General features: G+C 61.5%; 32 protein-coding genes (1 of these 32 running past the window's edge). 21 read left to right on the top strand and 11 right to left on the bottom strand.

Features of this window, described 5'->3' with window-relative positions:
• From ACTHNE_RS19560 to ACTHNE_RS19510, 11 genes are all read left to right on the top strand, one after another.
• Positions 1–579: the 3' portion of a hypothetical protein gene (locus ACTHNE_RS19560; protein ID WP_324944885.1), read on the top strand. 219 nt of this gene lie to the left of the window's left edge; the window shows 579 of its 798 coding nt (coding positions 220–798); its start codon lies beyond the left edge, outside the window; it ends in the stop codon at positions 577–579.
• On the top strand, positions 576–3,125 hold the full coding sequence (locus ACTHNE_RS19555) for a hypothetical protein (RefSeq protein WP_324944888.1): 2,550 nt from the start codon (positions 576–578) through the stop codon (positions 3,123–3,125). The genes ACTHNE_RS19560 and ACTHNE_RS19555 overlap by 4 nt, the downstream gene beginning before the upstream one ends.
• Positions 3,122–4,948, top strand: coding sequence for a contractile injection system tape measure protein (locus ACTHNE_RS19550; protein ID WP_324944891.1), 1,827 nt, complete (start codon positions 3,122–3,124; stop codon positions 4,946–4,948). The genes ACTHNE_RS19555 and ACTHNE_RS19550 overlap by 4 nt, the downstream gene beginning before the upstream one ends.
• Complete coding sequence (locus ACTHNE_RS19545) at positions 4,932–6,290, top strand: ATP-binding protein (protein ID WP_440270097.1); 1,359 nt, start codon at positions 4,932–4,934, stop codon at positions 6,288–6,290. The genes ACTHNE_RS19550 and ACTHNE_RS19545 overlap by 17 nt, the downstream gene beginning before the upstream one ends.
• On the top strand, positions 6,287–8,692 hold the full coding sequence (locus tag ACTHNE_RS19540) for a hypothetical protein (RefSeq protein ID WP_324947126.1): 2,406 nt from the start codon (positions 6,287–6,289) through the stop codon (positions 8,690–8,692). Before ACTHNE_RS19545 ends, ACTHNE_RS19540 begins: the two co-directional genes overlap by 4 nt.
• Positions 8,689–8,883 carry a hypothetical protein gene (locus ACTHNE_RS19535; RefSeq protein WP_324947124.1) on the top strand — a complete coding sequence of 65 codons (195 nt, stop codon included), beginning with the start codon at positions 8,689–8,691 and terminating at the stop codon, positions 8,881–8,883. The genes ACTHNE_RS19540 and ACTHNE_RS19535 overlap by 4 nt, the downstream gene beginning before the upstream one ends.
• A gap of 152 nt (positions 8,884–9,035) precedes the next feature.
• Complete coding sequence (locus tag ACTHNE_RS19530) at positions 9,036–10,916, top strand: eCIS core domain-containing protein (protein ID WP_440270096.1); 1,881 nt, start codon at positions 9,036–9,038, stop codon at positions 10,914–10,916.
• 68 nt (positions 10,917–10,984) lie between these two features.
• Positions 10,985–12,508 carry an eCIS core domain-containing protein gene (locus tag ACTHNE_RS19525; protein WP_440270095.1) on the top strand — a complete coding sequence of 508 codons (1,524 nt, stop codon included), beginning with the start codon at positions 10,985–10,987 and terminating at the stop codon, positions 12,506–12,508.
• Positions 12,509–12,664: 156 nt separating this feature from the next.
• Positions 12,665–13,204, top strand: coding sequence for a hypothetical protein (locus tag ACTHNE_RS19520; RefSeq protein WP_440270094.1), 540 nt, complete (start codon positions 12,665–12,667; stop codon positions 13,202–13,204).
• Positions 13,205–13,217: 13 nt separating this feature from the next.
• The gene (locus tag ACTHNE_RS19515) at positions 13,218–15,548 is read left to right on the top strand and encodes an eCIS core domain-containing protein (RefSeq protein WP_440270093.1); all 2,331 of its coding nucleotides are present in this window, start codon (positions 13,218–13,220) and stop codon (positions 15,546–15,548) included.
• 39 nt (positions 15,549–15,587) lie between these two features.
• Positions 15,588–18,821, top strand: coding sequence for an eCIS core domain-containing protein (locus tag ACTHNE_RS19510; protein WP_440270092.1), 3,234 nt, complete (start codon positions 15,588–15,590; stop codon positions 18,819–18,821).
• 475 nt (positions 18,822–19,296) lie between these two features.
• On the opposite strand, the gene ACTHNE_RS19505 is transcribed toward ACTHNE_RS19510, so the two are convergent.
• The 3 genes from ACTHNE_RS19505 to ACTHNE_RS19495 form a co-directional block, all read right to left on the bottom strand.
• Positions 19,297–19,962, bottom strand: a complete 666-nt coding sequence (locus tag ACTHNE_RS19505; protein WP_324941135.1) for a DUF1349 domain-containing protein — start codon at positions 19,960–19,962, stop codon at positions 19,297–19,299.
• Between the two features lie 195 nt (positions 19,963–20,157).
• Complete coding sequence (locus ACTHNE_RS19500; RefSeq protein WP_440270091.1) at positions 20,158–22,593, bottom strand: glycoside hydrolase family 2 TIM barrel-domain containing protein; 2,436 nt, start codon at positions 22,591–22,593, stop codon at positions 20,158–20,160.
• A gap of 283 nt (positions 22,594–22,876) precedes the next feature.
• On the bottom strand, positions 22,877–24,490 hold the full coding sequence (locus tag ACTHNE_RS19495) for an alpha-L-fucosidase (RefSeq protein ID WP_440270090.1): 1,614 nt from the start codon (positions 24,488–24,490) through the stop codon (positions 22,877–22,879).
• 431 nt (positions 24,491–24,921) lie between these two features.
• Here ACTHNE_RS19495 and ACTHNE_RS19490 point away from each other — a divergent pair, with 431 nt between their 5' ends.
• Complete coding sequence (locus ACTHNE_RS19490; RefSeq protein ID WP_324941127.1) at positions 24,922–26,046, top strand: SGNH/GDSL hydrolase family protein; 1,125 nt, start codon at positions 24,922–24,924, stop codon at positions 26,044–26,046.
• A 342-nt stretch (positions 26,047–26,388) separates the two neighbouring features.
• Here the strand turns inward: ACTHNE_RS19490 and ACTHNE_RS19485 are convergent, their stop codons facing one another.
• The 4 genes from ACTHNE_RS19485 to ACTHNE_RS19470 all read right to left on the bottom strand — a co-directional run bounded on the left by ACTHNE_RS19485 (position 26,389) and on the right by ACTHNE_RS19470 (position 34,789).
• Positions 26,389–28,662 (bottom strand): hypothetical protein, encoded by a 2,274-nt coding sequence (locus tag ACTHNE_RS19485; protein ID WP_324941124.1) that lies wholly within the window; start codon positions 28,660–28,662, stop codon positions 26,389–26,391.
• 380 nt (positions 28,663–29,042) lie between these two features.
• The gene (locus ACTHNE_RS19480) at positions 29,043–29,393 is read right to left on the bottom strand and encodes a hypothetical protein (protein ID WP_324941121.1); all 351 of its coding nucleotides are present in this window, start codon (positions 29,391–29,393) and stop codon (positions 29,043–29,045) included.
• A 213-nt stretch (positions 29,394–29,606) separates the two neighbouring features.
• Positions 29,607–31,976 (bottom strand): hypothetical protein, encoded by a 2,370-nt coding sequence (locus ACTHNE_RS19475; RefSeq protein ID WP_440270089.1) that lies wholly within the window; start codon positions 31,974–31,976, stop codon positions 29,607–29,609.
• A 413-nt stretch (positions 31,977–32,389) separates the two neighbouring features.
• A complete protein-coding gene (locus tag ACTHNE_RS19470) occupies positions 32,390–34,789 on the bottom strand; it encodes a WD40/YVTN/BNR-like repeat-containing protein (protein WP_324939866.1) in 2,400 nt (799 codons plus the stop codon).
• A 530-nt stretch (positions 34,790–35,319) separates the two neighbouring features.
• On the opposite strand from ACTHNE_RS19470, the gene ACTHNE_RS19465 reads away from it, so the two are divergent.
• The 3 genes from ACTHNE_RS19465 (at position 35,320) to ACTHNE_RS19455 (ending at position 43,022) form a co-directional block, all read left to right on the top strand.
• On the top strand, positions 35,320–38,577 hold the full coding sequence (locus ACTHNE_RS19465) for an autotransporter outer membrane beta-barrel domain-containing protein (RefSeq protein ID WP_440270088.1): 3,258 nt from the start codon (positions 35,320–35,322) through the stop codon (positions 38,575–38,577).
• A gap of 396 nt (positions 38,578–38,973) precedes the next feature.
• A complete protein-coding gene (locus tag ACTHNE_RS19460) occupies positions 38,974–39,135 on the top strand; it encodes a hypothetical protein (RefSeq protein ID WP_440270087.1) in 162 nt (53 codons plus the stop codon).
• Between the two features lie 116 nt (positions 39,136–39,251).
• The gene (locus ACTHNE_RS19455) at positions 39,252–43,022 is read left to right on the top strand and encodes an autotransporter outer membrane beta-barrel domain-containing protein (protein WP_440270086.1); all 3,771 of its coding nucleotides are present in this window, start codon (positions 39,252–39,254) and stop codon (positions 43,020–43,022) included.
• A 133-nt stretch (positions 43,023–43,155) separates the two neighbouring features.
• Here ACTHNE_RS19455 and araH read toward each other — a convergent pair whose 3' ends face one another.
• The 4 genes from araH to ACTHNE_RS19435 form a co-directional block, all read right to left on the bottom strand.
• The gene (gene araH, locus ACTHNE_RS19450) at positions 43,156–44,142 is read right to left on the bottom strand and encodes an L-arabinose ABC transporter permease AraH (RefSeq protein ID WP_440270085.1); all 987 of its coding nucleotides are present in this window, start codon (positions 44,140–44,142) and stop codon (positions 43,156–43,158) included.
• A gap of 34 nt (positions 44,143–44,176) precedes the next feature.
• Positions 44,177–45,697, bottom strand: a complete 1,521-nt coding sequence (gene araG, locus ACTHNE_RS19445; protein ID WP_324937684.1) for an L-arabinose ABC transporter ATP-binding protein AraG — start codon at positions 45,695–45,697, stop codon at positions 44,177–44,179.
• A 228-nt stretch (positions 45,698–45,925) separates the two neighbouring features.
• Positions 45,926–46,930, bottom strand: coding sequence for an arabinose ABC transporter substrate-binding protein (locus ACTHNE_RS19440; RefSeq protein WP_440270084.1), 1,005 nt, complete (start codon positions 46,928–46,930; stop codon positions 45,926–45,928).
• Between the two features lie 276 nt (positions 46,931–47,206).
• Positions 47,207–48,391, bottom strand: coding sequence for a XylR family transcriptional regulator (locus tag ACTHNE_RS19435; protein WP_324937688.1), 1,185 nt, complete (start codon positions 48,389–48,391; stop codon positions 47,207–47,209).
• A gap of 234 nt (positions 48,392–48,625) precedes the next feature.
• On the opposite strand from ACTHNE_RS19435, the gene xylA reads away from it, so the two are divergent.
• The 6 genes from xylA to ACTHNE_RS19405 all read left to right on the top strand — a co-directional run bounded on the left by xylA (position 48,626) and on the right by ACTHNE_RS19405 (position 57,123).
• Positions 48,626–49,939, top strand: a complete 1,314-nt coding sequence (xylA, locus tag ACTHNE_RS19430) for a xylose isomerase (protein ID WP_324937690.1) — start codon at positions 48,626–48,628, stop codon at positions 49,937–49,939.
• Positions 49,940–49,947: 8 nt separating this feature from the next.
• Positions 49,948–51,432: a xylulokinase gene (gene xylB, locus ACTHNE_RS19425; protein WP_324937692.1), complete on the top strand. Its 1,485-nt coding sequence runs from the start codon at positions 49,948–49,950 to the stop codon at positions 51,430–51,432.
• Positions 51,433–51,545: 113 nt separating this feature from the next.
• Positions 51,546–52,547 (top strand): D-xylose ABC transporter substrate-binding protein, encoded by a 1,002-nt coding sequence (xylF, locus tag ACTHNE_RS19420; protein ID WP_440270083.1) that lies wholly within the window; start codon positions 51,546–51,548, stop codon positions 52,545–52,547.
• 10 nt (positions 52,548–52,557) lie between these two features.
• Positions 52,558–54,090 (top strand): xylose ABC transporter ATP-binding protein, encoded by a 1,533-nt coding sequence (locus ACTHNE_RS19415; RefSeq protein WP_324937887.1) that lies wholly within the window; start codon positions 52,558–52,560, stop codon positions 54,088–54,090.
• A gap of 189 nt (positions 54,091–54,279) precedes the next feature.
• The gene (locus tag ACTHNE_RS19410; protein WP_324937889.1) at positions 54,280–55,422 is read left to right on the top strand and encodes a sugar ABC transporter permease; all 1,143 of its coding nucleotides are present in this window, start codon (positions 54,280–54,282) and stop codon (positions 55,420–55,422) included.
• A 90-nt stretch (positions 55,423–55,512) separates the two neighbouring features.
• The gene (locus ACTHNE_RS19405) at positions 55,513–57,123 is read left to right on the top strand and encodes a family 43 glycosylhydrolase (RefSeq protein WP_324937891.1); all 1,611 of its coding nucleotides are present in this window, start codon (positions 55,513–55,515) and stop codon (positions 57,121–57,123) included.
• Positions 57,124–57,671: the final 548 nt, after the last annotated feature.

The raw sequence follows: 57,671 nt of genomic DNA, 5'->3' as shown, positions 1-57,671 counted from the left end.
GTGGGCTTCGGCGGTGCGCAAGGGCAATTGCTGATACGCGCAAATGGCGAGCAGCGACAAGGACCAACCGATGCTCCGCTGTGGTGCCTGGATCCGGAGGGCAAGGTCGGCATTGGCACGGCCAGCCCGGATGCCATGCTGGACGTCGATGGCGTCGTGCGCAGCAAGGGCCGCCGTGGCAGCTATACGCGCAGCGTGCAAAAGCCGCTCGCGGCCGATGGCGAATGGCACGACCTCACCGACGACTTGACCGGCTGCCAGGCATTCGAACTCACCGCGGGTGTCGGACATCAGGGCCAGGGACGTTTCGCCTTGCTGCATGCGGTGGCGTTGAACACCTACAACCCCACGCTGGGCATCTTCAATTTCCTCAATCGCAAGCGCGGCATCGACAGTACCAGCGCCTTCTATGCACGCCGCTGCGATCGCCTGCAATTGCGTTGGAGCGGCAGTAGTGGCCGACAGGCGCGTTATCGACTGCAGATCCGCAGCGGCTGCGATTATGGTTCGGGCATCACCATCCAGGCGCACCTGACGCAGCTGTGGTTCGATCCGCAAATGGACAAGAGCCAGCGATGAACGCGCGCATCGAGACCGGCCTTGGCACCACGCCGCCGCCTGCACCTACCGGTGCCGCCGCCACGCCCAAGGCGCCGCCGCCGGCAATGATTGCGCGGCACCGCGATGTCGACGTGTTCGCGTTCCCGGCATTGCGCGAACGCGGCCTGGCGTGGGTGCAGGCGCTGAGCGGGGAGCAGTGGACCGATTTCAACTATCACGATCCCGGCGTCACGCTGTTGGAAGCGCTGTGCTTTGCGCTGACCGAAGACGTGTTCGGCGCGGAGCTGCCACTGGTCGATCAGCTCACCGCGCCGGATGGCCGCATCCACTATCGTCGGCTGGGCTTGCATGCGGCCGAGGAGATTCTGCCGAGTCGGCCGTGCACGGCAATGGATTACATGTGCTGGTTGCTCGATCGTGTGCCTGGCGCATTGCAGGCGCATGCCACGGTGCCCGGTGGCGACGGCCTGTGGCGAATTGATCTGGAGGTGTCCACGGCGCAGGTCGAGAACGCTGCCGCGGACGCCGCGCGCGCCTATTGGTCGCAGCGCAATCTGGGTGAAGACCTTGATGGTCTGCCGGCGGTGTTGCAGCCACGCTGGTGCAGGTTGCAGGTGGACCTGAGCGTGGAAGGTGCGCGCGAGCCGGAGGACGTGCTCGCCGAACTGGTGGCGCGCTGCGCGGAGCATATCGATGCACCACCGCATCGGCAGTCGTTGCGCGAACGCCTGGACGGCGACGCCTCGCTGGCCGAAGCATTCGAAGGCCCGCGCATGCAGCAGGGCTGGATCGATGCCGAAAGCCTCGCGCGAGATTTGGACCAGAGCGTGTATTTCGGCGACTTGTCCCGCCTTGCGCTGGCCATCGATGGCGTGGTCGAAGTGCGTAGTATCAGTTTGCTTGCGAACGAACTGGATGGTTCCGCCGGCTTGCTGCCGCGCCGAGGCTATGGCTGGGTGCTGCGGCTGCGCTGGCCCGATGCATCCGAAGCGCTGTCGGGCTGGCGCATCACCCGGCGCGGCAATCCGATCGCACTGGCGATCGAGTCGCTGCTCCATCGCCTAGACGATTTGCGCCGCGTTGCCGGCGGCCGTGCGTCGGCCGACAGCTCGCCGATGATGGCGGGCTCGCCGCTGGCGCGCCCGCAAGGACGCTACACGCCACCCAGTCCTTACGTCTCGCTATACCGGCAACTGCCGCGCATCTACCGCGAGCGCTTCGACACTGCGCTGGGACCGGCCGAAGCAGCCGGCATGGCGCAGTTCCAGGCATACCTGGCGTTGCTCGAGCAGTGGCCGGCGCACGGCGCCGCGCACACGCGCCATCTGCGCGAACTTTATTCGGTCAGCGCCGGAGTGCGACCGAGCTACGCGTGGCAGGTGCTCGGCGACGAACATATTCCAGGACTGGGCGCGTGCTATGCGACGAATCGCGAGCACGTGCGCGAAGACGTTTTCGCGCCAGCCGATGACGCGCTCGAACGACGCGGACGCGTGCTCGACCATCTGCTGGCGCTGTATGGCGAGATGTGCGGACAAAGCAGCATCCGCTCGTTCGGCTGGTACTTCAGTGCGGAGTCGTGGCGCCTGCACCTGTTCGAGCAGAAGCGGCAGATGCTGTTGCGTATCGCGACGCTGACGCGCGACCGCTATGGCGGGATCGACTACAGCCGCCGTTCACTGGGGCGGCTGGGCAACACATCCGTGCTGCAGCAGCGCACCAGCTTGCTACTCGCGCTCAAGCACTATCACAGCCGCCTGCTGATGACCGGCATGACGCGGGCCGGTCTTGAACTGGCGAGTGAAACGGCGGATTTCGCGACCGCCGCCGCCGCACCGAAGAACAGCCACGCTTTGGCGCTTTGGAGCGCGGGCCGCAGCCGCGTGGTGGAAAGCATGGGCGCCGACCTTGTGCAAGCCGCGCGCGTGCTGACGCACCACTTCGCCAACCTGGACTTGCGCGCCTTGCCACCTGTGCTGTTGCGTTGCGCGGTACATGCGGAGCGTTATCAGCATGTGCCGTCGCAAGGTTTATGCGTCGGTCCGGACGAAAACGGCCGCTGGTGGCGATTGCGCCTGCGCTCCGCGCGCATCTCCGCCGAGAGCGCTGCGGTTTGCCTGCACGAGTTCGCCTGCCGGCTGCAACGGGAATGCGAGGGCTTGCACCTGGTCGAGCACGTGCTTTTGCGCCCGGTCATCGGCAGCGATCCGGACGTACCGGAGGCGTTTTATCGCTACCGCGTCACCGCGGTATTTGCGGGCTGGACGGCGCGCGGACGCGATGCTTCATTCCGCCGCGTTGCCGAGGAAACATTGGCGTTGAACGCGCCGGCTCATTTGAGGGTGCAGGTCTTGTGGCTGGATGCAGCTGTGATGCTGCGCTTCGAGCGCTGCTTCGCGGCATGGCTGGAAGCCAGGCAGACCTATTGCGCGGAGTTGCTCAAATCCGGGGGGGACTACGTCGCGGCTGCCCAACGCCTGGAAAGTTGGACACGCCTGCTGCGTGGATTGTTGTGGCGACAGCTGCCCGCGGCTGGCGCGGGTGAGACGGGAGGCGCCGCATGAGCCTCCACGTCATCGAGACACTGAGCTGGGTGAGCAGCAGCCCGGATCGGCATGCCGGTTTCGCGCAGCAGCAGCGCCTGAGCGAGTTTCTGCAAGGACCGGGTGCGCGCGTGCTGGATGCGCTGTTCGATCGCTTGTCGCCGAGCGGCGAAGTGTGGCATATCGATCAACTGGATATCGATCTTGGCGGCATGCCCGCCCATGGCGATTTCGATGCCTGGGCGCAACAGTTGGGAGCCGCGGTTGAAACCACACTGCTGCGCTTGCGGCAGAACGATGTATCGCGCCAGTCCTGTGATCAACCACGACGCGCGGAAGATCGCGAACTCGACCATTTCCTGCACTACCTGCAACACGGTCGCCTGCACTGGTCGATGCCACCGCTGTCCAGCGGCGACATGGCCGATTGGCTGGAACGTTTGGCACAACGCCTCGGTCCGCGGCTATGGCCTGCGTTGCAGCGCTTGCCGCACGCCGATCGCAGCCTGCGCCGGCTCGGTTACATCACGCCTTGCCATGGCTTGCAGGCGCTGCTGGCATCACGTCATGCGGAACTTGCACAGGCGCTCGACACGCTTGACAGCGCACTGTTGGAACCGCTGCGCGCAAGTGGCCGCCTTAGCGCTTACCAGATTGCACAGGTGCGCCAGGCATGGCGCGTCGGCGGATTGCATGCTTTATGGGGGCAGGGTGGCAGCACGCTAGGTGTTGCCCGCATGCAGCACTTGCTGGCGACGCTGGGCGAAGCGCTGACCGGTCAACTGGGCGGAAGCTGGACGATCGATCGCCGCGAACTTGAAGTCATGTCGCGGCCAGGCACATCCGGGCTGGTGCGCAACGTGCTGTTGGGTATGCAATGGCGCCTGCTTGGAGCGACGCCCGACGTGCTGGCCGCCCGGACACATGCTGCAAGCAAGCATGCCGACAACAACGCAGCGACCGATGAAAAGGTGAATCCGCTGCTGCTCGATGCCGGCTGGCATGAATCCCTGCGTCAGTTCGCGCTGGCCCATCAAGGCGAACCTGTCGTGCGCAATGCGGGACTCGGCTTATCGGAACTGCAGGCCTACTTGCTCGACTACAGCCTGGTCCATGTGGAGTCGACCGATCGCGTGCCTCAGGATCATGTCGCCTGGCAGCGCGTGTGGCAGCGCGCATTGGATGCGCTGGCCAGCGAAGAGGATGGACGCGTTTCGCTTGGCGAGGATGGACGGCGCTCGCCCATGTCGGCTGAAACGCCCGAGCGGCCGAAAATCAAAAATAGCCGTAACAACGATGGCACCGTTTCGCCGGCCGACGATCATCCGGACAACGAGGCGATCTACGTCACCAACGCCGGCGTGGTGCTGCTGGCCAACTATGCGCCGCGCCTGTTCGCCATGCTCGGCCTGATCCGCGACAACGCGTTTATCGACGAGGCCGCGCGCCATCGCGCCGTGCATTGCCTGGTGTATTTGACGGACGGCCATACGCGCAGTGAAGAGCACGAGTGGGTGCTCGACAAACTGTTGTGCGGCGTGCCGATCGAGGAGCCCGTTCCTCCGGTCAAGACGCTCGATGACGTGCGTGCCACGCTCGATGGCCTGCTGGTGGCGGTGATCGCCCATTGGAACGCGCTGGGCCGCACCTCGCCAGCCGGGTTGCAGCGGACGTTTCTGCAGCGCATCGGACGCCTGGTGGAGCACGAAGCTTACGAAGGCGAACATTGGCGCATGAAAGTGCAGCCCGGACCGTTCGATCTGCTGCTCGAACGGTTGCCCTGGAGCTACGGCACGATCAAATTGCCATGGATGAAAGGAGCGATCCATGTCGACTGGCGCTGATCGCTACGCCTTGCACGCGCAGGCGTTGAGCCTTGAACTGGACTGGCTGGAAGCCGTGCTCAACCTGCGGTTGGAGCAGCACTTCCAGCAGCACGCGGATAGTTTCGAAAACGCGCCGCCACCGCCCGCGCTGCCGCAAGGCAGCGCGCTGGCGGAACTGGTGGACGAACTTGCCTTGCAGGCCGTCGAGCGCGCGGTGCTGGCCCTGGCGCTGGCGCCGCATTTACGGCCGGGCATTCTGGATTTGCTGTTCGTGCGCAACCAGAACCTCGATCGCGGCTTCACCGAATTCGGCGGCTGGAAAGCACAACGCCATGGCGGTTTTCTGCCGACCGGCGAAACGGCCGCGTTTCTGGTGGCTGGCGGCGATCTGGCACGACGCATCGCGCTGCTCGATCTGTTCGATGCGCAGCACCCATTCATGGCGCACGACATTCTTCGTCTCGACTGCGAAGCCGGCGGCAACGAACCGCAACTCAGCGGCGCGCTCACGGTGAGTGCCGAAACACTGCAGCGCGTGCAGACGGGCGTGTGGCACAAGCCCGATTACAACATCCAGTTTCCGGCCAAGCGCATCACCAGCGAACTCGGCTGGTCGGATCTGGTGCTGGCGCCCGATGTGATGGACGAGATCGTGGTGATCCAGACCTGGTTGCGCGAGGGCGCGCAGCTGATGCACGACTGGGGCTTGAGCCGTTCGGTAAAGCCCGGTTATCGCAGTCTGTTCTACGGCCCGCCTGGCACTGGCAAGACGCTAACTGCAACGCTGCTCGGGCAGAGCGCCGGCGTGGATGTGTATCGCATCGACCTGTCGATGGTGGTTTCCAAATACATCGGTGAAACCGAAAAGAACCTGGCGCGCGTGTTCGACCAGGCGCAGAGCCGGCGCTGGGTGCTGTTCTTCGACGAAGCCGATGCGCTGTTCGGCAAGCGCGCTGCCGTGCAGAGCAGCAACGATCGTCACGCCAACCAAGAGATCGCCTATCTGCTGCAACGCGTGGAAGACTTTCCCGGTGTGGTGATCCTGGCCAGCAATCTGCGCGGCAATATCGATGAAGCCTTTTCGCGGCGCTTCCAGTCGATGGTGTATTTCCCCATGCCGGATGGGGAGCAGCGTATGCGGCTATGGCGCGGCTTGTTGCCGGAGTCCTCTCGGCTCGCAGACGACATCGACCTGGAAGCGCTGGCCGAGCAGCACGTGCTCTCCGGTGGCGCGATCGTCAACGTGCTGCGCTTCGCCGTGCTGCAAGCTGCGCGCAGCGGCGCCGTGCAAATCAACGCCAACCACCTGCGCGTCGCGCTCGCGAAGGAACTGGGCAAGGAAGGGAGGACGGTAGGATGAGGCTGCATGTGCATCCGTTGCGCAGTTGGCGAGGCGTTGCCGTGCTGGCGATGCTCGCGCTCGCGTCGATATCGACCGCCAACGCGTCATCGCCCTGTAGCAATGGCGTGCAACTGCTGCAATTCGGCGGCAACGTGGCGACACTGCCGCCTGGCGTGGTTGGCGAACCCTATCAATACACCCTGTTGGCGACAGGCGGCTTGCCTCCTTACACCTACCACGCCGCGAGCTTGCCGCCCGGTTTCACGCTCAGCCCTGCCGGCGTGCTTGCGGTGACGCCCGGCAACTTGCCGTTGATCGGCGTGTTTACCGCCAGTGTGCGTGATCACCGCGGCTGCAGCGCACAGCAGACATACCGGTTGGCCATCGTGGCGCCGCCACAACCGCCATCGCCGGTACAACCCAAACCGCCTACACCGACACCCACGCCAAAGCCGATTCCGAAACCGAAACCGAAACCGGTACCACCCGCGCCGCTCAGCACGGTGCCGCTCGAAGACACCCTGGCTGAGCCGGCAACGCCACAGCCGAGCATGGATACGTACGTGCTGACCCAGGCGATATTCGAGGACAAGGAACTGCTCGCCGAATTGAAGCTGATGTCCGCCAATGCCGCGACCGCAGGCAGCATGGCGCCCGCCGACGAACCGGCTGCTGCCAGCACGGCACCGACAAGCAGCGGGCAAACAAGTACAGGCCAGGCATCGCCGGACGACACCGACGCTGCATCGGCGGACCAGTCCATCGACGACGACGTCCAGGCGCAATTCCAGCGATTGTTGCAACCGCTGATCGGCGTCCAATACCCCGGGCGCGATCTGTTCGCGGCTGCGCTCGATACGCGGCTATGCCGCTTTTCCGAAGCCTTGATACTCGCCGCCGCACGCAAGCAAGGCCGGCCCCCGCCGAACATGAACAGCTTCGATTGTCCGCCGGATTGGGACAAGCTGGCCAAGCAGGACGACTATATGCCGCGCGATCCGCTGCCGTGGAAAGAGATGCCAGTGTGGTTGATGAGCCCGGCCATGCGCGACCTGCTGCTCGATAAAGCGCAGCAACCGCATCCCTTGCTCAATCCCCCCGCGCCGCAGTGGGACGGCGCCGGTTGCGGCTGCGTGCGCAAACTCAGCGGCGCGATCTACGGCTTCTATCCGTTCTGGCAGACGCAGGGCAAGCTGCAACCGCTCGACTTCCGCCTGCTGACGCGCATCAATCTGTTTGCGCTGTGGTTCAAGGAAAGCGGCGATCTTGCCGTGCCGACCTGGACCACGCCGCAGCAAACCGACTTCATCCGCGAAGCGCGCCGCCATCGCACGCAGCTGGACTACACGCTTTATCGCAACGACTGGCAGTTCCTGAAAAACGCATCGGATGCGGACATCACGCGCATCACCCAGCGCCTGGCGCAACAATCGGCCGATTTCATCGATGCCCCGTTGCCCGATCTGATCTCGCGCAGCCATGCGTGGCTGCCGGTGTTCGCGAAAGTGGAGCGCGTCGGCGACGGTCTCACGCTTTACCTCGACGCCATGCCTTCCGCTAAAGACCCACTGCGGCCGGCCTTCGCCCATTACCTCGATCAGCAGATCCAGGCGCTGATCACCGAGCTGCGCCAGCGCAGCCGCCCCTACGTGCTCAACATCGTGTTGCGCGATACCGACCTGGAAACTGCCGGCAGCGTGTGGCAAGTCGACGCCATGTACGGTTACGTCAGGCAAGCCGAGGCGCCCACCTTGCAGGACGACCACATCGTCGTCGGCAGCGCGCAGTACCGCAGCAATACCAATCTCACCGTACGTTATGTTGTGTTGTTGACGGAGCCGACCGCACGCAGCAGACATGACGTGCGTTCGGCCATCGACCATGACAAGAAACTCAACGAGGACGACCGCCTGGTACTCCTGCGCAAGCTGATCCCCGTTGTTTCCAGCGGCAGCGCCAACGACCGCGAGCTTGCCGACGAGATGGCTTACGTTTCCGACAATTTCGGCGGCATCGGCTTCTGGACCGCGCCGGGCAGGAACGACCGCGTAGGCCAGACCGTTTCCACGCGCATCCGCGCCAGTTTCCTGCTGGATCACGGTCTCAAGGTAGGGTCGCAAGCGTGGATCTGCGAATATCGCTGGCCGCTGCGCATGGCCTTCGAAGCTTTGTTGGTGCTATGGCTGATCGCCTTCGCACTGTACCAAGGCAGTTGCCGCATCAGGCGGATTGGCCTGCCATACCAGCTCGGCCTGCTGTTCGGCGCAGTCGGCGTGCTCATACTCGGCGCGATACTGCTCGCCGGCGACCCAGCGCTGACCAAGGTACGCGAAGGCAACAGCCTGCTGGCCGTGCTGTTGATCGCACTGATCGCAACGATCGCTTATCACTTGCTCAAACCACGGGTGGAGAAGCCATGAAAACGCAGCGCGTAACGCAGGCAAAGCAGGGCGGCGAACCGGCCGCGCACGGCGAAAGCGCCGGCTTGATGCAGCGCAAGGCCGCCCATACGCCCAGGCAGATGGGTGAGGCGGCGCGGATTGCGCAGTTGAAGGGCGAGGCCAAACCGAAGCCGAAAATGCCGCCACCGAAGAAGGGAAAGGGCAAGTGAGCCATCTGGGTAGGCTGGGGTAAATCCCGGCAGCTCTTCCGGGATCCCAGTGCTGGGGTTTATCCCCGCCTACGCTGCTACAACGCCCCGATCCGTCGCCCCGACGAACGCCGGGGCCCAGCGACTTGAAGGCATTGGAGAGTATCAAGCCAATGAAGACCGCTCTTTCAGCCGAGCATGACACCGCAAGCGCTCCGCAAGAAGAGCGCATCAGCAACAAGCCGTCACCCCGGCTACAGCGGCAGATCAACGAAAGCCCCCGGCAACAGGCGCAGCAGCAAAAGCTTGCACAATTGCGCGATGCGCCGGTGCAACACAATCCGAACGGCCTGCCGCCATCTTTGCGAGCAGGTATCGAATCCTTGTCGGGCATGGACATGGGAGGGGTGACCGTACATCGCAATTCCGCCAGGCCGGCGCAGTTGAATGCCTTGGCCTACGCACAGGGCAATGAAATTCATCTGGGGCCGGGACACGACAAGCACTTGCCGCACGAAGCTTGGCATGTCGTGCAGCAAAAGCAGGGCCGGGTAAGACCTACATTGCAATTGAAAGGAGGGGTGGGCATCAGTACTGATGCCGGTTTGGAGAAGGAGGCGGACGTAATGGGTGCAAAAGCTCTGGCGACGGCAATGACCCAACTCAAATATGGAAATGACTCCGGGGCCGCAGGCTCGAATAGACAGCACGTCGCAGTCGATTCTGAAAGAACAATCCAAAGAGTCATTGGGTTTGAGTACGATGATGATACCGGCGCGGAACTTCGTGACAATCTGGAACTCGACGCCGAACAGGTGTATTTGAAGTTGACAACGGCGTGCCGTATTCGAAAGCCTGCCAAACTTCGTGAGTATCTTGCAGGGAACGATAAGGTTGGCGCGATTTTCAGCGACACCGCGGAATTGATCGAGATATTGGCATCGCTTGGTCTTGTTGAGCCAGGGTTGACGGGTAAATTTATGGCGTCCGCCAAGGTTGGGCTGGAGCTCACTTTCAACAGTGTAAAGTCAGCGGAATTGATTAAAAATGATGGATTTCCGACTGGCAAAAAGGCAGAAGCGGTAAAGTGGTGGAATGATGAACTAAGTGCATGGACAAACGGTCTGGAACACGAGGACTATGTTGACGAGTATGGGCTTGAAATCGATATCGATAAAGGCCATTCGCAGAAGGACCTGGGAGGTGGTACTGGTGACATGCAGAACTGGAGGGTGATTTATAAGGACAGCGACCAAGGCGTTGTATGGTGGTGGCAGTTGAGCATGGATCCTGGCGTTATTGAAATTCAAGCCGCTCCGGCTTCAGGTGCTGATTTTACCAACGGCGTAATAGGGAAAATCGTAGGTACCATCTATAATCGTGCTTCCATACGTAAATTTAAAGCTGGCGGCGGTGGCGGTCACATTAATGTAGACTTTAAAACCGGATTTGATGAAGATCCATCACTGATTCCAAAGATACTTCTCGCTACCGAAATAATAATCGGAAAGCTTAAAGACAGCAGGGACGATGCGGCCGCGAAGCTCATTGATTTTGAAAACGAGCTGGAAGACCCTTTTGTGGGAACCAAAAGGGTCAAGATGCGTGTCAACAGGGATGGTGGCTGGGATCCATCGCACTTGCCCGGTTTTGACGATGAGCGGAGTTACCAATCCGAATGGGTACGCGACGTCATGGAAAGATCGGGTGCCAGAGTGGCAAACATGGTAAAACTGAAAGAATTTAGAGACGCACACGCAAAGTGGCTCCATATGCATCCCACGCTTTCTCAACAGAAAGGCGCCACGGAGAGAACTGGCAAGCTAAGTGAAAGAGGTGATGAAGAAGGAATGCGTGCGGTGCTTCATTATCAAGCTGTCAATATAGATCATTTATTCGAGGAAATTAATAGCGAATCGGAAGACGCTATTCCTGAGGATCCGAGGCGGCTGGAGTTCAGGTTCTTCAAAGGGCAGGATGGTATAGATGAAATTATTGCATGTATTGAAACGATTGAGTCAATTGTCAATGAGGCAAAACGTTTAAGGATATAAATAAATTCATAAGGCGGATGTTTGCTTGCGGCGTTGTGACTGGTGCGGCTTTGGAGAGGCTTGTAATCATGAAGCAGACCGTTTCCGGCGATCGAAACAACGCAAGCACGGGCCAAGCATCCGTCGGCGTTGGCGATACCAGCTTGCATCCGATGCAATTGAAGATAGACGGGAGCCCCAGGCAGCGCGCTCAGCGGAGCCGTCTAGCCCAGTTGCGGAACGCGTCCTTGGCGAAAACGCCCAATGGATTGCCGCCACAACTGCGCACGGGTATCGAGGCTCTCTCAGGGACGGATATGAGCAACGTTGTCGTGCACCGCAATTCCGCCAAGCCAGCGCAGTTGAATGCCTTGGCCTACGCACAGGGCAATGAGATTCATCTCGGGCCGGGGCAGGAGCGGCATCTGCCACATGAAGCCTGGCACGTAGTGCAGCAGGCGCAGGGGCGCGTGAAGCCGACCATGCAAATGAGGAATGGTGTGCCGGTCAACGACGACAAGTCGTTGGAGCGCGAGGCGGATGTGATGGGGGCGAAGGCGATGCAGACGAAGGGAATGCGCGAAGGGCTGAACCAAAGTAGAGCGGGAGAGACGGTAAAGACCTCGGGCGTCGGCCAAACGCAAGCTCCATTGCTGCCCGTGAGTGTTGGAACGGCTGCAAGCCTCGCGCAAAGGCAGGCGCGGCCGGCGGTTGTGGTTTGGATGGTCACTCACTTGGTCAAAGATCAGAATGGAAGTCTATTTGGCGACAATTGGGAAAGCGGCGAGCTGGATGTCGACGAAGGGGAGCTGAAAAAAGGACAACGGATCATTGTCGACGACGAAGATGTATTCATGTCGAGGAGGGGGGCGAACCAGGAGAGTCGAGCACGTCGACGGCAGGATGAGAGCGGGCTGAAGCAACACAAATGGTTGCGTGTAATAAGCGCAGGGGGCGGTACGTTCGGATACGCAGTGTATGTCCGCGCCGAAACCATTCGCATCGAACGCGAGGCATCGAGCGTAACAACCAGCGTGACGGAAGGAACGGATCCCGGATTGTTCGAAGGCCTGTCGGAAATATACGATGCGTGGGCAGCAGCGCGGCATCGCCGTAGGCGAAGTATCGGCCTGAAGGTTAACGACGATATAGAGGATGACGAAGATCTGTCATCAGGATGGAACTGGGATCAGTTCGATGAAGGTTTGGATGTATCCGGTGAAATGCAAAACGCAAAATACAGGGCTCCGCTTTCGGAATCGCAGAAGCAATGGACATTGCGTTCGAGCTACCGTGAAAATTCAAGATCGCCCATTGCGTACATGATTTTGGAGGAGCGCGTGGACGACGATACAGAAGACGCAAAGCCACACCTCTATTTGAGGTGGCTGATAGCACATCCGAGCAAGGGTGGAGGCGGGGGCGCCCTCATGGCGGCGGCAAAGAAAATACTCCAAGACGGAAATTACGATGAGATCCGCGTGGAATCGGCGTATTCCGCAGTGCCTTGGTATGTGAGCATGGGTTTCGAGGTCGTCACGCCTGGAAAGGTCATCGAAGGGGTTGGCTACGGAGACACATCGCTGAGTTTAAAAAGGCAGCAGGACATATAGGTGAGAAGAGAAGTCGCCTGATGGAAGGCGATCAGGTTCGAGTGGTTCTTGCTTTGGGCCTCAGGTAGCTAAGTGTCATTCGGATCGATTTCAATTCTTGACGCGGGAAAAGTAAACCTGACCAATTCCTTGATGCAGACTTGATACTGCGTGCGTATGGACCTTTTCGAAAAAGCCGCCATCCTGCAATACCGCCATCGCCGCATCGGTGACCCTGGGCGCTGCGTGGGCTGGTGCTCGACCGACAGCCAGCGCTTGCGCTTCGACGTATTGTGCCGCGTCGGTGACACCAGCGATTCGCAGACGTTGGCTACCTCGGTGTCGACCATGTGCCCGAGTTCGTCGACGAAGCGCGCCGGCGCTATGGTCATCTTCCACGCACCGGATTTGTGCAGGCCGGCATGCTGCACGCCATTTTTCCAGATGGACTACGTGCTTGCATCGGGAGTCTTGAGCTATCGCTGCCGCAATGCGCTCTATCCATACAAAGCCATTCGCCAGATGTGGGAGGCCGCCACGCGCGGCCCGGGCTTCAACCTGCTCGCGGCAAACGTGTTCGAGGCCAGTCACGTACTGTGTGGTCAAAATCAGCATGCAATCCTGGCGTTTTCCCGAACGCTCGATCCGGCCGCGGAACTCGTGACGGGTTCTGTGACGGACGATTTCACCTTATTGATGCGGCGCAGAGCCGCATGAGAAGGATCACGTCGTGAAACAAGCGGTTCCGGCTCAACGCGAACTGATGAACACCCGGCCGAATGATGGGTTGGAAGGAAGAGTTCGCATGCATTCGATGCAACGGCAGATCGATGGAAGTCCGCGGCAGCTCGCACAGCAGGAAAAACTCTCGCAATGGCAGCACACATCGTCCACGCACGGCCAGAATGGTCTGCCATTGCAGCTTCGTGCCGGAATAGAAGCGTTATCGGGCATGGATATGGGCAATGTAAGGGTGCACCGCAATTCGTCTAAGCCGGCGCAGTTGAACGCGCTTGCTTATGCGCAAGGAAACGATATTCATCTCGGTCCAGCGCAGGAGCGGCATCTGCCCCATGAAGCTTGGCACGTGGTGCAACAGCGGCAGGGGCGTGTGCGTCCGACAATGCAACTTAAAGCTGGCGTGGACATCAATGCCGATCCTGCCTTGGAACACGAAGCCGATGTCATGGGGGCGCAGGCGCTCGATGCCGGTCAGCAGTCGCAGTACCGGCCCGCCGCGGTGCTGGCGTCGAACCCGCCGGCTACCATTGCGGGCAAGGTGATCCAGGGCGAATTCGCGGTGCAGGTGTCGCTCGATGAATTCGATATCGATGAACCGGTGAGCGGAGTAAATGCCGATGCTGTCGTCACCAGTCACAAGGAATTGCGGATCAGCAGTGTACACATCGCGGATCGTCCCGCTGGGCTGTTTAGCCCGCAGGAAAAAAGCCACACCACGGCCTGGGCGGTCTACGCCGATCAGGTACGCAACGCTGTACTTGGCCGTCCATTGGCTGCAGCCGTAACCGCTATCGGCGATCTGTATACCGATGCCAAGAACCTGCCGGGTGTTGCGCGTGCCGGCTACCTTGTCGGCAAGGCCAAGGAGACCTACGACGCAGCCAAGAAGCGCATGGATACCTTGGTGGCGATCAACCTGCTCGGCCTGCCAGAAGAGCGTCACATCGACCTGATACAGCGTTTAGCCAAAGGATTTCTCGCCTACCGCAACGTCATTCCTCTGTCGCAGGTGGATATTGGCCGCGCCACGGGCCATGGCGAACCGAAGGTGCTGGATTCGTTGCGGCCTCTGAACGCCATGGCTGCCGGATGGGAAGAGGATCCCGACCTCAATGATGGCAGCCTGCGCCTAAAGGAGGGCCAAGCCTCAAAAGCACGTGCGGAAATGTGGAGCCTAATGGACTCCGGTGCTATCGCGTCTTTCTTCAATCTGCAGGCGACGGCGGCCAGTGCGCCCGGTATTGCCGAGGATGATGGTGGCGCAGCCGTGCGCATTGCTGACTTGATCACGCAGCATTTGTGGACGCTCGAAAATGCATACGAGACCTTGTTCCGTGCCATTGAAATGGATGGCGAGCCATCGATTCGCAGCTATCTGACTTTCGTGGGCTGCCGTGGGTTATATCAAGATCTCATCTACGACAAGATCAAGTCTCATTACGACGGCGCGCAGGAAAAGAGCGCTAAGGAAAATGATGACAGATACATGACCGCAGGTCCCGCGGGCCAGGGCTTGTTCTCTGCGCAAGTAGTCACGTCGAAGGATGGCAGGGTAACCGGGCTCAACATCGGTAGTCGGGCTCCAACTGCCCTGGGTAGCGATCAGGGCAGCCATGCCACTGCGTGGGTGGTCTATGTCGATGCAGTGCGCAATGTCGTGATCGGCAAGCCCTTTGGCGAGGCGCTGACCGGCGTCTTGCACTTGTGCGAAGAGGCCAAGAAGCTCCCCGGTATGCAGCGGCTGAAGCATTTCGATGAAAAGCAGCGGTATTGGTACGCCCTGGCGATCCAGGAGTTGGAGCGGGCGTTTGCAGCGGCGAAGTCGACGACCGCCAAGATCGCCTTTGTCCCTGCATTGCAACGCATGATCAAAGCCTACCTGGGTTTTCGCAATGTGATACCGCTGTCCGAGATCAAGGGTGGATTGGCCGACGGCAATGCCGAAGCCTATTCCCGGGCAAAAATCCGCTATCTGGAAAGCGGCTTTACGAATTGGACCGGTGTGGGCGGGGCGCCCGCCAAAGATCCCGCCATTTATCGTGAAGCATTCTGGGAGCTGTACGACTACAAGGCAGTCTACAAGGCGGCGCTTCACCAGGTAGAACCGGCCGATGCCCCCGGTATTGGCGAAAAGGAAGACATGGTCCCCATCCTCGGCGACAGTATCAAGCAGCATCTCATCGCGATGCATGCTGCCTACCCGAATGCATTTGCCAAACTGAATGCAAACAGTCCGGAATTCATCAACTACGTACTCGAAAAGCTGGCGCTCCGCGATGAGTATCACGTGCCGGTCATCGCTCGAAGCCTGAGCAAATAGATTGTTGTGTGGAACGCCTTGTATGCGGAGGTCACGGCCATGAAGCAGGTTGTTTCAGCGCAGCGCAAGCAGGCGGCGGCAAATGCGGAAGTTCGCATCCACCCGGCTTCGCGACTTCCCATGCAACGGCAGGTCGATGCGAGTCCTCGGCAGGATGCGCAGCAGCGAAAGCTTGCGCAGTTGCGAGAGACACAGGCGCAACACAATCCCAAAGGTTTGCCGACACCCCTGCGAGCAGGCATCGAGTCTTTGTCGGGATTGGACATGGGTGGGGTAACCGTGCATCGCAATTGCGCCAGGCCGGCGCAGTTGGATGCCCTGGCTTATGCTCAAGGCAATGAGATTCACCTAGGTCCCGGACAGGAAAAGCATTTGCCGCATGAAGCATGGCATGTGGTGCAGCAGAAACAGGGGCGGGTGGCGGCCACCGTGCAGTTGAACGGCGCGCTGGTCAACGATGACCGGGGGCTCGAGCGCGAAGCGGACATAATGGGTCAAAAGGCGCTTCGAATGGACGCGGCAGCCCGCCCGGGCGCACCGGGCGCTGTGGCCGACCGGGAGAGGATGCCGCGCATCATACAGTCGCGTTCCCTGGCGCCCATCCAACTGGGAAAAGGCAAGGGCGACAAGGGCCAGGCACAGGAAGAGGAAATCGGCGGCCAACTTGTGGTGCGCAGCAATGTACAGGCCAATCTGGATCTGTTGAGCCGAGTATGGCGTCTTCTGCCGAAGACGGTTCGTGATTTTCTCAGCGAGATACGAGAAAACCTGGATGGACAGGAAACTCAGGAAGACCCATCTTCCGGTGAGCACCGGGTGCTGGTTGCGCGTGACAGGGAGCACGATACGCCGCTGATGCGCGTTTTGAACCTCGACCCGATGATTATCCGGAACGTGGTACTTGGCCTCTACGTCATGCCGACGGCACAACAGAAGTCGCTTCGGAGTATGGGGGCGATCGGCCTGGTGACGTTGTTCGGTCAACTCGCCACCGCCAGGCATCCCACATTGCTTTTGCTGGAAGGTCCGCCCGAAGGAATTCGCACTGGAACGACGGGTTCCGAGCATATCCAGAACAGTTGCTATGCGGCAGCGATGCTCAACATCATTGCCCGCAACGCCTATTACCGTCGCCTGTTCGATCCGCTGCACAATCCCACGTTGCCCGACAGCAATGCGCGCTTGATGCAGGACGCCATTCTTCCGCTGGTGCAACGGATTCATAGCGGCGGTACGGTGAGCGCGGCGCAAATGAGAGCCCTGCTTGCCTGCTTGAACCAGGTCGGATTATTGGCGAACGATAATGTTGACGAAGAACCCGATCAGCAGCAGCAAGATGCCAGCCAGATATTGATGGGCGTGCTAGATCTGGTTCGCCCCACGCAACCGCTCACAACGCGCGAAACACGCGTCTACGACGATGGATCACCCAACGACGTACAGGACGAAGACGAATTCGTGCTGCAGCTTTACGCACACGGGCAGCACAGTTTGCTGGATGCCTTGAGTGCGCATTTTGTTCAGGGTGTCCACAGCTCCGCACTGCATGCCGAAGACGTTGCTTCGCCGCATACCGTAGCCAGGGTGATCACCGGCTTTCCCGAAGTGCTGTCCATTGGCATCGTGCGCGGCGACGAATACGACAGCATCGACATGCCACGGCAATTCACCATTCCCGCAGCGATCACCCACAACGGCCTTCCCGGTCCAACTTATCAGCTCACCGCCTATATCGTTCGCAACACGATCTCGCACAGCAGCGGCGGGCACTACATCGCGGTGGTCAGCAATGACGACGGTACCTGGGATGAAATGGATGACATGGGAACCCCGAAGGAGGGGGAGGAGGGTGTCTGGTCGCCCTCCACGCGTCGGGTGGATCCCTCGGTGCATCGGATCGGCGGCCATCACGCGCCCTCCTACGCGATGGCAACCTTGTATACCTACCGTCAATTGCAGGCCCACGAAGTAGAACACGGCGGATCCACCATCGGGTTTGACAGCAACTGGATGATGCAGCACCCGGCGCTGGGCGATTTGCTGATGGAATCGGGGCTGACCGGAAAGGAACTGAAGGAGCGCGAACGGCTGATCGACAAGTTTCTGAGCTCAGGCGGGACAGTTTGGGATGCCCACAAACTGATGGTGGCCGAGCCTTCCGACAACGAGGCCCTACAACGGAAACTGGCAGAGCTGGAAGATGGCAAGGCGACCGTGGACTATTCGGACGCCGAGGCGAAAGACGAGATCGTCCAGAGCTTCCTCAGTCAGGGATTGGCTTCGTCCTCGATTTCCGAGCTTTTGCACATGCAGGCAGCGACGCTGAAGCACCTTGGTGAAGACGGCAGTCACGCCGATTTCCTCAGAAAGCAGTTGATCGCGCTGGATTTGGCGCTCCAGCAGCGACGCTCCAAAGCGCGCAAGGGGTACACAAAAATCTTCGGAGCCAACGCAGCCAATGGCATGAAGATCGAGATCTATGCAACCGATCGTGTGTGGCGCAATCCGGAGGTCGGGCGTTGGGCGGTCGGTGTCGCATCGGCTCTGGCCAAGGCTCCTTTTCTGCTGAGCAGAAGGCCGCCTTTGCAAATCAGGATCAATCTGCGCCCGCAAGTCACCAAGGATGTTGCCAACACCAGGAGCGACGCAAACCTGATAAACGTGAACGTAGATGATTATCAGGCAACCCTGTTCACCGTCGGCGAAACGCTGGGGCTGCTGGCCCACGAACTGGGCGTGCACTCTCTGGACCAAACCGTCATGAGCAAGGAGGAGTTGGCGAACGAAGAGAAAGACGCAAGATCCCATCAAACCGCCGCGCACGGAGGAGAAACATATACGGTGGGGCGGGACCCGGGGGCGGAAGGGCAGCAGGACGACCACCTTACCATCGGCCGCGGGGTTCTTGGTCAGTTGAGTGCGTTACCCCGCTTGCACATGTATGAGCAGACCATGCTTTCCATCCTTCAAGAGGCGCCGGACGACAAGGCCAAGAAGGAAATGGCGGCCGCCTATTGCATAGATATGGCACGTATCCTCGTTCTCAACGACGAGGCGGGGAAGATGCGTAAGGCGGGTATTATTGGAAAAGTGTGGATAGCTAAATGCATCGCGAGTGCGGCGGCGGCGGAATGGGTTCGTATTCAACAAAAATATGGCCGGCAGTTTCCCGATATACCGAAGATTGGGATAAGTAGTTTGGATATCGCCGGATACCTCTTTCGATTGAAGGGGATTTTGGACAAGATCCACAAGGAAGCGGTGGAGAAATAGGGAGGTGGCCGGCTCCCGCGCCATCGTGGCGCATCGGGGATTCTGCACGCTGCAGTAGAGCGGGAACCCGAAAGAGGGCTGGTTCAGTTCTTGATGCTAAAAAATTAGCCTGGCCGCTTCTCGAGGACGGTGGTTGATTGAAGATGCAGTTAGGTTTGATGCCTTCTGCAAATACAACTTTGGCCGAATCGAACATGTCGTTGAGCGGCACACGAACTTGCTCGTTGGTGCTGCGCAGGTCTTTTCAACTGGATTCCGGCCTTCGCCGGACGACGAATGGGTGGCTCCTGGCGACCTTGATACGCGCTTAGGTAATTGCTTTGCAGCTAAGGCGATACAGCGTTGAGATAAACCTGCCGCGTCAACATCCGCCACCCTGCCGTGCAATGTCTTGCGCTGCCGGATTGGAAGCGGCGCTGGATGAGTTTCCGGATGCTTTCATAAAACGAGGGCTCGCTGATCAGGATGACTGCACTCACTGCAAATTCCAGAGATCGACCTTCTGTGCGAGGTAATGGAAATCCCTGAACAAGGCGCTTGTGCCATTGCCATCCGGGGATTGCGCAGAAAAACCCGTTAGCAGCGGATTGCCCGATGGCAGACTGAGTTTGCGAATGATCGTCCAGGCTTTGCCGTCTTCCGAAGCGTAGAAAAAGATGGTTCCGTCCGCCTTGGCTATCTTCAGGTAGATCGATGTGCCGTTTGCTGGAAATGACGTGGCGTCATCCGATGACCCGCGTGTTACCACCGAGATGACGTCGAGACGGTGGTCGGCTTGGGCTTCCAGGCAAAGTTTGGACCAAGTAGATGTTGATGCGTACAAGACAAGGCAACCGGCATCATAGGTTGCGTGTGCCTTTATCTCGACTTTGCTGCTGAATACGAAATCGGTTGTCGCTTTGAATAGCAGCCGTGGTGAGCTGTTTGCGGTATATCCGCCGCCGGGATAGACGAACCAGTCGGTTTTCTTTGCTGCCGTCAGCGTGAGTGAGTTGCTGTTGGCGCTCCACTCGGCAGGTTTGTTTTGCCAGGTGAAAGGGGACGGGATGCCTGCAAGCGTGGGAGCTTGGGCGTATGCAGCGCTTGCGCTGGTGGCTATCGCGATGACTATGACGCGGACGATGTGGCTTTTTATTTGCAATGGTTGCTCCAGTGGAAGCCAGCATCTTTGCCTGAAAATCCAGCACTGCCGATTCGTCGCCCCGGCGAGAGCCAGGATCCAGTGACTTTGACGATCTTCAAGTTGCTGGGCTACGGCTTTCGCCGGGGCGACGAAGTAGCAAATGCCACGGCAGAGGTTGAAGATTTCCCACGGCCGGCATTAGGCGAATGGGAGCTAAGGCGACACGGCATGGAGATAGACGCGCCGCGTCGGCAAGCCATCCGCGTCGACTTGCACTTCAATCGGTCCCGCCTGCATTCCGGAGCGAACGACGGCAACGACCCGCCCATGGAATGTCTTCCATGGTCCGGATTGGAAGCTGGAAACATCATCGGGTTTGCCGTTGCCCATGCCGGCAAATTCGCCTGCGCCCGTGACGCGAACGCGCACCTGACGGTCGTCGTTCTGGTTGTAAATCGGCGTGCCGTTGTCGTCGGCGAGGGTGATGGTGACGTAAGCCAGGTCTTGTGCGTTGGCGCGTAGCTGCGTTCGATCGAGCGATACGTCGATGCGCGCCGGCTTGTCGGCGGTGCGCAATATCCATTGTCCTGCAGGGCGGCCATCACGATAACCGACCGCCACCAGGCGGCCTGGGTGATACGGCACCGAGTACGTCGCCTTGTACTGCGTATCGACGCCGGTCGCCTTGCGTCCCAGGCTTTTGCCGTTGAGAAACAGTTCCACTTCCGGAAATTCGGAATACACCACCACGTTGAGCGGCTTGCCTTCCTGGCCGGGCCAGGTCCAGCTCGGGTGGACATCTTCCAGCGACCAGTCCGTATGCGGCTGGGTGACGGTAAACAGGTGGCGATCGGGCAGGTCTTCCGTGCCGGCTGGTTGCTGCACGAATGCCGAAATCGGATCGATGCCGGTTTTCCAGATCACTTCGTGGTAATAGGCCGCGGGCCGCTTGCGTCCAGTCGCGTCGATTTCACCGCAATAGGCCAGATGCCAGGGATAGGGCCCAAGTTTTTGCCAATCCTGGTTGTAGCCCATCCAGCCGATGCCGGTTTCGCCCAGATAATCCACGGCCGTCCATACGAAATCGCCGATCACCCAGGGCATGGTTTCCGCCGCACGCCAATAGGTGAATGCGTTCTTGGAGGTCGATTCGGTGGTGAGCATTACGCGCTGTGGAAATGCTTGGTGATCGCGTGCGAACAGCGGGGCGTTGTAGTTGTAGCCGGCCACGTCGAGCACGGCGTATTGGTTGGCAATATGCGGCGTGTCGACGCTTACCGCTTCGGTGATTGGCCGGGTCGGGTCGAGTGCACGCACGCGCTCGGCCAGCTTGCGCGCCGTTTCCACGCCCAGCGGTGTGCCTTGTTCGGGAATTTCGTTACCGATGCTCCAGAACAGCACGCTGGGATGATTGCGTCCGCTGATCACCAGGCTGTCGAGATCGTGCAATCCGTCCTGTTTGAAGAAGCGTGCGTAGTCCATGGGCGTCTTGCTCATGTTCCACATGTCGAACGCTTCGTCGATGACCAGCATGCCCAGTTCGTCGGCCGCGTCGAGCGTCGCCTGGCTGGCGGGATTGTGCGCGCTGCGAATGGCGTTGTAACCGGCGGCCTTCATCAACGCGACTTTGCGCGCATCGGCATCGGGCCAGCCCGCCGCGCCGAGCATGTAGTTGTCGTGATGGATGTTGCCGCCGCGCAGCAGCACTTTCTGGCCGTTGATGCGCAGGCCATGTTCCGCGTCGACGGTGATCGTGCGGGCGCCGAAGCGGGTGCGCCGTTGGTCGGTCATGACGCCGTTGGCGTAGACATCCTGCACGAGCGTATACAGGTTGGGCGAATCGGGCGACCACAGCGATGGGTTGGTGATCTCAAGCGTCTGGTCGAAGTCCGTCCTGGCGCCGGCGGCCAGCGACTTGTTCTGGCGCGACTGCGCAACGACCTGTCCGTTCGGCGCGAGCAGTTTCGTTGCGAGCTCGACCGTACGGGCTTGAGTTGAATCGTTGGCCGCCGTGGCATGCGCGGTCACCTTCGCAAGCGCCTGTGTGGCCATCGGCGTGCTTACGAAGATGCTGTCTGGATCGAGATGCACGCGATCGAGAACATCCAGGCTGACCGGGCGGATCAAGCCCGAACCCGCATACCAGCGGGAGGACGGATCGGCATGGTTGGCGCGGATGGCCACGACGTTATCGCCAGCGTGCACCTTGCCGGTCAAATCCACGCTGAAAGCCGTATAGCCGTAACGGTGTTGCGCGACATGCTCACCGTTGAGCCAGATGTCCGCATCCATGTAGATCGCCTCGAAATTCAGGCGAACCACGCGGGCGGCTTCTTCGGCGCTGAGCGTGATGTGGCGCCGATACCAGCCGATGCCGCCCGGCAAGTAACCGGAGCTCTGGCCGCCGGGTGTGTTGGCATCGTAGGGTGCGCTGCCGTCGGGTTTGTTGGCGATCGACCAGTCGTGCGGCACGTCGATCTTGCGCCAGGCGTGGTCGTCGAGGCTTGCCGATGATGCGCTGGCCACGTCGCCTTTGTAGAACAACCAGTCTTGCGAGAGCGTGCGTTGCTCGGCGCTCAAGGGCAGGGCGATGGTGAGGAAGGTGATGGCAGCGAATGCGTTGCGGGTCAACTTGAAAATCATTGCCATGGAAACTTCCCTTCGGAGTGTCGACTTGATGCTTGCCGTGATCGGCTCCCTCCCCTGCGTTAGTAGGGGAGGGCTGGGGTGGGGTTGCTTGGGCTTTAGCGTGCAACCAAATCTCGCCATGATTTTTTGCCGGTAAGAAATCCATATCTTGCGACGATATCCGCTTTCCGCCGCTCGCTACGCTCGCACCCCACCCTAACCCTCCCCTGCATGCAGGGGAGGGGACCTATCCTCGCGGGCATCGAAGTGCGCTCAAGTCAATCATTGACGTGAACCCAAACCGCTACGATGCAGCAACTAGGCCACGCCCCGAGATCTTGAACGCGACAGCCTGCTCTCCAGGCATGTTCTCCGGCAACTCAAGCGTCAGCCCCTGCGCATCGCGCTTGAACCGTAACGGCGCTTGCATGCCCAGCATCTCCACCCGCTCGACGTTGCCCGATACGTTCGACGCAAGCGATTTCAGCGTCAGCTGCGACGAGGCAGGACGCCCCAAGGCGATGGCGTAAAGCGTCTCGCCCTTGGTGGTGTAGCGAATGTCCTGCCCCGTAAATGCATCGGCCTTGTCTTCCGCGAACATGCCTCCTGCAACCTTGGTCGGGCCTTCGCCGTAGGTATGCCACGGACGCGTGCCGAAGATGGCTTCATCGTTGATGCGCATCCATGCCGCCAGCTGTTCCAGCACCTGGCGTTCGTCCGCATCGATGGTGCCGTCGCCGCGCAGCGGAATGCTGAGCAGCAGATTGCCGTTCTTGGACACGATGTCGCACAGGCGCGTGATGACGGTGGTGGCGCTCTTGTAGCTGTGCTGTTCGAACCGTGCGCGCGAGTAATGCCAGTCGCCGATGCAGGTGTCGGTTTGCCAGGGCAGGGGACGGATCGCATCAGCGACGCCACGCTCGATATCCTCCACCAGCGCGGGCGTCTGTTCGGGCGTGAGGCGTTTGGCGTTGAGTACGGCCTCCAGTTCGCCGCCATGCCATTGGCGGCTGGCGTTGTAGTAGTAGGCGGCGATATCCAGGCCTGCTTGAGCAAGCGGCAAGCCGGTGTCGTCGAAATACAGGAGATCGGGGCGATATTTGTCGAGCAGTTCCTTGCAGCGCAGGAACCAGCTTCGCACGAACTGCGGGTTGTGCGGTGGCGGGTTTTCCGCCCACAGCCCATCGTGCTGCTCATGCCAGTGCTTGACTGCTGCCGCGCCGTGGATGCCGTCGGGCAGCTTGATGTTGGGGCCGGTGTAGAGCTCCTGCGGATCCAGTCCTTCCCACCATTTGCCGCGGCCGTCCGCCTTGGTCAGGCGTGCCGCGTCATAGCGCACGCCCTCAAGCGGGCCTTCGCCGTCATAGCCGTAGGCAGGCTGCAGCCAATGCCAAGCGTGCGCGGAGTGATTGCTGACGCCGAACTTCAAGCCGTGCTCGCGCGCGACCTTGGCCCAGCCGCCCACGATATCCTTGCGCGGCCCTACCTTGACCGAATTCCACGCGTGGTGGCTGGAGTCGTAGGTGTCGAAGTTGTCGTGATGGTTGGCCAGTGCCACGAAATATTTTGCGCCGGCCGCCTTGTACAGGCGCATCAGCGCGTCCGGATCCCAGTTTTCGGCCTTCCACAGATGATCGATTTCCATGAAGCCAAACTTGGAAGGATGGCCATAAGTACGGCAGTGATACTCGTACTGCGGCTCGCCCTGCATATACATGTTGCGCGCGTACCAGTCGCCCTGTTCGGGCACGCACTGCGCGGTCCAGTGCGCCCAGATGCCGAACTTGGCGTCGCGGAACCATGCGGGCGCAGCATAAGCGCGCAGCGAGTCCCAGGTCGGTTGGAATAATCCGCGGCCGTTCGATGCCGCGCGACCCACGCGTGGCATCCAATAAGGCGAGGAAAGTCCGAGCGCCATTCCGGCGAGAAACGATCGGCGAGAAAAAGGCATGGTGTCCCCTCGTGATGCATCTCCACAAGCTTAGGCAATGTTTTTGATGTCATGCCGCTTGACGATGAAATTCGTAATGCGCCCTCGCAAAAATCATGAATGTCTTCCTGCCTCGATCATGCGACCGATGCCATGTTGCGAGCGGACGTGGCCTGAGATGCGATCCCAGCTTCACAGCAAGCGTTTCTGCATTGCAGCAAATGTTTGCCGAACGCGCAGTTGATAAATTTTGTAATGCTCCTTCGCAACTAAGTTAATCGGACCTTTGCTATACGTCGCCCTTTCATGCCGGAGAGGGGAGTGGCGTGCGTCATCAGCTTTTGAAATGGGTATTGGCCGGCTCGGTGTGCGGATGCGTTGCGGGTGCGATGGCCGCAGACACGAGGCATGGTGCTTGGGTGGATACCTGGTCCGCCGTGCCGGATACGGCCGGGCCTGCCGTGAACGACCAGACCGTGCGCCAGATCGTGCGCGTCAGCGTAGGCGGCTCGGAAGTGCGCATCCGGCTTTCCAATTTGTTCGGCAATCTACCCATCACGCTGGGTCCCGCGCGCATCGCGCTGCATGCCAGTGGTGCGGATACCGTGCCCGGCAGCGATCACGCGCTGCTGTTCAACGGCAAGCCCACGGTGACCATCGCCAAGGGCGAAAGCGTGTTGAGCGATCCGGTAAAAATGGACGTGAAGCCACTACAGGAATTGGCGGTAAGCCTGTACGCGCCGGCCGCTGCGCCTTATCACGCATCCACTACCCACAATGCCGCCTTGGCTACGGCGTACATCACCGAAAACGGCGATGCCACCGCAGCAACGCATTACCCCCTGGATGAAGTAAGCGGCGCGCGCTTCTTTCTCACCGACGTGGAAGTGTCTGGTCCCGTCGCCAAGGCTACCGTCGTCACCTTCGGCGACTCCATCACCGACGGCGCCGGCTCCACGCAGGATGCCAACACCCGCTGGCCCGACTATCTGGCTGAACGTCTGCAGGCAGACGCGTCGCGCTCATCCATCGCGGTGGCGAATGCCGGTATCGCCGGCAACCACATCCTGCATGACGGTATCGGCCCCAGCGCACTGTCGCGTTTCGACCGCGATGCATTGGATAAACCAGGCGTGCGCTGGATCGTGTTATTGGAAGGCATCAACGATATCGGCGGCTCAGGCTTTGCGTGGGACGCCAAGGACAAAATCTCCACGCAGCAACTTATCGACGGCATGAAGTCCCTGATTGCGCGTGCGCATGCGAAACACGTGAAGATCTACGGTGCAACCTTGACGCCTTACGGCGGCAGCGGCTGGCCGTATCACAGCGTAGCCGGCGAAAAGACGCGCGAAGCATTGAATGACTGGATTCGTCACTCCGGCGCGTTCGACGGCGTGGTGGATTTCGACAAGGTCGTTCGCGATCCGGCTGCCCCGCAAAAAATGCTGCCCGCTTATGACAGCGGCGATCACCTGCATCCCAGCAGTACCGGCTACAAGGCGATGGCTCAAGCAGTGGATTTGAAGTGGTTCATACCGTAAGTGGCTGGCTCATCGTTGCGGCTTTCATGCGGATCGCGATACCGGGATTTCATCCAAGCCTATGAGGCTTGCTATCCCCCAGTGCTCCGAACTTAACACCTGTGGCAACCCTGTTTCAGAGCGAGTCATCATTCCGGCGAAGGCCGGAATCCAGTTTGAATACGTCGTGCGACCCACACAAAACCTTTATGTCGTGTGCTGCGCACTTCTTGTTTGACTGGATTCCGGCCTCCGCCGGAATGACGATTCGCTTCGAAACTGCAGCAGCGTAAAGGTTAAGTTCGAGGTATTGTGGCCATCCCTCCCCCGCAAGCAGGGGAGGGATGGCGACCGGTGCATCCATCAATTCGACGAGATGCCGTAGATGACGCCGCGCGCTGCATTGGTACCCAGGTACACCGTGCCGAACGTACGGGGATCGCCCACCACGTGCGTCACGCCGCCCCACTGATGTTGCGCGTCGTTGATCTGCACCCAGGTTGCACCGGTGTCGATGGAACGGAACAGGCCGGTTACGCCGTTGACCGTACCGGCCAGATAGATCGTTGGGTAATACTTGCCGGGCGCCGCCTTGCCGAATCCGATCGACGTCGCGGCGCTGATAGCCGATGCGTCGAACTGGCTCCAGCTCCAGCCGGAACTCTGGCTGCGATACAGGCCGTTGGGTGTCGCAAGCCAGATATCGCCTTGCACGCCCGTTACCGTCGATGCCTGGCTGCTTTGCCAGGAAGCGAGCACCGGCAAGCCGGAAGTGGTCGATGCGTACCACGTCACGCCCTTGTCGGAGCTGCTGAAGAACGTACCTGTGGCCTGATTCCAGGCATAGAACAGATTGCCGTTGGATCCATCGGACAACACTTGTGCACCGGTCGGCAGGTTGGCGGTGCCGCTGCTGGAAGGATACGTGAGCGTCTTCCAGCTGCTGCCGTGATCGGTGGATGCCACTGGTGCCACATCCGAGGGCGCCCACACGATGGTGCCGCCATCGGCAGAAATCGCCACCGTGCCGCCGCCATTGGTGGAGCCGGCCTGGTTGGCGAAGCCCGTCCAGGTGGAGCCGCCATCGTAGGAGATCGAGCCGTACGAGGTGAGGGTGCTATTGCCGTGCTGCAGAATGCGCACGATTGTCAAGGCTGAGTTCTTGGCGAAGTCCAAGCCGGTACCGATGCTGTCCCCGCAGGTGGGGTTGTTGGGTTGCGACTGCGGCACCGACGTAAGGCTGGTGTGCACGAATCCGCAAACGTCGCCGAGCCCGCTGATCAAGGGCGGACCGGCGGTGGGCGACAACAAGGTGATCACCGCCGTCTCCTCGATCCCGCTGGCACCTACGGTCCAGTGCGTGGCTTGTCCCGCATCGGCGGAAGTAAGGTCGGACGTCGCCCAGATGCCGCCGCCCGTGCCGTACATGGCATGCGCAGAATTGAACGGATCGATCACCACTTCGCCCCAGTTGCCAAAGCCTGCTTGCGTTTGCCCTGGCTGCACGATCCACGGCGACACGCTTGAATCACGTACTGCTTTCGCGCCCACGTCGGTCCAGGTGGAACCGCCATTGGTGCTGCGATACATGGTGTCGCTGGGCCACCAGTGATCCATCGTCATCACCACCAGCGTGCCCGGCTTTTCCGGATCGAGCGCCAGACCGCTGTAACCCGATGGATAGTTGTACGGATCGGTCGGCGTGATGTTTTGCCAGGTGTTCAGGCCAATGCTGTATTTCCACACCTGGCCTGCGGTCATGCTGCCGGGACCGATGGCATTGCCGTAGGTGATGTAGAGATTGCCGTCCGGCCCGATCAGGCCACGCTGCGGCATCATGCCCGCGGCAGGGCCGCCGGATACTGGCGCCCACGTCACGCCGCCGTCCGTGCTCTTGTAGAGCGACGATGCCGCCGTGCTGGTGGATACGCCGGCAAAAAGGGTCTTGGTCGGCGAACCGGCGCCGCTCGATGGTTGATAAAACGCGATGAACGCCACGCCCGCGCCGGTGCCATCGCTGGACAGCGCATTGAAGCCGCCCACGCGCGTCCAGGTGCTGCCGCTGTCGGTGCTGGTCCACAAACCATTGGTGCTGGGCTGATCGGAATCATTGCGCGTACCGTAGAACAGGATCGAGCCCTTGTTGGGATCCACCTGCAAACGTTCGCCCACGTTGCGTCCGTCCATATTGCCGCCAACCTTGAAGCTGAGTGGATGTGCGGTGAAGTGCGCGCCCTGGTCGGACGACACCAGGATCGCACCGTTGGAGCCCCACGATTGCGTGTACAGACCGCCAACCAGGTAAAGCATGTTGGCGTTGTTCGGATCGATGGCGATGCTTTCGATGCCCGTCCATTGCGAATCGGCCGGTGGCGTCCAATCGTTCAGCGGCACCCATTGCGCAGTGGTGGCGTTGTAGCGATAGGCGCCGCCGACGTCCGTACGTGCGTAGAACAGCCCTTGCTGTTTCGGATGCGCGATGATGCCGTCGACGTAACCGCCGGCCACGATGCGCACGTTGTTCCAGGTGTAGGACGGCGTGCTTTGCGCAAACGCTACGACAGGCGATAGCGAAAGGGCGGCCAATGTGCTGCAGATCAATCCACGGGCAATGGCCCGCTGCAAGCGTGTCTTCATGATCCCCTCCAGGTTTTTGCATCTTGGATTCGTTGCGGTGTATCGCCGCCGCTGGTCCATCAGCGCATCACTGCAGGAAGGCGATGCATCGCGTCATTGTTGCGTGACAAAAAAGATTGCTTCGTTGAACAGCATTTCGTTCGACCATTGCGACGTCGACGACTTTCATTCGCCGAAAACTTTCCCCTCGTCCTCCCAGCGAAAGCGGGGATCCAATGGTTTTTTAGGCAAAAGGCACTGGACTCCAGCTTTCGATGGACTGACGACTGTCTGGGTTATCGCAAGAAAATGCTCTTGCGTATGACGCGTTCCGGCTTCGGGAATGCGGTGATGCATCAATGCTATTGCTACACGCATCACCGCATTCCTGGCGCAGCACTCTATCGCTCGCGGTCAGGTGTGGCATTGCGAAGAACGCAAGGCACGCTTGCGAAAATTGAAGCTGCGTAGCAGCAATTTCGTCGCGAAACGTGAGTGTTTTGTGTTGTTGCGCAAAAGAAACATGCAATAGAGCAGACGGCGTCGCAAATCTGCTGCTGATTTGCGTCGCCATGGATGTCAAATTGAATATCGGGGAAGTTCAAATTTTCATGGACCTTCAATTCGATGCGCAGTGCATGCGTGAAGAAAAAGCATGCTGATTCTGCCATCGGCTCGAATTCCACGACGTTCTTCATTTTTTCTTGACGTCTTCTCGCGAAAGCGCGCTGCTGTGCGGGAAGTTTTGGCACGCGGTCAGCGCATGAGGCGTGACAGCGTTTTTGCATCATCGCCTCATGGGGTGACTTGCAAATAATTTTCTAAGTAACCCCTCTCCCCATCCTTGAATGAGGATGGAGAGAGGGGGCGCGCGCATGACTTGCCTGGCCAGAACATCTTCGGTCTGAGAGCTTTTGAAAAACTCCCTTCCTCGCGTACAACAGAAAAGGGAGCCTCAGGCCCCATCAGTTCGCCGACGTGCCGTAAATAACGCCGCGTGCTTCGTCTGGCCCGATATACACCGTGCCGAAGGTTCGCGGATCGCCGACCACCAGGCCAGCGCCACCCCACTGATGCAGCGTGTCGTTGATTTGCACCCACGTTGCGCCGACATTGGTGGAGCGGAACACGCCGGTGATGCCGTTCACCGTTCCTGACAGATAAACGGTGGGGTAGTGCGAACCGGTGATCGCCTTGCCGAAGCCGATCGAATTGGCGACGGTGATGCTGCCGGCATCGACCTGGCTCCAGCTGGCGCCGTAGGTGATGCTGCGGAACAAACCGTTCGGCGTGGCGATCCACACATCGCCGGCTTTGGCTTCACCCGGAACGCCGGTGACGGCAGTGGCCTGGCTGTGCTGATAGGAAGGATCCGCTTTGGGCAAGCCGGTGTATGCGACATGCCAGCTCACGCCCTTGTCGGTGCTGCTGTAGAAAACGCCGTTGCCCTGATCGAAGGCATAGAACACGTTGCCGCTGGCGCCATCGGAAACCACCTGCACGCCGACGGGAAGCGACGGCAAGCCATTTCCGTTGGCGGTCGTCCAGCTTGCGCCGTTGTCGTTGGAGATCACCGGCGCGATATCGGTGGGCGCCCACACGATGGTCTTGCCGTCGCCGGAAATGGCCACGGTGCCGCCACCGTTGGTCGAATTGGCCTTGCTCGCAAACACCGTCCAGGTGGAGCCGCCATCGTGCGAGAGCGTGCCCAGAGTGTTGTCGCCGCCTGCGCCGACGCGAACGATCGTCGATGGCGCGTACTTGGCATAGTCGATCCCGGTGCCGTTGCCGTCGCCGCCGTTGCACAACGGAACCCCTTGCTGCGGCGGCGGCGAGGTAAGACTGACGTGCACGAAACCGCAGACGTCGCCCAGGCCGCTGATCAGGTGCGGGGCGGAAGTGGGCGAGACCAGCGTAAGCACGGCCGTTTCCTCGATACCGCTGGCGCCCACCGACCAGTACGTCGGCTTGCCGGCATCGGCGTCGGTCAGATCGTACGTGGTCCAGATACCGCCGCCCCATCCGTACATGGCATGGGCGGAATTGAAGGGATCGATCACCACTTCGCCCCAGTTGCCGAAGCCGGGTTGTTTCTGTCCGGGCGGAATCATCCATGGCGACAGGCTCGCATCACGGATGGCATAGGTGCCGGTGGTCGGCGGAACACCGTTCTGGGTGGCGCCGCCCACGTCGGTCCAGCTGTTGCCGCCATCGGTGGTGCGATACATGGTATCCATCGGATACCAATGATCCATGGTCATCACTACGACAGTGCCGGGATGCGAAGGATCGACCGACACGCCGCTGTAGCCGGATGCATAGTTGATTGGGTCCTTCGGCGTAATGTCGGCCCACACATGCTTGGTGGTGTCGTACTTCCATACCGCGCCCATGTTCAAGCCGTTGGGGCCGATGGCATACGTGTAGTTACCGTTGCTGTCCTTGCTGTTGCCGTAGGTGATGTAGAGATTGCCATCCGGCCCTAGCTGTCCACGCTGCGGCAACTCATTGCTGGGGCCGCCGGGCACCGCGTTCCACGTGACACCGCCATCGGTACTTACGTAGAGCGTCGCAGCATTGGTGGCTGCGGTGGCCGTCGACACACCGACATAGATGGTCTTGGTCGGCGTACCAGCCGTTTCACCTGCAGGCGCGAAGGCGATGAACGTCACGCCCTCGCCGGTGCCGTCGTTGGTGAGCGCAGTGAAGCCGCTCACCTGCGACCACGTCGCGCCTTTGTCCTTGCTGGTCCACAAGCCGTCCTGGCCAGCTATCTGCAGCGGACCGGAGCTGGACGTGTTGTAAGTAGCGTTGGTCGTGCCGTAAAACAGCACGGAACCGTCATTCGGATCCACCTGCAGACGTTCGCCGGTGTTGCGTCCGTCGTCATTGCCGCCGACACGGAAATTCATCGTGTACGCGGTGAAGCTTTTGCCCTGGTCGGACGACACCAGCAATTGACCCGGGGACGACCATCGGCTGACGTACAAACCCGTCATCAGGTACAGCATATTGGCGTTGTTGGGATCGATGGCGATGCTTTCGATACCGCCCTGATTGCCCGAGGACACCCAGTCGTTCAACGCGATCCACTTTTTGTTGCTGGAGTCGTAGCGATACGCGCCACCCACGTCCGTGCGCGCATAGAACAACCCCTGCTGCTTGGGATGCGCAATGATGCCGTCGACGTAACCGCCGGCGACGATGCGCACGTTGTTCCAGGTGTAGGACGGCGCGGTCTGCGCCGAAAGCGCAGCGGTATGCGATAGCGACAGCGCGGCGAGCGCGCCGCATGCCAGACCGCGTGTGATGGCGCGGTACAAACGGTTCTTCATTGCCCCCTCCAGATGATGTGCAAGATCAACGCGAGGTGCGTCGCTCCCGATGCATGAGGTCATTTATCGAAAGCGGTTCGTCCTGGCGTTTTTTGTCGCGAACGTATCGTGCTGCGATGCTCGCTCGGATCGCTGGCACTCTACTTTGAAAGCAGTTCGAAGAGCCCTGTCCCCATAGGTCAATGACAGGCCTTTGCAGACATTCGTGAGGTACGGCAAACATTTCGCTTGCGGTATGTCGATGGCATGTATCTGTCCCCTCCCCTACGTGTAGTAGGGGAGGGGAGGGAGCAAGCATGCGCGTAGCTGAGACTTGGCGCAGCTATGTCGTTGTCTGGAAGGCGGCGATCGGCTCGAGCGTTCTTGAAAGACTCCCTTCCGCGCTTGCGGCAGGGAAGGGAGTCAAACATCGATCAGTTCTGCGACGTACCGTAAATAACGCCGCGCGCTTCATTCGGCCCGATGTAGAGCGTGCCGAAGGTTCTCGGATCACCGACCACCAGCGCCGCGCCACCCCACTGATGCAGCGTGTCGTTGATCTGCACCCAGGTGGTGCCGACGTTGGTGGAGCGGAACACGCCGGTAACACCGTTCACCGTGCCGGACAGGTAGATGGTGGGGTAATGCGAGCCAGTGACCGCCTTGCCGAAGCCGACCGATGACGCCGACGTGATGCTGCCGGCGTCGACCTGGTTCCAGGTAGCACCGTAATTGGTGCTGCGGAACAGGCCGGTCACCGTGGTGATCCACACGTCGCCGGCTTTCGCTTCACCGGGAACGCCGGTGACGGCGGTGGCTTGGCTGTGCTGGTAGGAGGGGGACACTTTCGGCAAGCTCGTGTTGACGGCTTGCCAGCTCACACCCTTGTTGGTGCTGTTGTAGAAGACGCCGTTGGCCTCATCCAGTGCGTAGAACACGTTGCCGCTGGCGCCATCGGACAGCACCTGCGCGCCCATCGGCAGCGACGCGAGGCTGCTTCCGCTGGCCTTCGTCCAGGTGGTGCCGCTGTCGTTCGACACCACCGGCACAACATCGCTGGGCGACCATACGATGGTCTTGCCGTCACCGGAAATAGCCACGGTGCCGCCGCCGTTGGGTGAGCCTGCCTGGTTGGCAAAGCCCGTCCAGGTGGAACCGCCATCGCGCGAGATCGAGCCGTACGAGGTGAGCGTGCTATTGCCGTGCGCCAGGATGCGTACGATCGTCGAAGGAGCGTACTTGGCGTAGTCCAACCCGGTGCCGATGCTGTCGCCGCAAGTGGGATTGTTCGGTTGCGCCTGCGGTACCGCCGTCAGGCTGGTGTGTACGAAACCGCAGACGTCGCCGAGGCCGCTGAGCAGGTGCGGACCGGAGGTGGGCGACAGCAGCGTCACCACCGCCGTTTCTTCCAGGCCGCTGGCGCCGACCGACCAGTACGTCGGTTTGCCGGCATCGGTATCGGTCAGGTCGTAGGTGGTCCAGATCGTGCCGCCCGTGCCGTACATGGCGTGCGCACCATTGAACGGGTCGATCACCACTTCGCCCCAGTTGCCGAATCCAGGCTGCGTCTGTCCGGACGGCACGCCCCACGGCTGCAGGCTGGAATCGCGAATGGCATACGTGCCGGAAGTCGGCGGAACGCCATTCCAGGTGGCGCCGCCTACGTCGATCCAACTGGCGCCGCCATCGGTGCTGCGATACATGGTGTCCATCGGCCACCAATGATCCATCGTCATCACCACCAGCGTGCCGGGGTGCGAAGGATCGACCGACAAGCCGCTGTAGCCGGAAGCATAGTTGAAGCGATCAACAGGCGTGATGTCCGTCCAGGTGTGGTGCACGGTGTCGTACTTCCACACTGCGCCCATGGTCATGCCGCCGGGGCCGACCGCATAGGTATAGGTGATGGCCTTGGTGTTGGGGTCTTGAGTGAAGCTGTTGCCGTAGGTGATGTAGAGATTGCCATCCGGCCCAAGCTCGCCACGCTGCGGCAATTCATTGGTAGGGCCGCCAGCTACCGGGTTCCAGGTAACGCCCGCATCGGTACTTACGTAGAGCGTGGTGTTATTGACGGATGCGGTGTCGGTCGATACGCCTACGTAGATGGTCTTGGTCGGCGTGCCCGCCGCTTCACCGGCCGGCGCGAAGGCGATGAAAGCGATGCCTTCGCCGACGCCGTCGGCGTTCAACGCGGTGAAGCCGCTGACTTGCGTCCACGTTGCGCCTTTGTCCTTGCTGGTCCACAAGCCATCCTTGCCGGTGACTTGCTGGGGACCGCCGCTGGGATTGGAGTAAACGGCGTTGCTCGTGCCGTAAAACAACACGGAACCGTCGTTCGGATCCACCTGCAAACGTTCGCCGACGTTGCGTCCGTCTTCATTGCCGCCGACGCGGAAGCTCAACGGGTAGGCGGTGAAACTGTTGCCCTGGTCGGACGATACCAGTATCGCGCCGTTGCTAGCCCATGAATGGACGTACAAACCCGCCGCCACGAACAGCATGTTGGGGTTGTTGGGATCGATGGCGATGCTTTCGATGCCCGTCCATCCCTGGTTCGACGGCGGCGTCCAGTCGTTCAGCGCGATCCACTTGTTCTGGCTTGCATTCCACCGGTAGGCACCGCCCACGTCGGTGCGTGCGTAGAACAAGCCTTGCTGCTTGGGATGCGCAATGATGCCGTCGACGTAACCGCCGGCGACGATGCGCACGTTGTTCCAGGTGTAGCTGGGTTGCGTAGTCTGCGCGGCGAGTGCGCCTGCATGCGATAGCGACAGCACGGCGAGCGCGCTGCAAGCCAATCCGCGAGTGATGGCCTGGTACAAACGTTTTTTCATTGCCCCTCCAGTTGGTGTAACGGATCAAACGCAAGGTGGGGTGCCGCTGATCCATTACGTTACCCAACAGGGCGCTCGTCCCGGCGTTGTTCGCGAGTGCATCGCTTTCAACGCAAGCTTGCTTAAAGCCAAATGCAATCTACTTCGAAACGAGTTCGAAGTGCCTTGTCTGGAAATGACCATGACCGGCCTGTTGAGACATTCGTGACGCACCGCAAACATTGCCCTTGCGCAATGCTGACAACCGTTGCGGACTTGTCTGGAGAGGGACAAAAACAAGTCATCTGATCATTTTATTTTTTCATGTAAGCGGATCAGTGCTGCTTGCACGCAGGTTATCCTGTGCAGCACCAGACAGCGATCTCGCTGCGATGCCATGCATAGGCTGCAGCGTGCGGTTGGCTGTTTTTTTTCGCAGGGGACAGGGACATCTGCACCATCGACGCCACGCGCCGATGCGTACGGCTGCGTGCTCGGCGCGGCGACTGCGAACTACGTCACTCCCTTTGACATTGACGCAGGACCTTATTGTGAAGCAAGTCGCAACGCGCATCATCGCCTCGTCCGCCATTCTTGCCAGCCCGTTTGTCTTCGTGAAAACGGCGCATGCCAATTGCACCGTGCTCGGTGGAGACACGTCCACGATCACCTGCGACAGCACCGCGCCCAATCCGTACTCCACGCAGATCGGTGCGGGCAGCAGCGAAAACACCATCACCACGGTCAACGTGGGCAACGGCGCCACCATCAACGTAGGCGCCACGCAGAACGCCATCAGCCTGGGCGACAACGCCACCATCACCCTGCAAGGCGCCACCGTTACCAACAGCCCCACCACCAACAGCAGCAACGTGGGTGGTTACAACATGGGCTACAGCACCATCGAATTCCGCAACAACGGCTCGCTGACCGTCGACGCCAACTCGCAGGTGACGCAAACCGGTTCGTCGAGCACGTCCGAAGCCGTGAACGTGGTGGGTAACAGCAACACCATCCTCAACAACGGCACCATCAGCTCGCAAGGCGCGGCGGCGATCTGGTTTCAGGACCAGGTGACGCAAGCCGGTACCTCCAACACCGTCGACAATTACGGCAGCATCCAGACCGGCGTGAATGGCGGCAACGCCACCGCCATCGGCAATGCCGGTAACGGCAGTGTGATGTTCACCAACCACGTCGGCGGCACGGTCACCGGCAACATCGCCTTTACTGGCGGTGATAACGAAGTCACGCTCTACACCGGCTCCAATGTGACCGGCACGATCGACGGCGGCAGCGGCAACAGCAGCATCACGCTGATGGGCCCGGATACCGGCACGCAGCAAGGCGCGCTGCTGAATTTCAGTAGCCTCATCAAGACGGATGCCGGCACCTGGACGCTGGGCAGCGACATGGTGAACACCAGCGCCAATCCTTCCGCACAGTTGGCCATCACCGTGCAAGAGGGCACGCTGGTGCTGGCTTCCAACAATGCCAGCTTCAACGGCACCGTAACGCTCGCCAATGGCGGCACCTTGGAGCTCGGCAATGGCGGCACTGCGGGCGGCATCAACAGCGACATCGCCAGCGACGTCAACAGCGGTACCGGCGGCACGGTGGCGTTCGATCGCAGCGACACGTATACGTTCAACCACGTCATTTCCGGTCTGAACGGCGTCAACCAGCTTGGCAGCGGCACCACCATTCTCGACGGCAACAACACCTACACCGGCGATACCAACGTCAACGCGGGCACGCTGGCGGTAGGCGACAGCAGCAACACGGGTGCGGCCTTGAGCGGCGGTGGCACCGTCACAGTGGCGTCGGGTGCGACGCTGGGTGGTTATGGCAGCGTAACCGGCACGGTGAACAACAGCGGCACCATCGCGGTGGCCGATGCGCTGTCGGCGCTGGGCAGCAACAAGGGCAGCTTCACCGTCAACGGTACGTTGAACAACAACGGACTCGTGCAAGTAGGCGGTACCGGCACGGGCAACAAGCTCATCACCGGCAGTTACGTCGGCGGCGCCAACAGTGTGGTGGCGCTCAATACGTATCTCGGCGGCGATGGCTCGGCCTCCGACATGCTGGTCATCAACGGCGGCACGGCCACTGGCAGCACGGCGCTGCGCATCACCAACGCGGGCGGCCCGGGCGCGCTCACCACCGCCAACGGCATCGAAGTGGTGGATACCATCAACGGCGGCACGACGGCGACCAATGCATTCACGCTGGCCAGTGCGGTCGCGTCTGGCCCGTACGAGTATTCGCTGTTCCGCGGCAGCACCGATGGCAGCAGCACGGACAGCTGGTACCTGCGCTCGCAACTGGATTGCTCGCTGATGCCGAGTGCACCGGCGTGTGCTACACCGACACCGACACCCACACCCACACCCACACCCACACCCACACCCACACCCACACCCACACCCACACCGACACCGACACCGACACCGACACCGACGCCGACGCCGGCACCGACACCGACACCGACACCGACGCCGGCACCAACACCGGCACCGACGCCGGCGCCAACGCCGGCACCGACGCCTGCACCGACGCCGACGCCGACGCCTGCGCCGACACCGACGCCTGCACCAACGCCTGCGCCGACACCGACGCCTGCGCCGACACCAACGCCGACGCCGGCACCAACACCGGCACCGACACCTGCACCAACGCCGGCGCCAACGCCGGCGCCAACGCCAACGCCTGCGCCTGCGCCGACGCCGACGCCGACGCCTGCGCCAACACCGACGCCGGCACCAACGCCGACGCCTGCACCAACACCAACACCATCGCCCAGCTCAGGCACGCCTCCCACACAGGCGACCGTCCCGCTCTATCGCCAGGAAGTATCGCTGTACGCCGCGGTACCGACGATGGCGCTGTCCTATGGGCAAACCCTGATGGACAACCTGCAGGAGCGCAGCCAGGACTTGCCGCCCGACGATGCGCATAGCCAGGCCACCTGGGCGCGAGTGATCGCGCGGCACGACGCGCGCGACGGTGGTGCGAACGGCATCTATGGCAACCAGGGGCCGAGTTACCGTGCTGACACGTTCGCCCTGCAGGCCGGCGTCGAGGTGTATAGCGGTCAGCACGACAGCGGCAGCGATGCCACTGGCGTCTATATCGCGCTGGGCCAGATCGCGGGTGACGTAAAGCATTTCGACGGCAGCATTGCCGGCCATGATCGGTTGCAGAACGCCACGCTCGGCAGCTATTGGACCCACTTCGGTCCATCCGGCTGGTACACGGATGTGGTGATGCAGGGCACGAGCTACAGCGTCACGGCCACTTCCACGCGCATGGCGCCGTTGAAAACCACGGGCCGCGGCGTGGGGGCATCCGCCGAAGGCGGCTATCCGATAGCGCTGCCGCATGGCTGGGTATTCGTGCCGCAGGCGCAGCTCGTCTATCAGCACGCGTCGTTCAACAATGCCGCCGATGCGGCATCGAGCGTGTATTTCGGCAACGCCAATGCGTTGGCCGGCCGTGTCGGCACCGAGGTGAAGAAAAGCTGGTTCTTCGGCAGCGATCCCACGCGTCCCAAGCTGATGAGCACTTGGCTGCGCGTGGACATGTGGCGCGAATTCGCGGGCAACCCGGGCGTAGCGTTCTCCACGCCCACCACGCCGGTGAGCTTCCACTCCGACCTCAAGCGTTCATGGGTGGGCTTGCGCACGGGCATCAGTTCGCAATTGGCGCGGAACGTGTTCGTGTATGCGAGTGCCGGGTATGACGCTGGCGTCAATGACCACGGCAGTGGCTACAGCGGCAAGGTGGGTGTTCGCATCAATTGGTGATGTTCGAACACAGCGTCGTACGTTGGGTTGCCCCGGACTGATCCGGGGCGACGAATCGGTAACGTCGAATTTCCAGGCGAAGTGCAGGGCAGGACCGGCTTGTCGCACTTTGGCGACAGCCATGGTGTGACCGGCGCGCTGGGTTTCCGCATGCATTGGTGATGCAGGTGTGATGTCGGGCCGCGCTGCAGATTGCTGCAGCGCGGCCTTTTTTGCGACATCCGGTTTTGCTTGATCCGTTTCGCCCCCAATCAGCGCCCCGAATCGTCATGCACGAGCGCCATGCATGAGGGCCGTCAGTTCGCCATGCATGGCGCGGCGACTGTCAATGCGGGACATGATCCCTGTTAGTGACTGGCGTGTTGAGACAGGTATTGGTTCTTCATGACAAGGTCCATGGCCGAACAGGACAAAAACCAGTCATCAGTTCTCTTTTATTTTTTTGCTTTTAGGAATTGTCTGATCGGTCGGACAAAATTCATCGGTATCGTATTGCCCAACGCAGAGCAGCGCTGCTGCGAGGCCATGAAAGTGGCTTGCCAGCGCGCTGCCGGCTGACCTTCCGCACTGAACCCACAGCGCCTGCATCGATGCGCGGCATCGACGCGGATGGCGCTCGTTCGACTGCGGGTGGTTGCCGGCAAAGGAATATCACTTCAACTAGGGGCTTATCCATGCAATACGAAACGACGCGCACTAACCGCTCTTCCATCCATTCCTCCGCCGAGCCGAGCAAGCCGACATGGCCGCAGCACAAGGCTGTTTGCCTGGCGGTGATGACGTCTCTGAGTCTGATGGCGTCGCACGCATATGCCAACTGCACCACCGCCAGCAACGCTACGACGTGCGATACAAATGCGCCGTCGCCGTATACCAGCGCTATTGGCACGGGAGGTTCGACGGCTTCCGGCGCGACCGTGACACTGGACCCTGGTGCCCAGGTTGTAACAGGCAACGTATCTGCCATCTCACTGGGCAATAACGCGACCATCACGCTGGGCGCCAATTCTCAGGTACAGAACACGGCTACATCGACCGGTGGCAATTATCCCAACGGTGGCTTCAATACCATTGAGTTCAACAACAACAGTACCTTGCTCGTGCAGCAAGGCGCACTGGTGAAGTCGAACGAAGTAGGGGGCAACCTGCAGGCCGAAGCGGTCAATCCGATGGGTACCGGCAACACCATCGATAACTTTGGCACCATCTGGAATCCCAAGAACGCGGCAATCTGGCTGCAGGCCACCTCAGGGCGCAACACCATCATCAACGAGGCGTCGGGAATCATCAGAACCGATGTGGCCAATGCCAGCGTGGTGGGGGCCAACGGCGCCACGGCACTGGACTTTACCAATAAAGGCCAGGTGATCGGCAATCTGAGCTTCGCAAATGGTGACGATAACCTGCATCTGTACACCGGCTCTACGGTCACGGGCAGCATCAATGGCGGCGGCGGTACCAACCTGCTCATCTTGAACGGTACCGGCAGCGACACGCTGTCCAGCCCAATTACCAATTTTCAGACGCTGCAAAAGCAGGACAGCGGCACCTGGACCATCGCCAATCCGCTCAACATCAATCTGCCTGCGCTGACCTCGGTCGATGTGCAGGGTGGCACGTTGATTCTCTCCGCCGATACGACGGCCTATAACGGCAGCATGACGGTGGACAACGGCGGCACGTTGCAATTGGGCAACGGAGGCACGGCGGGCAACATCAATACGGCCACCATCACCGACAACGGCACCGTGGCTTTCGACCGCAGCGATGCGCTGACGTTCGGCAACGTCATTGCCGGCAGCGGCAGCGTGGTGCAGATGGGTTCGGGCACGACCACGCTGACCGGTGTCAATACGTATGCCGGCGGCAGCTTCATCAACAACGGCACGCTGGCGGTCGGTGCGGACACTGCACTGGGCAATACATCGGGCGGCATCACCTTCAACGGCGGTACGCTGCAGCTCACGCAGAGTTTCGATCCGGCATCGTCACGCGCGGTCACCATCAACGCTGCCGGCGGCACGATCGATACGCAGGCCTTCAACAGCACGTTCGCGCAGGGCATCACCGGCGCCGGCGCACTGACCAAGGCCGGCAGCGGCACGCTGGTGCTGGCGGGTGACAGCACGTACGGCGGCGGCACCACGATCGCGGCTGGTACGCTGCAGCTCGGCAACGGCGGCACCAGCGGTTCGATCACCGGCGACGTTACCAACGACGGCACGCTGGCGTTCAACCGTTCCGACGTCTACAGCTTCGGTGGCGTGATCTCCGGCAGCGGTGCGGTCAGCCAGATCGGCAGCGGTACCACCGTGCTGACGAACGACAACACTTATGCCGGCGGCACGACGATCACGGCCGGCACGTTGCAATTGGGTAACGGTGGCACCACCGGTTCGATCGTGGGCGACGTGGCCGACAACGGGACGCTGGCCTTCAACCGCTCCAACACCTACAACTTTGCCGGCGTCATCTCCGGTACCGGCGGCGTGAACCAGCTCGGCAGCGGCACGGTCGTCCTCAACGCCGACAATCCGTTTACCGGCGACACCAATGTCAACGCCGGCACGCTGGCGATTGGCGATGACAGCCACACGAGCGCAGCGTTGAGCGGCGGCGGTACTACCTCGGTGGCGTCGGGCGCAACGTTGGGCGGCTATGGCGGCGTAACCGGCACGGTGAACAACAGCGGCACGATCGCGGTGGCCGATGCACTGTCCGCGTTGGGCAGCAACACCAAGGGCAGCTTCACCGTCAACGGTACGTTGAACAACAACGGGTTGGTGCAGGTGGGCGGTACCGGTACCGGCAACAAGCTCGTCACCACCCATTACGTGGGTGGCACGGGCAGTGTGGTTGCGCTCAATACGTATCTCGGTGGCGACGGTTCGCCGTCGGATCTGCTGGTGATCAATGGCGGTACGGCCACCGGCAGCACCGCGTTGCGCATCACCAACGCCGGTGGTCCTGGCGCGCTGACCACGGCCAACGGTATCGAGGTGGTGCAGGCGATCAACGGCGGCACCACGGCTGCCGGCGCTTTCAGCCTGGCTAGTGCGGTGGCGGCCGGTCCGTATGAGTATTCGCTCTATCGCGGCAGCACCGACGGCAGCAGTGCGCAGAACTGGTATCTGCGTTCGCAGCTGGATTGCTCGCTGATGCCGGGCGCTGCGGCGTGCGCAACACCCACGCCTGCGCCGACGCCCGCACCTGGTCCGACACCCACGCCCGCGCCGACGCCTGCACCTGCACCCGCACCCGCACCCGCACCTGCACCTGCACCTGCACCTGCACCTGCACCTGCACCGGCACCGGCACCGGCACCGGCACCGGCACCGGCACCGGCACCGGCACCGGCACCGGCACCGGCACCGGCACCTACGCCGGCACCGGCACCTGCACCTTCACCTGCACCCATTCCCGCACCGTCGCCGTCGCCCTCCAGCACTGGCACGCAGACCACCCTTCCGCTCTATCGCCAGGAAGTGTCGCTTTACACCGCCATTCCCTCGATGGCGCTGTCGTACGGGCAGGGGCTGATGGACAGCCTGCAGGAACGCACCGGCGAGGATGTGCTACAGGCCGGCAACGAGCATGCCGACAGCAGCTGGGCGCGCGTGATCGCGCAGCACGGTTCGCGCGATGGCGGTTCGCTCGGCATCTATGGCGACAAGGGTCCGAGCTACAACGACGATATGTTCGCGCTGCAGGCGGGCGTCGATCTGTATCGCGGCCAGCACGACAACGGCAGCGACATCGCCGGCGTCTATATTGCGCTCGGCCAGATCGCGGGTGACGTCAAGCACTTCGACGGCAGCCTGGCCGGTCGCGATCGCTTGCAGAACTACACGCTCGGCGGCTACTGGACGCATTTCGGCCCATCCGGCTGGTACACGGATGCGGTGGTGCAGGGCACTGGCTATAACGTCAAGGCCAGCTCAACGCGCATGGCGCCGCTGAAGACCGAAGGCCGCGGCATCGCCGCATCGCTCGAAGGCGGCTATCCGGTGCCGTTGCGCAACGGCTGGGTGTTCGTGCCGCAGGCGCAGGTGGTGTACCAGCGCGCATCCTTCAACGATGCATCCGATGTCGCTTCCGACGTTTACTTCGGCAACGCCAATTCGCTGGCTGGCCGCATCGGCGGCGAGGTGAAGAAGAACTGGGCGCTTGGCAGCGACGCTGCACAGCCGCATTTGATGAGCACCTGGCTGCGTGTGGATCTGTGGCGCGAGTTCATGGCCAATCCGGGCGTGTCGTTCTCCACGCCGACCACGCCGGTAAGCTTCCACTCCGACCTCAAGGGCACCTGGGTGGGTCTGCGCGCAGGCATCAGCTCGCAATTGGCGCGCAACGTGTTTATCTATGCCAATGCCGGGTATGACATTGGTGTTGATAACCACAGCGATGGCTACAGCGGCAAGGCGGGTATTCGCATCAACTGGTGATAGTGCCTGAATGAGGCGAAATGCTGGTCGTAGGTTGGGTTAGCGCAGCGTAACCCAACGTTTTCGGACGATTCGTTGGGTTACGCTGACGCTAACCCAGCCTACGACAGGTTTCGTCGCCGTCTCGCAACGATCACACGCGCCGCCGGCTGCGCCGATACTGATCGAACAACACCGCCAGCAACAGGATGCCGCCGCGGATCAGGTATTGATAGAACGTGGGCACGTTCATCAGGCTCATCACGTTCTGTACGGCGCCCATGATCAGCACGCCGACCAGTACGCCGGAAATCGTCGCCATGCCGCCGGTGAGCGATACGCCACCCAGCACGCAGGCGGAGATCACGCCAAGCTCGAGTCCGGCAGAGGTCTTCGGATCGCCCAGGCTCATGCGCGAGGCAAGCATCACGCCGGCGAAGCCCGTCACCAATCCTTGCAGCACGAACACCATGACCTTGATGCGCACCACCGGCAGCCCGGCGAGGAACGCCGCTTCGCTGTTGCCGCCCACGGCGAGCACGTGCTTGCCGAATACGGTCTTGTTAAGCAGGAAGCCGAACACCACGAAACCAACGATGGTGCTCCACACCGGATAGGAGATGCCCAACAACGAACCACTGCCCAGATCGAAGAAGCGCTCCTCGGAAATCATCACCGCGTCGCCGTTGGAAGTGATGTAGGCCAGACCGCGCACGGCCTCCATCATGGCGAGCGTGGCGATCAGCGAGTTGATCTTGAAGCGCGCCACCAATATCCCGTTCACCAGGCCGACCGCGCCGCCCGCCAGAATGCCGGCGGCCACGCCCAGCAGCACGCTGTGCGATTGCGTGATGACGGTGGCCGCCACCACGCCCGCGAACGCCACGATCGAGGCCACCGACAGGTCGACTTCGCCCAGTGCCAGCACGAACATCATGGTGACCGAGACCGAGCCGATCAGCGTGACCGACAGCAGCAGGCCCTGGATGTTGCGCGTGGTCAGGAAGCCGGGCACTGTCGCGGCGAGCACCGCGAACAGCAACACGAACACCACCACGATGCCGGACCGGTTGATCATCGCCCATGCGCGTGCACGCAAGGGCAGGGTGGTTTCGGTGGGCGGCGTTTGGGCAGGTTGCATGACTTGATTCATCTCAGGCTCGTCTTGTATGCGGTCAGCGCGGCAGCGCCATCTTGATCAGGTCGCCGGGATTGGCCTGGGCCTTCGGCACGTCGCCGACGATGCGTCCTTCGCGCATCACGATGATGCGGTCGGCGACGCCGATCACCTCGGCCAGATCGCTCGACACCATCAGCACGCTGCGGCCGGCTTCGGCCAGGTCGTAAAGCAGGTGATAGATTTCCGCGCGCGCGCCCACGTCGATGCCGCGCGTCGGTTCGTCCATCAGGAACACTTCGATACGCTCGGCCAGCCAGCGCGACAGGATCACCTTCTGCTGGTTGCCGCCGGAAAGCGTGCCGATCGGCGTGTCGCCGTTACGGGTCTTGATCGCCAGCTTGCGGATGTATTCCTGCGCCAGCGCGCGCTCGTGCTTGGCGTCGATGAGAAAGCCTGAGCGGCAGGAATGGCGGCGCGCGCTGAGGTTGAGGTTGTCGGCCACCGAGGCGATCGCGACGATGCCTTCCTGTTTGCGATCCTCGGGGCACAGCGCAATGCCGGCGCGGACTGCGTCGCGCGGGCTGGCGAAGTCCACGCGTTTGCCGCCGAGTTCGACATGGCCTGCACTGGCGCGAGTCGCACCATAGATCAGCTTCATCAGCTCGGAGCGTCCCGCGCCGACCAGGCCGAAGAAACCCACAATCTCGCCACGCCTCACGGTGAACGACACGGGCGCGGCCAGTCCGGGGCCCATCAGGCCCTTGGCTTCCAGCAGTGTTTCGCCGGCGGGGCGCGGGCGATAACCGTAGACGTCCGCGATCGGGCGGCCCACCATTGCGGTGATCAGGCGATGGCGGTCGAGGTTGGCCACGGACGGAAACGTTTCGATACGCTTGCCGTCGCGAAACACTGTGACGCGATCGCACAGCGCATCCACTTCTTCCATGCGGTGCGTGACGTAGATGACGGCGCGCCCGTCGGCACGCAGCGCCTTGATGATGCGAAACAGGTTGTCGGTTTCGCGCGCGGAGAGCGAACTGGTCGGCTCGTCGAAGGCGATCACGCGCGCATCGCGCATCAGCGCCTTGCCGATCTCGATCATCTGGCGCTGGCCGATGGACAGATACTTCACCGGCGTGCGCGGATCGATGCGCTCGCCCAGGCGCTCCAGCTCGTTCGCCGTACGCTGGATGAGCGCGCGCCGATCGAGCATGCCGAGGCGATTGGGCAATTGCCCGAGCATCAGGTTGTCGGCCACTGTGAGCTCGGGCACCAGGTGCAGCTCCTGGTAGATGATCGCGATGCCGGCGTCGATCGCTGCACGGGTAGTGGTGAAGCGGTGCGTGACGCCGTTGAGGCTCAGCGTGCCTGCTTGCGGCTGGTTGACGCCGGAGAGCACTTTGAGCAGCGTGGATTTGCCCGCGCCGTTTTCGCCCATCAGGCCGTGCACTTCGCCGGCACGCACGTCCAGCGATACGCCGTCGAGCGCACGCACACCGGGGAAGCTCACAGTGATGCCCTGGAGCTCGAGGTAGGCGTGGTTGGGTTGTTGAATGGCTGCGTTCGCGTGCGTCATAGGGCGAATCCAAGTGCACTCAAGCGGGATGAGACTTGTTGCTTGCCGCGAACAGTTCCCTCCCCTACGTGTAGTAAGGGAGGATTAGGGTGGGGTGAAGCCGTCTCGCAGAAGAGTTCAAGCATTGCCGCAAGCCCATGCAACCCCACCCCAGCCCTCCCCTGCGCGCAGGGGAGGGGGCGCATCCTGGCGAACTCCGAAAATGCATGCTTGAGAGGCATTCTCTAATTAGATGCCTAATTCGGCACGCACCGCCTGCCAGTTATCGCGCGTCATCAACTTGCCCGCCGTCTGCGTATCCGCAGGCGGTTCCTTGCCGGTGCGAATCCAGTCCACCAGGTTCTGTGCGCTGTCCCTGCCGTGGTTGGTCGAGCTCACCGCAATGGTGCCGTAGAAGCCCGTGGGCTCTTTTTTCTGGAACTCGGCAAATGCCTCGCCGGCGCCATTGACGCCCACGCCGATCACGTCCTCGGACGGAATATGCAATTGCTCGGTCGCGCGCACGGCACCGAGCACGGTTTCTTCATTGAGTGCGTAGATCACCCATTTCTTGATGTCCGGATGTTGCGCAAGCACGGGTGATGCCGCATTGAAGCCGCCTTCGTCGTCGGTGGTGCGCTGCGGCGCGTCGAAGATGTTTTCTTTCTTGAAGCCACTGGCGAGCAGGGTTTCGGTGGCGCCGTCGGTGCGTTCCTTGGCGGTGGGCAATTGATTGCTGGTGATGCGCAGTGCGCCCACTTCTTCCGGTTTCCAGCCGCGCCGTTTCATTTCATCGGCGATCGCCTGGCCCATCTGGTTACCGATCTTGAACGAGGACATGCCCAAGTGCGGCACGCCTTCCAGCGGCTTGCCGGAGCCGTCGACCAGGCGGTCGTCGACCGTCACGAATTTCATGTCGTACTGCTTGGCGCGCGCGCGGATGGCCGGCCCCAATCGCACATCGGGCGGGCAGATCACGAAGCCTTGCGCGCCTTGCGCACCGAGATTGTCGATGGCGGCGAGCACTTTTTCGCCATCCGGCGTGCCGATGCCTACCACCGAGAAGCCTTCCTTCTTGCCGAGCGCGGTGGCCGCTTTTTCTTCGTTGATGAACCATGCCTGCTCGGGCATCTTCACGAGAAAGCCGATCTTGATGGGTGTATCCGCGTGGTGGCACGCGCTAAGGCCGAGCGAGGCCATGACCAGGGCGGCGCATAGGGCGCGCAGGGTCCTGCCGCGGATGGTGCTGGTCATGTCGATGTCCTCCGGTGTGGCGATGTGGATGCGTGTGGATCGCCGAATGGTTGCGCCGTGATTTGGTGCGGTTCGCCGTTCGAATGACGGCGGCTTGATGCTTCACGGTGCCGTATCACGCGCCTGCGCTCGCAAGTCCATCGCCGAGTCTAGAAACAAGGCCGGAAGCCTTCCAATAAGAAATTGACATCTTCAGATATCCACATTGGTATCGGAGTGGATGCAAGCTCATCGCCAATGTAGACGATGGCGCGCACTGAAGACGAGACGCGGCTTTCAATGGCTGCGCATGCTTTCCCTGGCGTTTTCCATGTACTGCCGCGGCGTGCAATTGAACTCGCGCCGGAACACCGCGTACATGTATTGCAGCGACGTGAAGCCGCTGCGCACCGCTACGTCGGTCAAGGGAATGGATGGATCGGCCAGCATGCTGCGCGCCATTTCCAGTTTGTGCTCCAGGATGGTCTGGTGCACCGACTGCTTCAGCTCGCGTTTGAAGTGTTCTTCCAGCAGGGTGCGCGAGATGCCGACGTAGTCGGCCACCTGTTCGGTCTTGATCCCCAGGCACGCGTATTGGCGAATGTAGTGCTTTGCGCGCATCACGTACGGGCTCTTCAAGGGCTGGTGCAGGCTGGTGGCCTGTACGTTGATGCCCACCGGCGGCACCATTACGCGAGTGGTGGAGCAATCGCCGCCATGCAACATCTGGTGCAGCACCTGCGCCGCCATGCGGCCCATTTCCTCAGCGCCCTGGATCACCGAGGTGAGCGGAATGCGGCACAGCAGCTGCGCAATGGGATCGTTGTCGATGCCGACGATGGCGATCTGTTCGGGAATCGGCACGTCCGCCACGATGCATGCCTGCAACAGATGCCGCGCGCGCGCATCGGTGGTGGCGATGATGCCGATCGGCTTGGGCAGCGAGCGCACCCATGTCACCAGGTCTTCCTGCGCGCGGCCCCAGCCGCCGGCGCTGGTGGAGGAGCCGCGGTAGACGGTGCCGTCCAGTCCGTCCGCTCGCACCATCTGCATGAAGGCCAGTTCGCGCTCGTGCGCCCAGCGGCAGCCGGGGCTGGGCGGCAGGCCGTAGAAGGCAAAGCGCTGCAGGCCCTGTTCGATCAGATGGTCATAGGCCAGCCGCACCAGTTTGTGGTTGTCGGTGGCGACGTAAGGGATGTTGTGCGGGTAATGCGTTTCGTCGGCGTAGGAGCCGCCCACGGCGACCACAGGAATAGGCATGGAAGCCAGCGCTTCGCACACCACCGGGTCGTCGAAGTCGGCAATGATGCCATCGCCGCGCCACTGGTGGATGCCCACCGTGCGGCTGCGGAAATCCTCTTCCATGAATAAATCCCACTTTACGCGGGTAGAAGTGAGATATTGGCCGATGCCGGCGATGACCTGGCGGTCATACACCTTGTTGGCATTGAAGAGCAGCGCAATGCGGTGTGGCTTTGTCATGGGCGGACAGCTGACCTGCTACAACGGCGTGTGCCGTAACGCGACGCTAACAGTTCGCAGGATCAGGCACATGACGCAACGCGACAAAGAAAAATCTAGCGCGGCTGACAGATTTCGCAATTGCCACCCAAACACGCCAATTGCAGCATCCACAAAGATGTGCCGATCCGGTTTGCGCGCGCGGCAATGCCTGCGCGAACCGAACCGGATGCCCAGTTGGTTCAGGAGCTTTCCATGAGTTACTTCGAGCGTATTTCCCCCATCGGCCAGGCCGGCGCCAACCCCGGCGCCCTGGCGTTTCGCCATTACGATCCGGCCCGCCTGGTGCTGGGCAAGCGCATGGATGAGCACCTGCGTCTGGCGGTGTGTTACTGGCACAGCTTCGTGTGGCCTGGTTCGGACGTGTTCGGTCATGGCACCTTCGGCCGCCCGTGGCATGAAGCCGGCGACCCGATGCAGCGTGCAAAGGAAAAGGCCGATGCCGCGTTCGACTTCTTCAAGCGCCTGGGCGCACCGTTCTACACCTTCCACGACACCGACGTGGCGCCGGAAGGCAACAGCCTGGCCGAATACGTAAGCAACCTTTCCGCGATGGTGGACGTGCTGGCGGCCAAGCAGGCTGAGACCGGCATGAAATTGCTGTGGGGCACGGCCAACCTGTTCAGTCATCCGCGCTACGCCGCGGGCGCAGCCAGCAATCCGCAGCCGGAAGTGTTCGCCTGCGCCGCGGCCCAGGTGTTCCACGCCATGGCCGCCACCCATCGCCTGGGCGGCGCCAACTACGTGCTGTGGGGCGGCCGCGAAGGCTACGACACTCTGCTCAACACCGACCTGAAACGCGAGCGCGCGCAGCTCGGACGCTTCTTCCAGATGGTGGTGGAGCACAAGCACAAGATCGGCTTCAAGGGCACCATCCTGATCGAGCCCAAGCCGCAGGAGCCCACCAAGCATCAGTACGACTACGACACCGCCACCGTGTTCGGCTTCCTCAAGGAATTTGGCCTCGAGCAGGAAGTGAAGGTGAACCTGGAAGCCAACCACGCCACGCTCGCGGGGCATTCCTTCCAGCATGAAGTGGCCACGGCCATTTCGCTGGGCCTGTTCGGCAGCATCGACGCCAACCGCGGCGATCCGCAGAACGGCTGGGACACCGACCAGTTCCCCAACAGCGTGGAAGAAATGACGCTGGTGATGTACGAAATCCTGCGCCACGGCGGCTTCACCACCGGCGGTTTCAACTTCGATACCAAGGTGCGCCGCCAGAGCAGCGACCCGGCCGATCTGTTCCACGGCCACATCGGCGCCATCGACGTGCTGGCGCTGGCACTGGAGCGCGCCGCCAAGATGATCGAGCGCGACGCACTGGCCGAGTTCAAGGCCAAGCGCTACGCCGGCTGGGATGCGGGCCTGGGCAAGCAGATCCTGGAAGGCGGCTACACGCTCGAATCGCTGGCGCAGGAAGCGCTGAAGCGTGACCTGCGTCCGTCGCACGTATCCGGACAGCAGGAATATCTGGAAAACCTGGTCAACGCGTACATCTACGGCTGAGCCGGCGCATGTATCTGGGGATAGATCTGGGGACCTCGGCCATCAAGGCCGTGTTGATCGACCATGCCGGCAAGGTGCGTGCGAGCGCTTCGCATGCGCTGACCGTATCCAATCCGCAACCGCGCTGGTCCGAACAGGATCCGCGCGCCTGGTGGACCGCTGCGCAAGCGGCGATCGAGCAGGTACTGACCGAGGCGGGCAGGGCAGGCATCGCGCCGCGCCAGGTGGCTGGCATCGGCCTGAGCGGGCAAATGCACGGCGCCACCGTGCTGGACAAGGACGACCGTGTGCTGCGTCCGGCCATCCTGTGGAACGACGGCCGCAGCGACGCGCAGTGCCGTGCGATGGAAACCTGGCCAGGTTTTCGCGACATCACCGGCAATCTGGCCATGCCCGGTTTCACCGCGCCCAAGCTCTTGTGGTTGCGCGAGCATGAGCCGGCGGTGTTTGAGCAGATCGCCAAAGTGCTGCTGCCGAAGGATTACCTGCGGCTATGCCTTACCGGCGAATACGCTACCGATGCATCGGACGCGGCCGGCACCCTGTGGTTGAACGTGGCCGAACGCGGCTGGAGCCAACAGATGTTGGACGCCACCGGCTTGCCGCTCGATGCCATGCCGACCGTCTACGAAGGCAACGCGGTCACCGGCCATCTCAGCCAGGCACTGGCCGATCGCTGGGGCATGCAGCGCGTGCCGGTGGCGGCCGGTGGCGGCGACAATGCGGCCGGCGCCGTCGGCGTGGGCATCGTGCGGCACAAGCAGGCGATGCTGTCGCTGGGTACCTCGGGCGTGTACTTCGCCGTTTCCGACGGTTATCTCGCGCGGCCCGAACAGGCCGTGCACAGTTTCTGTCACGCCTTGCCGGGTACGTGGCATTTGATGTCGGTGATGTTGAGCGCGGCGAGTTGCCTTGATTTCACCGCCAGCCTGGGCGGTTATGCGGACGTACCGGCGCTGCTGGCCGACGCCGAGCGCGCCGGCCTGCGCAACGACGGTCCGGTGTTTTTGCCGTATCTCAGCGGCGAACGCACGCCGCACAACGACGTGCACGCCAGCGGTGCGTTCACCGGTTTGCGCGCGGATACCGCGCGCGCGGACCTGGCCAATGCCACGCTGGAAGGCGTGGGGCTTGGCCTGCTCGATGGCATCGAAGCGGTGGATGCCGCCGGTTTGCATGCGGATGACATCACCGTGATCGGCGGCGGTTCGCGCAGCGCATACTGGACACAGATGCTGGCCGACATCATCGGCCGTCCGCTGACCTTGCGCGCCGGTGGCGAAGTGGGTGCGGCGCTGGGTGCGGCACGTCTCGCGCATCTGGCGGCCGAACCGGGTGCTACGTTGACGGACGTGTGCAGCATGCCGGAAGTGACCGCGGTGCGTGAGCCGAATGCCGCACGGCATGCGTATTTCCGCGAACGCCGGCAACCGAAGTTCCGCGCGTTGTATCGTCAGCTTGCCGGTGTGTATCGGGCAGAGGAGACGGTATGACGATAAGGATGGCCATGAATCTTGCACGGCCGTCGTTCCCGCGAAAGCGGGAATCCATCTTCGGCTCTTGCCAAAGAGCAAAATGGATTCCCGCTTTCGCGGGAATGACGAGGTTGAAGCTTATCGGCATGGGCCTGGGCCTGCTCGCTTCCATCGCCGCCATCCCAACCGCCCACGCCAGCAAAGAACACCCCGTCATCGGCTTCTCCATCGACGACCTGCGCCTGGAGCGCTGGGCGCACGACCGCGACTACTTCGTCGCCGCCGCCACCAAGCTTGGCGCCAAGGTCTATGTGCAGTCGGCCGATGCGAGCGAAGAGCGCCAGGTGGCGCAATTGGAAAACCTGATCGCGCGCGAAGTGGACGTACTGGTGATCGTGCCGTTCAACTCCAAGGTGCTCAGCAACGTGGTAGCCGAGGCCGAGCGCAACGGCATCAAGGTGGTGTCCTACGATCGCCTGATCCTCAACGCCAACGTCGATGCCTACATCACCTTCGACAACGAGCGCGTCGGTGAGCTGCAGGCGCAGGGCGTGTTGAACCGGGCGCCCAAGGGCAATTATTTCCTGCTCGGTGGTTCGCCCACCGACAACAACGCCAAGATCATCCGCCAGGGCCAGATGAAAATACTGCAGCCGGCGATCGACAGCGGCGCGATCAAGATCGTCGGCCAGCAATGGACGCCCGATTGGGATGCATCCAAGGCGCTGCGCATCGTCGAGGACGCGCTGACTGCCAACGCCAACAACATCCAGGGCGTGGTCGCCTCCAACGACGGCACCGCCGGCGGCGCGATCCAGGCACTGGCCGCGCAAGGCCTGGCCGGCAAGGTGCCGGTGTCGGGGCAGGACGCGGACCTGGCCGCGGTCAAGCGCGTGATCGACGGCACGCAGGCGATGACCGTATACAAGCCGATCAAGCAGATTGCCACGCAAGCGGCGCAGCTTGCGGTGGAACTGGTGCGCGACGAAAAACCGAAATACACCACCACCCTCAACAACGGCAGCAAGGACGTCAACACGGTGCTGCTCGATCCGATCCTGCTGACGCAGCAGAACGTGGACGTCGTGATTCGCGACGGCTTCTACACGCACGCCCAGATCTACGGCCACTGAGTCGACCGGCATGAGCGATTATCTGTTCGAAATGCGGGGCATCCGTAAAGCGTTCGGCGGCGTATACGCGCTGGACGGCATCGACCTGCAGGTGCGTCCCGGTGAATGCCTAGGCTTGTGCGGCGAGAACGGCGCCGGCAAATCCACCTTGATGAAGGTGCTCTCGGGCGTCTATCCGCACGGCACCTGGGAAGGCGAAATCCGTTGGCAAGGCACGCCGCTGCAGGCGCGCTCGGTGCGCGACAGCGAGCAGGCCGGCATCGTCATCATCCACCAGGAACTGATGCTGGTGCCGGAGCTTTCCGTGGTCGAGAACCTGTTTCTCGGCAATGAACTGACCTTGCCCGGCGGACGCATGGATTACGAGTCCATGTACGCGCGTGCGCACACGCTGCTGAAAGACCTGCAGCTCGATGACGTGAACGTCGCGCTGCCGGTGAAGGCGTTTGGCGGCGGCCACCAGCAATTGTTCGAGATTGCCAAGGCGCTGGCCAAGGATGCGCGCCTGCTGATCTTCGACGAGCCGACCTCGTCGCTGTCCTCGAAGGAAACCGATGTATTGCTCGGCATCATCGAACGCCTCAAGCAGCGCGGTATCGCCTGCATCTACATCTCGCACAAGCTGGACGAAGTGGCGCGCATCTGTGACACGGTCAGCGTAATCCGCGACGGCAAGCACGTCGCCACCAAGCCAATGAGCGAGCTGGATGAAGACAGCATCATCGCGATGATGGTGGGCCGTCGGTTGGAAACGCTTTACCCGAAGGTGGCGCACGAGATCGGCGCGGTGGTGTTCGAAGCACGGCACGTCACCTGCTACGACCTCACCGATCCATCGCGCCAGCGCGTGAAAGACGTTTCGTTCTCGCTGCGCAAGGGCGAGATTCTCGGCATCGCCGGCCTGGTCGGCGCCGGCCGCACCGAACTGGTCAGCGCGATCTTCGGCGCCTATCCCGGCCGCAGCCAGGCCGAGCTGTATCTGGACGGCAAACCGCTCAAGATCCGCTCGCCGCGCGATGCGATCCGCGCCGGCCTGGGGCTGGTATCGGAAGACCGCAAGCGCTACGGCATCGTGCCGCTCTTGGGCGTGGACAAGAACATCACCCTGGCGACCTTGCAGCATTACGCCAGTGCGGGTCACGTGGACAGCGGACGCGAATGGACGGTGGCCGAAGCGCAAATTGCGTCGATGCACATCAAGGCGGCGAACGCTTCGCTGCCGATCGCCAACCTCTCCGGCGGCAATCAGCAGAAGGCCTTGTTCTCCCGCATGCTGCTGACGCGGCCGCGCATCCTGATTCTCGACGAGCCTACGCGCGGCGTGGACGTCGGTGCCAAGGCGGATATCTATCGGCTGATCTTCGAGCTGGCGAAAGAGGGTATCTCGATCATCCTGGTTTCTTCCGAGCTGCCGGAAATTCTCGGCACCAGCGATCGCGTGCTGGTGATGGGGGAAGGGCGTTTATGCGCGGATCTGCCCAACGAAGGGCTGACGCAGGAGCAAGTCATGGCGGCGGCGATTCCGCAGGCGAAGAGGGCGTAGGTACTTACATCATTCGGGGATGCGCAGTTCTGCATTGCCGTCATTCCCGCGAAAGCGGGAATCCATTTTGACTTTTCGCCAAGGGCATGATGTATTCCCGCTTTCGCGGTAATGACGTCCGGAAGGATCGGAGATTGCCGAACTGGGCTATACACCAGAACAAACAGCTTCAAGGAATAAAGCTTCATCATGCGTGCACAAGAATTCCGAGCCCTATTCGTCCGCTACAAGATCCTGGCGCTGCTGCTGGCGTTGGCCGTCATCTGGGTCTTCTTCCACATCGCCACCGACGGCGCCTTCATCAGCTCGCGCAATCTTTCCAATTTGCTGCGCCAGACCTCGATCACCGGCATGCTCGCCTGCGGCATGGTGTTCGTGATCATTGCGGGGGAAATCGATCTATCCGTCGGATCACTGCTAGGTCTGCTCGGCGGTATCGCCGCAGTGATGACGGTGAACCTGGCATGGGGCTCATGGCCTACCGTGATCGTGGTGCTGCTTCTCGGCCTTGCCGCGGGCCTGCTCAACGGCTTTATCGTGACGCGCCTGCGCGTGCCGTCGTTCATCGTCGGCCTGGGCGGCATGCTGGCGTTCCGCGGCGTGCTGCAGGGCATTACGCATGGCGCCACCATCGCGCCGGTGCCGGCGGACATGGTTTATCTCGCGCAAGGTTACGTGAACCCGACGCTATCGAACTGGCTGGCGGCGATCATCTTCGCCGCGCTGGTCGCCATGACGGCGATGCGGCGCAAGCGGCGTGCGGCGTTGTCGATTCCGCAATCGGCGGCGTGGCGCGATACGCTCAAGCTGATCGCGATCGGCGCGGTGATGGCGGGCTTTCTGGTGATGCTCAACCGCTACAACGGCGTACCGCTGCCGGTGATGATCTTGCTCGCGCTGCTGGCGATCTTTACCTACATCGCCACGCAGACCGTGTTCGGCAGGCACATCTACGCGGTGGGCGGCAACATGGAAGCGAGCCGCTTTTCCGGCATCGACGTGGCCGGCGTGAAGATGGTGGTGTTCGCGCTGATGGGTTTGATGTGCGCCTTCGCCGGCATCATCAACACCGCACGCCTGGCCGCCGGGTCGCCTTCGGCAGGTACCAACGGCGAGCTCGATGCGATCGCGGCGTGTTTTATCGGCGGCGCTTCCATGCGCGGCGGCGCAGGCACGGTGCATGGCGCGCTGATCGGCGCGCTGGTGATGGCGAGCCTCGACAACGGCATGTCGATGATGGACGTCGACAATTACTGGCAGTTGATCGTGAAGGGCTCGATCCTGGTGATCGCGGTGTGGGTGGATGTGCTGTCAGGCACCAAGCGCGACTGACTTCCGTAGGTTGGGGTGCAAACCCCACCGTCGCCATCTCGATGAGGATCACGGTGTTGGGGTTTGCACCCCAACCTACAAGGCTAAGACATGGTGGATACCTCTCGCCGTAACGCTTTCAAGTTGCTTGCCGCCGGCGCCGCTTCCGCGCCGTTCGCCTTGAAGGCGACGCCGTCGAACGCATGCGCGGAAAAACCACCCGCATGGGCGCACGGTCCCGAAAACCAACGCAAGGCCGACCTCGGCAACGGCACCTATCTCAACCCCATCGTCGCCGGCGATCATCCCGATCCCACCATCCTCAAAGATGGCGCCGACTACTACATGACATTCACGCCGTTCGATGCCTATCCGGGCATCGTGATCTGGCATGCCACCGATCTGCTGAATTGGTCGCCGATCACCGCTGCGCTATCCAAGTCCATCGGCACCGTGTTCGCGGTCGACCTGTGCAAGCACGACGGCCGCTATTTCATCTACATTCCCGCGGCCCCGCAGGGACAGGCGTGGTCGATCTATGTGATCTGGGCGGACGACATCCACGGGCCGTGGAGCGATCCCATTGATCTGAAGATCCCCGGCTGCATCGATCCCGGTCATATCGTTGGCGAAGACGGCAAGCGCTATCTATTCGTCAACGGCATCCGCAAGATTCGCCTTGCCGACAATGGTCTTGCCACGGATGGTTCGCTGGAACCGGCCTACAGCCCGTGGCGTTATCCGGATGATTGGGTGGTGGAGGATTTCGCGCCGGAAGGCCCGAAGCTGCTGCGCCATGGCGAATGGTTCTATCTGATCACCGCCGTGGGCGGCACGGCAGGCCCGCCGACCAGCCATATGGTGATTGCGGCGCGTTCCAAATCCATCCACGGCCCATGGGAACACTGTCCGCACAATCCATTGGTACGCACCACCAGCGCGGCGGAACCGTGGTGGTCGCGCGGGCATGCATCGCTGGTGGAAGGCCCGGCCGGCGACTGGTGGATGGTGTATCACGGCTACGAAAACGGCTTCCGCACATTGGGTCGTCAGACGCTGCTGGAACCGATCGAATGGACCGCCGATGGCTGGTTCCGTGCCAAGGGCGGCGATCTTTCCAGGCCGTTGCCGGCGCCCAAGGGCGGCCAGCGCAGCGCGTCGGGATTCGCACTGTCGGATGACTTCACGCGCAACAAGTTCGGCGTGCAATGGAGCCTGTTTCAGCCCGCGCCTGGCGACATGCAGCGGGTGCAGCACAAAAAAGGCGCGCTGCTGCTGGCTGCCAAAGGCCAGTCGCCCGCGGACAGCTCGCCGCTGACCTGCCTGGTCGGCGATCGCAGCTACGTGGCGGAAGTCACCCTCGATTTGCTCGATGATGCCGAAGGCGGCGTGTTGCTGTTCTACAACCACAAGGCTTTTGTGGGCGTGGGCTTTACGCCGCAGCACATGAAGACCTTCGAATACGCCGATGAACTGGCCTGGATGCAGCAGGCGATGCCCACTTCCAGCGTGCGCATCCGGCTGATGAACGACAACAACGTAGTGACTTGGCACTACTCCCACGACGACGGCAAAACCTGGGTGCTGCATGGCCTGCGCATGGAAACGTCCGGCATGCATCACAATGTGTTCGGCGGCTTTCTCAGCCTGAAGGTCGGCATCTATAGCGCGAACAAGGGCAGCATCCGGATCAGGGATTTCACCTACCGCGCCATTGGCTAACATAGATTGGGGTGCAAACCCCAACGTCGCCATCTCGATGAAGATCACGATGTTGGGGTTCGCACCCCAACCTACGGCGTTGCGCACGTTGCTGAGCAATTGGCCCATTCCTACAGTTTGTTGGACCACTTTGGCCCTCCTCACATCGTGCATGAGGCCTTACCTTTTCACCTCGTCATCCACCCCAGACAAATCGTGGATCGAGAAGTGCAGGTAACGGTATGCCAACCCCTGGTGCCGTTATTTGGACGGGCGCCGGTGTAGCGGGATCGCTTCACCGGCGTTTTTTTGTGCGAGCTCGCAACCTGCGATATCCGAGCGTGGTGGAGGCCGGTTGCGAGATCACGTGCGGCAATGGCTCGGTGCCGTTCACGTGGTTCTGCGTCAACAAAAAAAGCGCGAAGACGTCACCGTAGGTTGGGTTACCCCGGACTTGATCCGGGGGTAACCCAACATCTGCGGCGCGGCATTGTTGGGTGTCCCCCGCATCACGTCCGGGGTAACCCAACCTACATTGGCTTCAGGCACAAAAAAACGGCGCCGGAGAT

It is taken from the genome of Dyella sp. (assembly GCF_051954575.1).
In the GTDB taxonomy this organism is placed as follows: Bacteria; Pseudomonadota; Gammaproteobacteria; order Xanthomonadales; family Rhodanobacteraceae; genus Dyella_B.
The sequence above is the reverse complement of the archived record's forward strand: the minus strand, read 5'-3'. Positions and strand labels throughout refer to the sequence as shown.

Coding starts and splice junctions, on each gene's coding strand:
- ACTHNE_RS19455 (WP_440270086.1), top strand. CDS start 39,252: ATGCAATACGAAACGACGCGCACTAACCGCTCTTCCATCCATTCCTCC.
- ACTHNE_RS19510 (WP_440270092.1), top strand. CDS start 15,588: ATGAAGCAGGTTGTTTCAGCGCAGCGCAAGCAGGCGGCGGCAAATGCG.
- ACTHNE_RS19405 (WP_324937891.1), top strand. CDS start 55,513: ATGGTGGATACCTCTCGCCGTAACGCTTTCAAGTTGCTTGCCGCCGGC.
- ACTHNE_RS19525 (WP_440270095.1), top strand. CDS start 10,985: ATGAAGCAGACCGTTTCCGGCGATCGAAACAACGCAAGCACGGGCCAA.
- ACTHNE_RS19470 (WP_324939866.1), bottom strand. CDS start 34,789: ATGAAAAAACGTTTGTACCAGGCCATCACTCGCGGATTGGCTTGCAGC.
- ACTHNE_RS19495 (WP_440270090.1), bottom strand. CDS start 24,490: ATGGCGCTCGGACTTTCCTCGCCTTATTGGATGCCACGCGTGGGTCGC.
- ACTHNE_RS19530 (WP_440270096.1), top strand. CDS start 9,036: ATGAAGACCGCTCTTTCAGCCGAGCATGACACCGCAAGCGCTCCGCAA.
- ACTHNE_RS19410 (WP_324937889.1), top strand. CDS start 54,280: ATGCGTGCACAAGAATTCCGAGCCCTATTCGTCCGCTACAAGATCCTG.
- ACTHNE_RS19440 (WP_440270084.1), bottom strand. CDS start 46,930: ATGACCAGCACCATCCGCGGCAGGACCCTGCGCGCCCTATGCGCCGCC.
- ACTHNE_RS19435 (WP_324937688.1), bottom strand. CDS start 48,391: ATGACAAAGCCACACCGCATTGCGCTGCTCTTCAATGCCAACAAGGTG.
- ACTHNE_RS19485 (WP_324941124.1), bottom strand. CDS start 28,662: ATGAAGACACGCTTGCAGCGGGCCATTGCCCGTGGATTGATCTGCAGC.
- ACTHNE_RS19415 (WP_324937887.1), top strand. CDS start 52,558: ATGAGCGATTATCTGTTCGAAATGCGGGGCATCCGTAAAGCGTTCGGC.
- xylB (WP_324937692.1), top strand. CDS start 49,948: ATGTATCTGGGGATAGATCTGGGGACCTCGGCCATCAAGGCCGTGTTG.
- ACTHNE_RS19460 (WP_440270087.1), top strand. CDS start 38,974: ATGGCCGAACAGGACAAAAACCAGTCATCAGTTCTCTTTTATTTTTTT.
- ACTHNE_RS19555 (WP_324944888.1), top strand. CDS start 576: ATGAACGCGCGCATCGAGACCGGCCTTGGCACCACGCCGCCGCCTGCA.
- ACTHNE_RS19500 (WP_440270091.1), bottom strand. CDS start 22,593: ATGGCAATGATTTTCAAGTTGACCCGCAACGCATTCGCTGCCATCACC.
- ACTHNE_RS19540 (WP_324947126.1), top strand. CDS start 6,287: ATGAGGCTGCATGTGCATCCGTTGCGCAGTTGGCGAGGCGTTGCCGTG.
- ACTHNE_RS19545 (WP_440270097.1), top strand. CDS start 4,932: ATGTCGACTGGCGCTGATCGCTACGCCTTGCACGCGCAGGCGTTGAGC.
- ACTHNE_RS19535 (WP_324947124.1), top strand. CDS start 8,689: ATGAAAACGCAGCGCGTAACGCAGGCAAAGCAGGGCGGCGAACCGGCC.
- araH (WP_440270085.1), bottom strand. CDS start 44,142: ATGCAACCTGCCCAAACGCCGCCCACCGAAACCACCCTGCCCTTGCGT.
- ACTHNE_RS19550 (WP_324944891.1), top strand. CDS start 3,122: ATGAGCCTCCACGTCATCGAGACACTGAGCTGGGTGAGCAGCAGCCCG.
- ACTHNE_RS19475 (WP_440270089.1), bottom strand. CDS start 31,976: ATGAAGAACCGTTTGTACCGCGCCATCACACGCGGTCTGGCATGCGGC.
- xylA (WP_324937690.1), top strand. CDS start 48,626: ATGAGTTACTTCGAGCGTATTTCCCCCATCGGCCAGGCCGGCGCCAAC.
- araG (WP_324937684.1), bottom strand. CDS start 45,697: ATGACGCACGCGAACGCAGCCATTCAACAACCCAACCACGCCTACCTC.
- ACTHNE_RS19520 (WP_440270094.1), top strand. CDS start 12,665: ATGGACCTTTTCGAAAAAGCCGCCATCCTGCAATACCGCCATCGCCGC.